Source organism: Enterobacter sp. 168J2, assembly GCF_034107265.1.
Lineage (GTDB): Bacteria > Pseudomonadota > Gammaproteobacteria > Enterobacterales > Enterobacteriaceae > Enterobacter > Enterobacter nematophilus.
The window spans coordinates 114,257-169,934 of sequence record NZ_JAWNEB010000006.1; the positions used below are offsets into that span (position 1 = coordinate 114,257).

General features: G+C 56.5%; 56 protein-coding genes and 1 other RNA gene (2 of these 57 cut by a window edge). 26 read left to right on the plus strand and 31 right to left on the minus strand.

Annotation, left to right across the window (positions count from 1 at the left end; translation table 11 throughout):
- The 5 genes from pnp to mtr form a co-directional block, all read left to right on the plus strand.
- Positions 1 to 681 carry the 3' end of a polyribonucleotide nucleotidyltransferase gene (gene pnp / locus USG84_RS16405; RefSeq protein ID WP_061096958.1) on the plus strand. 1,452 nt of this gene lie to the left of the window's left edge, so only the last 681 of its 2,133 coding nucleotides appear in the window; the start codon falls outside the window, past its left edge; the stop codon is at positions 679 to 681.
- 109 nt (positions 682 to 790) lie between these two features.
- The gene (gene nlpI, locus USG84_RS16410; protein WP_061096959.1) at positions 791 to 1,675 is read left to right on the plus strand and encodes a lipoprotein NlpI; all 885 of its coding nucleotides are present in this window, start codon (positions 791 to 793) and stop codon (positions 1,673 to 1,675) included.
- 107 nt (positions 1,676 to 1,782) lie between these two features.
- Positions 1,783 to 1,863, plus strand: coding sequence for a protein YrbN (gene yrbN, locus USG84_RS24070; RefSeq protein WP_100122156.1), 81 nt, complete (start codon positions 1,783 to 1,785; stop codon positions 1,861 to 1,863).
- Positions 1,856 to 3,751: a DEAD/DEAH family ATP-dependent RNA helicase gene (locus USG84_RS16415; protein ID WP_151412469.1), complete on the plus strand. Its 1,896-nt coding sequence runs from the start codon at positions 1,856 to 1,858 to the stop codon at positions 3,749 to 3,751. The genes yrbN and USG84_RS16415 overlap by 8 nt, the downstream gene beginning before the upstream one ends.
- Positions 3,752 to 3,893: 142 nt before the next feature.
- Positions 3,894 to 5,138 carry a tryptophan permease gene (gene mtr / locus USG84_RS16420; protein WP_061096960.1) on the plus strand — a complete coding sequence of 415 codons (1,245 nt, stop codon included), beginning with the start codon at positions 3,894 to 3,896 and terminating at the stop codon, positions 5,136 to 5,138.
- 58 nt (positions 5,139 to 5,196) lie between these two features.
- Here the strand turns inward: mtr and USG84_RS16425 are convergent, their stop codons facing one another.
- The 3 genes from USG84_RS16425 to ubiU all read right to left on the minus strand — a co-directional run bounded on the left by USG84_RS16425 (position 5,197) and on the right by ubiU (position 8,158).
- Complete coding sequence (locus USG84_RS16425; protein ID WP_320738376.1) at positions 5,197 to 6,198, minus strand: luciferase-like monooxygenase; 1,002 nt, start codon at positions 6,196 to 6,198, stop codon at positions 5,197 to 5,199.
- 78 nt (positions 6,199 to 6,276) lie between these two features.
- A complete protein-coding gene (locus USG84_RS16430; protein ID WP_151412470.1) occupies positions 6,277 to 7,155 on the minus strand; it encodes a U32 family peptidase in 879 nt (292 codons plus the stop codon).
- Between the two features lie 7 nt (positions 7,156 to 7,162).
- Positions 7,163 to 8,158, minus strand: coding sequence for a ubiquinone anaerobic biosynthesis protein UbiU (gene ubiU / locus USG84_RS16435; RefSeq protein ID WP_014885366.1), 996 nt, complete (start codon positions 8,156 to 8,158; stop codon positions 7,163 to 7,165).
- A 211-nt stretch (positions 8,159 to 8,369) separates the two neighbouring features.
- On the opposite strand from ubiU, the gene ubiT reads away from it, so the two are divergent.
- Complete coding sequence (gene ubiT / locus USG84_RS16440) at positions 8,370 to 8,894, plus strand: ubiquinone anaerobic biosynthesis accessory factor UbiT (protein ID WP_151412471.1); 525 nt, start codon at positions 8,370 to 8,372, stop codon at positions 8,892 to 8,894.
- The gene (locus USG84_RS16445; protein WP_041907900.1) at positions 8,888 to 9,391 is read left to right on the plus strand and encodes a GNAT family N-acetyltransferase; all 504 of its coding nucleotides are present in this window, start codon (positions 8,888 to 8,890) and stop codon (positions 9,389 to 9,391) included. Before ubiT ends, USG84_RS16445 begins: the two co-directional genes overlap by 7 nt.
- Here USG84_RS16445 and USG84_RS16450 read toward each other — a convergent pair.
- On the minus strand, positions 9,378 to 9,707 hold the full coding sequence (locus USG84_RS16450) for a GIY-YIG nuclease family protein (protein WP_045260079.1): 330 nt from the start codon (positions 9,705 to 9,707) through the stop codon (positions 9,378 to 9,380). The genes USG84_RS16445 and USG84_RS16450 overlap by 14 nt on opposite strands.
- 14 nt (positions 9,708 to 9,721) lie before the next feature.
- Here USG84_RS16450 and USG84_RS16455 point away from each other — a divergent pair, with 14 nt between their 5' ends.
- On the plus strand, positions 9,722 to 10,156 hold the full coding sequence (locus USG84_RS16455; protein ID WP_061096965.1) for a YhbP family protein: 435 nt from the start codon (positions 9,722 to 9,724) through the stop codon (positions 10,154 to 10,156).
- Here the strand turns inward: USG84_RS16455 and USG84_RS16460 are convergent.
- Entirely contained in the window at positions 10,136 to 10,654 is a 519-nt protein-coding gene (locus USG84_RS16460; protein ID WP_061096966.1) for a type 1 glutamine amidotransferase domain-containing protein, read from the minus strand. The genes USG84_RS16455 and USG84_RS16460 overlap by 21 nt on opposite strands.
- Positions 10,655 to 10,782: 128 nt before the next feature.
- Here USG84_RS16460 and USG84_RS16465 point away from each other — a divergent pair, with 128 nt between their 5' ends.
- Together USG84_RS16465 and USG84_RS16470 are read left to right on the plus strand one after the other, a co-directional pair.
- Positions 10,783 to 11,427, plus strand: coding sequence for an NAD(P)H-binding protein (locus USG84_RS16465; RefSeq protein ID WP_151412472.1), 645 nt, complete (start codon positions 10,783 to 10,785; stop codon positions 11,425 to 11,427).
- A gap of 40 nt (positions 11,428 to 11,467) precedes the next feature.
- A complete protein-coding gene (locus USG84_RS16470; protein WP_151412473.1) occupies positions 11,468 to 12,505 on the plus strand; it encodes a permease in 1,038 nt (345 codons plus the stop codon).
- Between the two features lie 49 nt (positions 12,506 to 12,554).
- On the opposite strand, the gene dolP is transcribed toward USG84_RS16470, so the two are convergent.
- The 4 genes from dolP to USG84_RS16490 are packed head-to-tail and all read right to left on the minus strand — an operon-like array spanning position 12,555 to position 16,252.
- The gene (dolP, locus tag USG84_RS16475; RefSeq protein WP_028014534.1) at positions 12,555 to 13,130 is read right to left on the minus strand and encodes a division/outer membrane stress-associated lipid-binding lipoprotein; all 576 of its coding nucleotides are present in this window, start codon (positions 13,128 to 13,130) and stop codon (positions 12,555 to 12,557) included.
- A gap of 9 nt (positions 13,131 to 13,139) precedes the next feature.
- Complete coding sequence (diaA, locus tag USG84_RS16480) at positions 13,140 to 13,730, minus strand: DnaA initiator-associating protein DiaA (protein WP_003861754.1); 591 nt, start codon at positions 13,728 to 13,730, stop codon at positions 13,140 to 13,142.
- A 21-nt stretch (positions 13,731 to 13,751) separates the two neighbouring features.
- Positions 13,752 to 14,147 carry a YraN family protein gene (locus USG84_RS16485; protein ID WP_028014533.1) on the minus strand — a complete coding sequence of 132 codons (396 nt, stop codon included), beginning with the start codon at positions 14,145 to 14,147 and terminating at the stop codon, positions 13,752 to 13,754.
- Positions 14,105 to 16,252 (minus strand): penicillin-binding protein activator, encoded by a 2,148-nt coding sequence (locus tag USG84_RS16490; protein WP_253543342.1) that lies wholly within the window; start codon positions 16,250 to 16,252, stop codon positions 14,105 to 14,107. Before USG84_RS16490 ends, USG84_RS16485 begins: the two co-directional genes overlap by 43 nt.
- 61 nt (positions 16,253 to 16,313) lie before the next feature.
- Here USG84_RS16490 and rsmI point away from each other — a divergent pair, with 61 nt between their 5' ends.
- Together rsmI and USG84_RS16500 are read left to right on the plus strand one after the other, a co-directional pair.
- Positions 16,314 to 17,177, plus strand: a complete 864-nt coding sequence (rsmI, locus tag USG84_RS16495; RefSeq protein ID WP_151412474.1) for a 16S rRNA (cytidine(1402)-2'-O)-methyltransferase — start codon at positions 16,314 to 16,316, stop codon at positions 17,175 to 17,177.
- A gap of 5 nt (positions 17,178 to 17,182) precedes the next feature.
- Positions 17,183 to 18,163: a Fic family protein gene (locus USG84_RS16500; RefSeq protein WP_151412475.1), complete on the plus strand. Its 981-nt coding sequence runs from the start codon at positions 17,183 to 17,185 to the stop codon at positions 18,161 to 18,163.
- A 19-nt stretch (positions 18,164 to 18,182) separates the two neighbouring features.
- On the opposite strand, the gene USG84_RS16505 is transcribed toward USG84_RS16500, so the two are convergent.
- The 8 genes from USG84_RS16505 to kbaZ all read right to left on the minus strand — a co-directional run bounded on the left by USG84_RS16505 (position 18,183) and on the right by kbaZ (position 26,309).
- Positions 18,183 to 20,072 carry an enterotoxin gene (locus tag USG84_RS16505; RefSeq protein WP_253543341.1) on the minus strand — a complete coding sequence of 630 codons (1,890 nt, stop codon included), beginning with the start codon at positions 20,070 to 20,072 and terminating at the stop codon, positions 18,183 to 18,185.
- A 19-nt stretch (positions 20,073 to 20,091) separates the two neighbouring features.
- Complete coding sequence (gene kbaY, locus USG84_RS16510; protein WP_253543340.1) at positions 20,092 to 20,964, minus strand: tagatose-bisphosphate aldolase subunit KbaY; 873 nt, start codon at positions 20,962 to 20,964, stop codon at positions 20,092 to 20,094.
- 12 nt (positions 20,965 to 20,976) lie between these two features.
- Positions 20,977 to 22,122, minus strand: coding sequence for an SIS domain-containing protein (locus USG84_RS16515; protein ID WP_320738377.1), 1,146 nt, complete (start codon positions 22,120 to 22,122; stop codon positions 20,977 to 20,979).
- Between the two features lie 277 nt (positions 22,123 to 22,399).
- Positions 22,400 to 22,834: a PTS galactosamine/N-acetylgalactosamine transporter subunit IIA gene (agaF, locus tag USG84_RS16520; RefSeq protein WP_061096973.1), complete on the minus strand. Its 435-nt coding sequence runs from the start codon at positions 22,832 to 22,834 to the stop codon at positions 22,400 to 22,402.
- A gap of 16 nt (positions 22,835 to 22,850) precedes the next feature.
- Entirely contained in the window at positions 22,851 to 23,729 is an 879-nt protein-coding gene (gene agaE / locus USG84_RS16525) for a PTS N-acetylgalactosamine transporter subunit IID (RefSeq protein ID WP_253543339.1), read from the minus strand.
- A complete protein-coding gene (agaW, locus tag USG84_RS16530) occupies positions 23,719 to 24,498 on the minus strand; it encodes a PTS N-acetylgalactosamine transporter subunit IIC (RefSeq protein WP_061096975.1) in 780 nt (259 codons plus the stop codon). Before agaW ends, agaE begins: the two co-directional genes overlap by 11 nt.
- Positions 24,499 to 24,508: 10 nt before the next feature.
- Positions 24,509 to 24,982, minus strand: a complete 474-nt coding sequence (agaV, locus tag USG84_RS16535) for a PTS N-acetylgalactosamine transporter subunit IIB (protein WP_061096976.1) — start codon at positions 24,980 to 24,982, stop codon at positions 24,509 to 24,511.
- Positions 24,983 to 25,001: 19 nt separating this feature from the next.
- Positions 25,002 to 26,309, minus strand: coding sequence for a tagatose-bisphosphate aldolase subunit KbaZ (gene kbaZ, locus USG84_RS16540; RefSeq protein ID WP_253543338.1), 1,308 nt, complete (start codon positions 26,307 to 26,309; stop codon positions 25,002 to 25,004).
- Positions 26,310 to 26,548: 239 nt separating this feature from the next.
- On the opposite strand from kbaZ, the gene USG84_RS16545 reads away from it, so the two are divergent.
- On the plus strand, positions 26,549 to 27,352 hold the full coding sequence (locus USG84_RS16545) for a DeoR family transcriptional regulator (RefSeq protein ID WP_061096978.1): 804 nt from the start codon (positions 26,549 to 26,551) through the stop codon (positions 27,350 to 27,352).
- A gap of 56 nt (positions 27,353 to 27,408) precedes the next feature.
- Here the strand turns inward: USG84_RS16545 and garD are convergent, their stop codons facing one another.
- Positions 27,409 to 28,980 carry a galactarate dehydratase gene (garD, locus tag USG84_RS16550; RefSeq protein WP_253543337.1) on the minus strand — a complete coding sequence of 524 codons (1,572 nt, stop codon included), beginning with the start codon at positions 28,978 to 28,980 and terminating at the stop codon, positions 27,409 to 27,411.
- A gap of 356 nt (positions 28,981 to 29,336) precedes the next feature.
- On the opposite strand from garD, the gene garL reads away from it, so the two are divergent.
- The 10 genes from garL to USG84_RS16600 all read left to right on the plus strand — a co-directional run bounded on the left by garL (position 29,337) and on the right by USG84_RS16600 (position 41,967).
- The gene (garL, locus tag USG84_RS16555; protein ID WP_151414004.1) at positions 29,337 to 30,107 is read left to right on the plus strand and encodes a 2-dehydro-3-deoxyglucarate aldolase; all 771 of its coding nucleotides are present in this window, start codon (positions 29,337 to 29,339) and stop codon (positions 30,105 to 30,107) included.
- A 21-nt stretch (positions 30,108 to 30,128) separates the two neighbouring features.
- Positions 30,129 to 31,019 (plus strand): 2-hydroxy-3-oxopropionate reductase, encoded by an 891-nt coding sequence (garR, locus tag USG84_RS16560; protein WP_151414005.1) that lies wholly within the window; start codon positions 30,129 to 30,131, stop codon positions 31,017 to 31,019.
- Positions 31,020 to 31,078: 59 nt separating this feature from the next.
- Positions 31,079 to 31,455, plus strand: an RNA gene (gene rnpB / locus USG84_RS16565) — RNase P RNA component class A.
- Between the two features lie 688 nt (positions 31,456 to 32,143).
- The gene (tdcA, locus tag USG84_RS16570; RefSeq protein WP_151414006.1) at positions 32,144 to 33,064 is read left to right on the plus strand and encodes a transcriptional regulator TdcA; all 921 of its coding nucleotides are present in this window, start codon (positions 32,144 to 32,146) and stop codon (positions 33,062 to 33,064) included.
- A 96-nt stretch (positions 33,065 to 33,160) separates the two neighbouring features.
- Positions 33,161 to 34,150, plus strand: coding sequence for a bifunctional threonine ammonia-lyase/L-serine ammonia-lyase TdcB (gene tdcB / locus USG84_RS16575; protein WP_253543336.1), 990 nt, complete (start codon positions 33,161 to 33,163; stop codon positions 34,148 to 34,150).
- A gap of 9 nt (positions 34,151 to 34,159) precedes the next feature.
- Positions 34,160 to 35,491, plus strand: coding sequence for a threonine/serine transporter TdcC (tdcC, locus tag USG84_RS16580; RefSeq protein ID WP_253543335.1), 1,332 nt, complete (start codon positions 34,160 to 34,162; stop codon positions 35,489 to 35,491).
- 30 nt (positions 35,492 to 35,521) lie between these two features.
- Positions 35,522 to 36,730, plus strand: coding sequence for a propionate kinase (gene tdcD / locus USG84_RS16585; protein WP_253543514.1), 1,209 nt, complete (start codon positions 35,522 to 35,524; stop codon positions 36,728 to 36,730).
- Between the two features lie 15 nt (positions 36,731 to 36,745).
- Positions 36,746 to 39,040, plus strand: coding sequence for a formate C-acetyltransferase (gene pflB / locus USG84_RS16590; RefSeq protein WP_253543334.1), 2,295 nt, complete (start codon positions 36,746 to 36,748; stop codon positions 39,038 to 39,040).
- Positions 39,041 to 39,313: 273 nt separating this feature from the next.
- Positions 39,314 to 40,645, plus strand: coding sequence for an amino acid permease (locus tag USG84_RS16595; RefSeq protein ID WP_253543333.1), 1,332 nt, complete (start codon positions 39,314 to 39,316; stop codon positions 40,643 to 40,645).
- A gap of 20 nt (positions 40,646 to 40,665) precedes the next feature.
- Positions 40,666 to 41,967, plus strand: a complete 1,302-nt coding sequence (locus tag USG84_RS16600; protein WP_253543332.1) for a serine dehydratase subunit alpha family protein — start codon at positions 40,666 to 40,668, stop codon at positions 41,965 to 41,967.
- A 114-nt stretch (positions 41,968 to 42,081) separates the two neighbouring features.
- Here the strand turns inward: USG84_RS16600 and USG84_RS16605 are convergent, their stop codons facing one another.
- Positions 42,082 to 42,783, minus strand: coding sequence for a pirin family protein (locus tag USG84_RS16605; protein ID WP_061096987.1), 702 nt, complete (start codon positions 42,781 to 42,783; stop codon positions 42,082 to 42,084).
- Positions 42,784 to 42,887: 104 nt separating this feature from the next.
- On the opposite strand from USG84_RS16605, the gene yhaJ reads away from it, so the two are divergent.
- Positions 42,888 to 43,790: a DNA-binding transcriptional regulator YhaJ gene (gene yhaJ, locus USG84_RS16610; RefSeq protein WP_003862655.1), complete on the plus strand. Its 903-nt coding sequence runs from the start codon at positions 42,888 to 42,890 to the stop codon at positions 43,788 to 43,790.
- 41 nt (positions 43,791 to 43,831) lie between these two features.
- Here yhaJ and USG84_RS16615 read toward each other — a convergent pair whose 3' ends face one another.
- The 11 genes from USG84_RS16615 to USG84_RS16665 all read right to left on the minus strand — a co-directional run bounded on the left by USG84_RS16615 (position 43,832) and on the right by USG84_RS16665 (position 51,089).
- Positions 43,832 to 44,197, minus strand: coding sequence for a DUF805 domain-containing protein (locus USG84_RS16615; RefSeq protein WP_151414007.1), 366 nt, complete (start codon positions 44,195 to 44,197; stop codon positions 43,832 to 43,834).
- 108 nt (positions 44,198 to 44,305) lie between these two features.
- A complete protein-coding gene (locus USG84_RS16620) occupies positions 44,306 to 45,292 on the minus strand; it encodes a glutathione S-transferase family protein (RefSeq protein WP_253543331.1) in 987 nt (328 codons plus the stop codon).
- A gap of 71 nt (positions 45,293 to 45,363) precedes the next feature.
- On the minus strand, positions 45,364 to 45,756 hold the full coding sequence (locus USG84_RS16625; protein WP_151414009.1) for a DoxX family protein: 393 nt from the start codon (positions 45,754 to 45,756) through the stop codon (positions 45,364 to 45,366).
- Positions 45,757 to 45,966: 210 nt separating this feature from the next.
- A complete protein-coding gene (locus USG84_RS16630; RefSeq protein WP_014885330.1) occupies positions 45,967 to 46,263 on the minus strand; it encodes a YqjK-like family protein in 297 nt (98 codons plus the stop codon).
- Complete coding sequence (locus USG84_RS16635) at positions 46,260 to 46,658, minus strand: phage holin family protein (protein ID WP_013098867.1); 399 nt, start codon at positions 46,656 to 46,658, stop codon at positions 46,260 to 46,262. Before USG84_RS16635 ends, USG84_RS16630 begins: the two co-directional genes overlap by 4 nt.
- A 1-nt stretch (position 46,659) precedes the next feature.
- Positions 46,660 to 46,965: a DUF883 family protein gene (locus tag USG84_RS16640; RefSeq protein WP_008503141.1), complete on the minus strand. Its 306-nt coding sequence runs from the start codon at positions 46,963 to 46,965 to the stop codon at positions 46,660 to 46,662.
- A gap of 29 nt (positions 46,966 to 46,994) precedes the next feature.
- Entirely contained in the window at positions 46,995 to 47,363 is a 369-nt protein-coding gene (locus tag USG84_RS16645) for a DUF1090 domain-containing protein (RefSeq protein WP_061096991.1), read from the minus strand.
- Between the two features lie 143 nt (positions 47,364 to 47,506).
- A complete protein-coding gene (gene mzrA, locus USG84_RS16650; protein WP_028014507.1) occupies positions 47,507 to 47,890 on the minus strand; it encodes an EnvZ/OmpR regulon moderator MzrA in 384 nt (127 codons plus the stop codon).
- Positions 47,891 to 47,892: 2 nt separating this feature from the next.
- The gene (gene yqjA, locus USG84_RS16655) at positions 47,893 to 48,555 is read right to left on the minus strand and encodes a DedA family general envelope maintenance protein YqjA (RefSeq protein WP_061096992.1); all 663 of its coding nucleotides are present in this window, start codon (positions 48,553 to 48,555) and stop codon (positions 47,893 to 47,895) included.
- A gap of 343 nt (positions 48,556 to 48,898) precedes the next feature.
- Positions 48,899 to 49,675 (minus strand): transcriptional regulator ExuR, encoded by a 777-nt coding sequence (exuR, locus tag USG84_RS16660; protein ID WP_028014506.1) that lies wholly within the window; start codon positions 49,673 to 49,675, stop codon positions 48,899 to 48,901.
- A 115-nt stretch (positions 49,676 to 49,790) separates the two neighbouring features.
- Positions 49,791 to 51,089 (minus strand): MFS transporter, encoded by a 1,299-nt coding sequence (locus USG84_RS16665; protein ID WP_151414010.1) that lies wholly within the window; start codon positions 51,087 to 51,089, stop codon positions 49,791 to 49,793.
- 476 nt (positions 51,090 to 51,565) lie between these two features.
- Here USG84_RS16665 and uxaC point away from each other — a divergent pair, with 476 nt between their 5' ends.
- Positions 51,566 to 52,978 (plus strand): glucuronate isomerase, encoded by a 1,413-nt coding sequence (uxaC, locus tag USG84_RS16670; protein WP_253543329.1) that lies wholly within the window; start codon positions 51,566 to 51,568, stop codon positions 52,976 to 52,978.
- Between the two features lie 17 nt (positions 52,979 to 52,995).
- Positions 52,996 to 54,483, plus strand: coding sequence for an altronate dehydratase family protein (locus tag USG84_RS16675; protein WP_320738378.1), 1,488 nt, complete (start codon positions 52,996 to 52,998; stop codon positions 54,481 to 54,483).
- Positions 54,484 to 54,563: 80 nt separating this feature from the next.
- Here USG84_RS16675 and sstT read toward each other — a convergent pair whose 3' ends face one another.
- Positions 54,564 to 55,678 carry the 3' portion of a serine/threonine transporter SstT gene (gene sstT / locus USG84_RS16680; protein ID WP_253543327.1) on the minus strand. The gene runs 127 nt beyond the window's last position, so only the last 1,115 of its 1,242 coding nucleotides appear in the window; the start codon falls outside the window, past its right edge — the gene reads right to left on this strand; it ends in the stop codon at positions 54,564 to 54,566.

Sequence of the window (55,678 nt, forward strand, 5' to 3'; positions counted from 1 at the left end):
GAAGACCACCTGGGCGATATGGACTTCAAAGTGGCGGGTTCCCGCGACGGTATCTCTGCCCTGCAGATGGATATCAAAATTGAAGGTATCACCAAAGAGATCATGCAGGTTGCTCTGAACCAGGCTAAAGGTGCGCGTCTGCACATCCTGGGCGTGATGGAACAGGCTATCAACGCGCCACGCGGTGATATCTCTGAATTCGCTCCGCGTATTCACACCATCAAGATCAATCCAGACAAGATCAAAGATGTTATCGGCAAGGGCGGTTCCGTAATCCGTGCGCTGACCGAAGAGACTGGCACCACCATTGAAATCGAAGATGACGGTACTGTGAAGATTGCAGCAACCGACGGCGAGAAAGCGAAATTCGCAATCCGTCGCATCGAAGAAATCACTGCTGAAATCGAAGTGGGCCGCGTCTACGCGGGTAAAGTGACCCGTATCGTTGACTTTGGCGCGTTCGTTGCCATCGGTGGCGGTAAAGAAGGTCTGGTTCACATCTCTCAGATCGCTGACAAGCGCGTTGAGAAAGTGACCGATTACCTGCAGATGGGTCAGGAAGTGCCGGTTAAAGTTCTGGAAGTTGATCGCCAGGGCCGTATCCGTCTGAGCATTAAAGAAGCAACCGAGCAGTCTCCTGCCGCTGCGCCAGAAGCGCCAGCCGCAGAACAAGGCGAGTAAGGTAGCATTTGCCCTCCGCTTCGGCGGAGGGTTTATTATCAGGCAGGACGCCTTGTTAAGCCGCCGGGGGACAGGACGTTCATCCAATAGTTGTCTTCGGGAGTGGGAAATGAAGCCTTTTTTGCGCTGGTGTTTCGTTGCGACAGCTTTAACGCTGGCAGGATGCAGCAACTCTGCCTGGCGTAAGAGCGAAGTCCTCGCAGTGCCATTGCAACCGACTTTGCAGCAGGAAGTGATTCTGGCACGCATGGAACAAATACTTGCCAGTCGGGCTTTAACCGATGACGAACGCGCACAGCTTTTATATGAGCGCGGAGTGTTGTATGATAGTCTCGGTCTGAGGGCATTAGCGCGAAATGATTTTTCACAAGCGCTGGCTATCCGACCTGATATGCCTGAAGTATTCAATTACTTAGGCATTTATTTAACGCAGGCAGGCAATTTTGATGCTGCCTATGAAGCGTTTGATTCTGTACTTGAGCTTGATCCAACTTACAACTACGCGCACTTGAATCGCGGTATCGCATTGTATTACGGCGGTCGTGATAAGTTAGCGCAAGATGATCTGCTGGCGTTTTATCAAGACGATCCTAATGATCCTTTCCGTAGCCTGTGGCTTTACATCGTTGAGCGGAAGCTCGATGAGAAGCAGGCAAAAGAAGCCCTGAAACAGCGCTTCGATAAATCGGACAAGGAACAGTGGGGATGGAACATTGTCGAGTTCTACCTGGGCAACATTAGCGAAGCAACGCTGATGGAACGCCTCAAGGCGGACGCAACGGATAACACCTCGCTCGCTGAGCATCTCAGTGAAACCAACTTCTATTTAGGTAAGTACTACCTAAGTCTGGGGGATATGGACAGCGCTACGGCACTGTTCAAATTAGCGGTTGCTAACAACGTACATAACTTCGTTGAGCACCGTTATGCATTGTTGGAATTATCGCTCTTGGGCCAGGAGCAAGACGACCTGGCAGAATCGGACCAGCAATAGCTGACGACATAAACATCAGCCCGTAATCTTTTGATTGCCATCACCTTCACTGGTGAGGGCGTTGTTGTTCGTCAATACACCTACTTTGAGCCGGTTCACACTTTTCAATGAAAATTGCTAATCATTTTCACGATGAGCTAAGTAGACTGGCCGCCATTGACATTGAGGCACTCGTACTACATGGCTGAATTCGAAACCACTTTTGCAGATCTGGGCCTGAAGGCTCCTATCCTTGAAGCCCTTAACGATCTGGGTTACGAAAAACCATCTCCGATCCAGGCAGAATGTATCCCGCATCTGCTCTCTGGTCGTGACGTGCTGGGCATGGCCCAGACTGGTAGCGGTAAAACTGCAGCGTTCTCGCTGCCGCTGCTGAACAACATCGATCCGGACCTGCGTGCACCGCAGATCCTCGTCCTGGCTCCAACCCGTGAACTGGCTGTTCAGGTTGCTGAAGCAATGACGGAATTCTCTAAACATATGCGCGGCGTAAACGTGGTAGCCCTGTACGGCGGCCAGCGTTATGACGTGCAGTTACGCGCCCTGCGCCAGGGCCCACAGATTGTCGTCGGTACGCCGGGCCGTCTGCTGGATCACCTGAAGCGCGGTACTCTGCACCTCTCTAAACTGAGCGGCCTGGTACTGGATGAAGCAGATGAAATGCTGCGTATGGGCTTCATCGAAGACGTAGAAACCATCATGGCGCAGATCCCGGAAGGTCACCAGACCGCTCTGTTCTCTGCCACCATGCCAGAAGCGATCCGTCGCATTACCCGCCGCTTCATGAAAGAGCCGCAGGAAGTGCGTATTCAGTCCAGCGTGACCACTCGCCCGGACATCAGCCAGAGCTACTGGTCCGTGTACGGCATGCGCAAAAACGAAGCGCTGGTCCGTTTCCTGGAAGCGGAAGATTTTGATGCGGCGATTATCTTCGTGCGTACCAAAAATGCGACCCTGGAAGTGGCTGAAGCGCTGGAGCGTAACGGCTACAACAGCGCAGCGCTGAACGGCGACATGAACCAGGCTCTGCGTGAGCAGACGCTGGAGCGTCTGAAAGACGGTCGTCTGGATATCCTGATTGCAACCGACGTGGCAGCACGTGGCCTGGACGTTGAGCGTATCAGCCTGGTTGTAAACTACGACATCCCAATGGACTCCGAGTCTTACGTTCACCGTATCGGTCGTACCGGTCGTGCGGGTCGTGCTGGCCGTGCGCTGCTGTTCGTTGAGAACCGCGAGCGTCGTCTGCTGCGCAACATCGAACGCACCATGAAGCTGACCATTCCAGAAGCGGACCTGCCAAACGCAGACCTGCTGGGCAAACGCCGTCTGGAAAAATTCGCCGCAAAAGTACAGCAGCAGCTGGAAAGCAGCGATCTGGATCAGTACCGTGCACTGCTGTCGCAGATTCAGCCTGTCGCTGAAGGCGAAGAGCTGGATATGGAAACCCTGGCAGCAGCACTGCTGAAAATGGCTCAGGGCGAACGTAGCCTGATCGTGCCACCAGATGCACCGATGCGTCCTAAGCGCGAGTTCCGTGACCGTGACGATCGTTTCGAACGTCGTGGCGACCGCAACGATCGTGGTCCACGCGGCGATCGTCCAGAGCGTGGTGGTGAAGACCGTCCACGTCGTGAACGTCGTGACGCGGGCGATATGGAACTGTACCGCATTGAAGTGGGCCGTGATGATGGTGTTGAAGTTCGTCACATCGTTGGCGCGATTGCTAACGAAGGCGACATCAGCAGCCGTTACATCGGTAACATCAAGCTGTTCGCATCCCACTCTACCATCGAGCTGCCAAAAGGCATGCCGGGCGAAGTACTGCAGCACTTTACTCGCACCCGCATCCTGAACAAGCCGATGAACATGCAGCTGCTGGGCGATGCACAGCCACGTCCTGACCGCGGCGGTGAACGTCGTGGCGGTGGTCGCGGTTTCGGCGGCGAGCGACGTGAAGGCGGTCGCAGCGAAGGTCGCGGTGGTGAAGGTCGTCGTTTCTCCGGCGAGCGCCGTGAAAACCGTGGCCCACGTCGTGAAGAAGGCACCAGCCGTCGTCGTTTCGGTGACGCGTAAGCATTACGCTTCTGACGTAAAGTAAAATATACAGCCCCGATACACGCTATCGGGGCTTTTTTTATTCCCTTTGTACTCTTGTACTGGTACAGTGCGTCACACTAAAATGCAGAACCGCATGATTAACTGGAGAAAAGGCTGTATGGCGACACTAACCACCACCCAAACGTCACCATCGCTGCTTGGCGGCGTGGTGATCATCGGCGGAACCATTATAGGTGCCGGGATGTTCTCCCTGCCCGTGGTCATGTCCGGTGCGTGGTTCTTCTGGTCGCTGGCGGCGCTGGTCTTTACCTGGTTCTGTATGCTCCATTCCGGGCTGATGATCCTTGAAGCAAACCTGAACTACCGCATTGGCTCCAGCTTCGACACCATCACCAAAGATCTGCTGGGCAAAGGCTGGAACCTGGTGAACGGGCTTTCCATCGCGTTTGTGCTCTACATTCTGACCTACGCGTATATCTCGGCGAGCGGCTCGATTCTGCATCACACATTCGCTGAGATGTCGCTGAACGTTCCGGCGCGTCTGGCGGGTCTGTGCTTTGCCCTGGGCGTGGCGTTTATCGTCTGGATGAGTACCAAGGCGGTGAGCCGCATGACGGCCATCGTGCTGGGCGCTAAGGTTATTACCTTCTTCCTGACCTTCGGCAGCCTGCTGGGGCACGTCACGCCCGCCACGCTGTTTAACGTCGCGGAAGTGAACACCTCCTACACCCCGTACCTGCTGATGACGCTGCCGTTCTGCCTGGCGTCGTTTGGCTACCACGGTAACGTGCCGAGCCTGATGAAGTACTACGGCAAGGATCCGCGCACCATCGTGAAATGCCTGGTCTACGGCACGCTGCTGGCGCTGGGGCTGTATGTGATTTGGCTGCTGGGGACGATGGGCAACATCCCGCGCCCGGAGTTTATCGGCATTGCGCAGAAGGGCGGTAACATCGACGTGCTGGTGCAGGCCCTGAGCGGCGTGCTGAACAGCCGCAGTCTGGATCTGCTGCTGGTGGTCTTCTCCAACTTTGCGGTGGCGAGTTCTTTCCTCGGCGTAACGCTGGGCCTGTTTGACTACCTGGCGGATCTGTTCGGCTTTGATGATTCCGCGATGGGGCGCTTCAAAACCGCGCTGTTGACCTTCCTGCCGCCGATTGTGGGCGGTCTGCTGTGGCCGAACGGCTTCCTGTACGCCATCGGCTATGCAGGGCTGGCGGCAACCATCTGGGCGGCGATTGTGCCGGCGCTGCTGGCGCGCAAATCACGTCAACGCTTCGGCAGTCCAAAATTCCGCGTCTGGGGCGGAAAGCCGATGATTGCCCTGATCCTGGTGTTTGGGGTGGGTAACGCGGTGGTTCACGTGCTGTCGAGCTTTAATCTGTTGCCTGTGTATCAATAAATACCTCTTTTCACCCTCTCCCTGTGGGAGAGGGCTGGGGTGAGGGCAACAAAACGCACTACATTTCTTCTTTCACCTGCATCGCCAAATCAAACGAGTGCAAGCGCGCCTGGTGATCGAAAATCTGGCCGTTGACCATAATCTCATCCGCCTGCGTTTCACGCAGCACCGCTTCCAGCCCGTGACGCACTTTCGCCTTATCGCCCACAAGCGACATGCTCAGCGCCTGCTGTACGCCATATTGCTCGGAGGCGGACCACAGCTGATGCATATTCTCTACCGGCGGCGGAAGCTGTCCCGTCTCGCCGCGACGCAGCTTCACAAACGCCTGCTGCATGGAGGTGAAGAGGAATTCCGCGTCGCGGTTGCTGTCGGCGGCAATGATGTTGATACACACCATCGCGTACGGCTTCTCCAGACGCTCTGACGGTTTGAAGTTCGTGCGGTAGAGGTGCAGCGCCTGATGCAGCATATCCGGCGCGAAGTGGGAGGCGAACGCAAACGACAGCCCCAGCTGCGCGGCAAGCTGCGCACTATAAAGGCTTGAGCCTAAAAGCCACACCGGAATTTTCTCGCCGTAGCCCGGCACCGGGCGCACGTGCGGGTTCGGATCGCGCGCGTCGAACCAGTCCACCAGCTCCGCCACGTCGCGCGGGAAGTTGTCGATATCGCCGCTCATATGGCGGCGCAGGGCGCGCATGGTCGGCTGATCGCTGCCCGGCGCACGACCAAGCCCCAGGTCAATACGGCCCGGATAGAGAGTATTCAGCGTGCCAAACTGCTCGGCAATCACCAGCGGGGCGTGGTTCGGCAGCATTACGCCACCGGAGCCCAGGTGCAGGGTGGTGGTATTTGCTGCCAGATAGCCAATCAGTACCGAGGTCGCAGCGCTGGCGATGCCCACCATATTGTGGTGTTCGGCCAGCCAGTAGCGGTGATAGCCACGCTTTTCGGCCAGCTGAGCCAGATCGAGAGAGTGCGAAAAGGCTTCTCGCGCGGAGGAGCCTTGTGGGATCGGCGCCAGATCCAGCACCGAAAACGGAATGGTTTTGTCAGTCATAACAGCTCACTTTGTCGACGGTCAATCTTTAATACTGCATTAAAAAATGATAACCGTTGTTAACAAAGTGAGCCTTTTTTAGGCCTGAAGTTCCAGTCCGGCCAGACGTTTCCAGTAACCGTTGCAGTCGCTGTTTGCCGTCAGCGGCAGCGGCGACGCGCCGTTTTCGTTGGCGCGGAAGGCGTCCAGCATCGCGAACACGCTGGTATCCAGCGGCGACAGGCGCACCATGTCCACCAGCCCGTCCATCGACGCCAGCTCGTTACCGAGGTTATAGACATAGCCGCTCATGGTCTGAATACCGTTCAGAACAAATACCTGCTGATTTTCCTGCGACAGCATGCTGCGCCCGTTCGGGTATTTAATGCAGCAGGTTTCGCATTCGTCTTTCGGGCGATCCTCCGAGCGCGCGGTGAAGCAGCGGGCGGAGTAGGCCAGCGGCAGATGGCCATAGCTCAGCACTTCCACTTCGAACTGATGACGAATGCCCAGCTCGTCGCACTGGTTCAGCAGGTTTGCCAGCCAGTCGCGGGAGAGCTCTACCGGCATGCACCAGCGCGTCATTCCCTGTTTGAGCAGCAGGCGCAGCGTCACGGCGTTATAGCAGTTCAGCGCATGGCCCGCGACAAACGGCAGCCTGCGTTCGGCGCACATGTTCACCACGCCCAGATCGCTCGCTTCCAGCAGAAACTCACCGTTTTCGACGTAGCGCTTCAGCTCGCCCAGTTCGGACGAGGCCTGCACCAGCGCGAGCGTTGACAGCACAACCTGTTTGCCGCTGCTGGCCAGGCTTTTCGCCATGTCCAGCCAGTCGCCCACTTTGGTAGCGCGGCGTTTGCTGCATACCGCTTCACCGAGGTAAATCACATCGGCGCTGCTGGTGGCGGCCTGTTGGTAAAAATCTTCCAGCGTCTCTTTTGGCCAGTAGTAGAGCACCGGCCCTAATGAATATTTCATGGTTATCTCACTGCCATTTACGGTGATATGCGCCCAGCGTGGTTTGCGTGCCTTCGGACATCGATCCGAGCGTCTCCATCCACGCCGCTTGCGGGGCATAGTTCTGCGGGTCCGCCATGCAGCGGTCGATGGCCTGACGCCACACTTTCGCCACCTGGCTCACGTAGGCCGGGCTGCGCTGGCGACCTTCAATTTTCACCGAGGCAATATTGGCGGCCAGCAGCTCCGGCAGCAGCTCCAGCGTGTTAAGGCTGGTGGGCTCTTCCAGCGCGTGGTAGCGCTCGCCGTCGACCAGGTAGCGGCCTTTGCACAGCGTCGGATAACCCGCGTTTTCACCGTCCTGATAGCGGTCAATCAGCACTTCATTCAGACGCGACTCCAGCCCCTGCGGGGTTTGCTGCCAGCGGACGAAGCGGGCAGGGGAGCAGGCCCCGACGGTATTCGGCGATTCACCGGTTAAGTAAGAAGAAAGATAGCAACGGCCTTCGGCCATGATGCACAGGCTACCAAAGGCAAAAACCTCCAGCGGCACTGGCGTGACGCGCGCGAGTTGCTTAACCTGATGAATAGAGAGCACGCGCGGCAGCACCACGCGGGCGACGTCAAAGTGTTGATGGTAAAAACGCACCGCCTCTTCGTTGGTGGCAGATGCCTGAACAGAGACGTGGCGCTCAATATGCGGATAGCGTTCTGCCGCATACTCAAGCATGGCGAGGTCGGCCAGGATTAACGCATCGGCACCCAGCTGTGCTGCCATATCCACCGCGCGCTGCCAGCGGGCGTAGCCGTCAGGATGGGCAAACGTGTTGATGGCAATATGCAGCTTGCGGCGGTGCTGATGAACGAAGTTAACGGCTTCCTGAAGCTTTTTCTCCGTAAAGTTGAGGCCAGCGAAATGGCGGGCGTTAGTGTCATCTTTCAGCCCAATATAGACCGCATCGGCCCCATTTTCGATGGCCGCCTTAAGCGCCGGAAGGTTTCCGGCAGGGCAGAGCAGCTCCATAAATTATCCTGATGTAGTCGATAGCAAAATTGTTAACGAGCTGGGATTTTAATTAACCCATACGCGACAATTTTTGATTTAAGGCAGCTAATGGCGTATTGATGGCACCAATAATGAGGTACATCGGACGACGGTTTGTTGATTTACGCCGCTATGTTCTGGAATGGATGTGGCAAAATAGCGGGACTATAGCTATCAGGGAGTAAAGCTCGTGCTGGATAAACTGCGTTCACGTCTCGTACAATTCGGTCCATCAATGCTGAGCGTGCCGGTCAGGCTGGCGCCGTTCGCGCTTAAACGCCAGGTGCTGGAGCAGCTCCTGAGCTGGCAGTTCCGTCAGGCGCTGCAGGACGGTGAACTGGAGTTTCTTGAAGGCCGCTGGCTGAGCATTGAGGTACGTGACATCGGGCTACGCTGGTTTACTTCGGTTGAGAACGACCAACTGATCGTTCGTGAGTCCGCCGAGGCGGACGTGAGCTTTAGCGCCAGCGCCAGCGACCTGCTGATGATTGCCGCGCGCAAGCAGGATCCGGATACGCTCTTCTTCCAGCGACGTCTGGTGATTGAGGGCGACACGGAGCTTGGCCTGTACGTTAAGAATTTAATGGATGCCATTGAGCTGGAGCAGATGCCGAAAGCGCTGCGCGTGATGTTAATGCAAATGGCAGATTTCGTTGAGGCGGGGCTGAAATCCCCGCCGGACAGTAAACACACTTCAGTAGGTGAGCCATGCTGATTCGAGTCGAAATAGGGATTGATGCACCGGGTATCGATGCGTTATTACGCCGCTCTTTTGAGAGCGACGCGGAAGCCCAACTGGTCCACGATCTCCGTGAAGACGGCCTGATCACGCTGGGGCTGGTTGCCACCGATGACGAAGGTCAGGTTGTCGGCTATGTCGCCTTCAGCCCGGTGATCGTTCAGGGTGAAGATCTTCAGTGGGTGGGCATGGCACCGCTGGCGGTGGATGAAAACTACCGCGGGCAGGGCCTGGCGCGCCAGCTGGTCTATGAAGGACTGGACTCGCTGAATGAGTTTGGCTATGCCGCCGTGGTCACGCTGGGCGACCCGGCGTTCTATGGCCGTTTAGGCTTCGAGCAGGCCGCCCATTACGATCTGCGCTGCCGCTGGCCGGGTACCGAATCCGCCTTCCAGGTGCATCGCCTGGCGGATGATGCCCTGAACGGCGTAAATGGTCTGGTGGACTACCACGATCATTTCAATCGCTTTTAATCAGGCTCTCGCGTAGCGCCTCAAAGGAGCCGTCTCCGGTCACGAGGCGCTCTTTCTGGCGCTTCGTCAGCTGCTTGATGCGGTATTCCAGCCTGAGCGCCAGCGATCTGTCCCCCACGGCGGCAGAAAAAGCCAGCTGCAGTTCGCCTTTCCCCCGCAGCGCTTTTGCCCCTTTCCCCGTTTGGTGTTGTAAAAAACGCCGCGCCACATCGGTGGTGATCCCGGTGTAGAGTGCGTTATCAGCGGTTCGGACAAGATAGAGAAACCAGCACACGGTAAACAGATTCAGTATGTTAAGGTGAACGCACCATAGCATGAGAGAGAACGAAAATGGAAACACTGGCCGCCATTAACCGCTGGCTGGCGAAGCAGCATGTCGTGACCTGGTGCGTATATCGCGAGGGCGAAATGTGGTGCGCCAACGCCTTTTACTACTACGACCCTGAGCGCGTCGCTTTTTATGTGATGAGCGAGGACAAAACGCGGCATGCACAGATGACCGGCCAGCAGGCAAAGGTGGCGGGCACGGTAAACGGCCAGCCGAAAACGGTCGCGCTGATCCGCGGCGTGCAGTTCAAGGGTGAGATTCGTCGTCTGGAAGGGGAGGAAAGCGACGCGCAGCGTAAACGCTACACGCGCCGCTTCCCGGTTGCCGCTGCGCTAAAAGCCCCGGTGTGGGAAATCCGCCTCGATGAGCTGAAATTTACCGACAACACCCTGGGCTTCGGCAAGAAGCTTCACTGGCTACGCGCCGAGCAGGCGTAGCGCCTCGCGGTTAAACGCCGGGAGATCGTCCGGGGTCCGGCTGGTGATCAGCTGGTCGTTGTCGTTGACCACCTCCTGATCGTAAAACTCGGCGCCTGCGTTTTTCAGATCGATAACGATCGGTTTCACCGCCGTAAGCTTACGCCCGCGGACCACTTCGGCGCTGATCAGCAGCTGCGGGCCGTGGCAGATGGCAAAGACCGGCTTGCCGGTGCCGACAAAGTCACGGGTAAAGGTCACGAAGCGCTCGTCCCCGCGCAGGGAATCCGGTGAATGGCCGCCTGGCAGCAGCAGGGCGTCGAAATCAGACGGGCTAACGTTATCGATGGTTTCGTCGATGGTCACGCTGGCTTCGCCCTTATGGCCTTTCACCGTTTTGCCCGCTTCTTTCTCAATGGTGATAACCTCGTGTCCCGCCTTGCGGAACGCCTCTGCAGGAGAGGTGAATTCTGAATCTTCAAACTCGTCGGTAATCAAGACTGCGATTTTCTTGCCCATGCTTCCTCCGTTGTTTTGGCTTCAGACTGATTTTTCTCCGCTTGTGGTAAATACTTACCTGTAACAGACTTCTAAGTGTGGTCGACCACGCTGAGTTCGCAAACGGACAATTCTGTAAAGGGGATAAGATGAGTCAGGTACTGATTACAGGCGCAACCGGGCTGGTGGGCGGGCATCTGCTGCGGCTGCTGATCCAGGATCGCCATATTAACTTCATCGCTGCACCGACGCGTCGCCCGCTGTTGGACATCTCCGGCGTCTTTAACCCGCACGATCCACAACTCACCGACGCGCTGGCGCAGGTGCAAGACCCGATAGATATCGCCTTTTGCTGTCTGGGCACGACGCGGCGTGAGGCGGGCAGTAAAGAAGCCTTTGTTCATGCGGACTACACGCTGGTGGTGGATACCGCCCTGACGGCGAAAAAGCTGGGGGCAAAACATTTCCTGGTGGTCAGCTCGCACGGCGCCAGCACCGGCTCACCGTTTTTTTACAATCAGGTGAAGGGCAAAATGGAAGAGGCGCTGATTGCCCAGAAGTGGGAGCGTCTGACAATCGTGCGGCCTTCCATGCTGATGGGGCACCGCGACGAACGGCGTTTTAACGAATCCTTCTTCGCCCCGCTGTTTCGCATCCTACCGGGTAACTGGAAGTCCATTGAGGCGCGGGACGTTGCGCAGGCGATGCTGAAAGAGGCGCTGGCACCGTCGCAGGAGGGCGTCAATATCATCCCTTCGGCAAAACTGCGTGAAATCGCGCAGGGCGAGGCGTAAACTTCTCCGGCTTATTAAATAACACTCTCCGGGGAATGGTATGACTGGTCAGTCTTCATCTCAGGCGGCAACACCTGTCCAATGGTGGAAGCCCGCACTCTTCTTTCTCGTGGTCATCATTGGCCTCTGGTATGTGAAATGGCAGCCGTACTACGGCAAAGCCTTCACCGCCGCCGAAACGCACAGCATCGGTAAATCTATTCTCGCTCAGGCTGATGCCAGCCCGCTGAAGGCAGCGTGGGATTACGCCATGGTCTACTTCCTGGCGGTGTGGAAAGCTGCCGTCTTAGGGGTGATCCTGGGATCGCTGATTCAGGTGCTTATTCCGCGAAACTGGCTGGTGAAAACACTCGGGCAGCCGCGCTTTCAGGGCACGCTGCTGGGGACGATTTTCTCTCTGCCGGGCATGATGTGCTCCTGCTGCGCCGCACCGGTTGCGGCGGGCATGCGCCGCCAGCGCGTATCCATGGGCGGCGCGCTGGCGTTCTGGATGGGGAACCCGCTGCTCAACCCGGCGACGCTGGTGTTTATGGGCTTTGTGCTCGGCTGGCATTTTGCCGCTATCCGTCTGGTTGCCGGGCTGCTGACGGTGCTGGTGGTGGCGACGCTGGTACAAAAACTGGTGAAGGATACTGCCGTCGAACCCGCAGCCGTTGAACTGGACGTCAGCGAACCGCAGGGCGGTTTCTTCACTCGCTGGGGTAAGGCGCTGTGGCAGCTTTTCTGGAGCACCATTCCGGTCTATATCCTGGCGGTACTGGTTCTGGGCGCGGCGCGCGTCTGGCTCTTCCCGCATGCGGATGGGGCGATCGACAACACGCTGATGTGGGTGATTGCGATGGCCGTTGCAGGCTGCCTGTTTGTGATCCCCACGGCGGCAGAAATTCCGATTGTCCAGACCATGATGCTGGCCGGTATGGGGACCGCACCGGCGCTGGCGCTGCTTATCACCTTGCCGGCAATCAGCCTGCCGTCGCTCATCATGCTGCGTAAGTCTTTCCCGGCGAAAGCGCTGTGGCTGACGGCGGGGCTGGTGGCGTTGAGCGGGGTGGTGGTGGGGAGTATTGCGTTGATGTAAAAAAAGCCCGGTGGCGCTCGCGCTTACCGGGCCTTCAGTCAGGTGTGGATTACTTAATGTAGGTAAACGCGGTGGTGACGTGCTTCACGCCGCTCACCCGGCTGGCGATATCCGCCGCCGCTTTCCCTTCACGGTCGGTCACCAGACCCAGCAGGAACACTTCACCGTTTTCGGTCGTTACCTTCACGTTGGAGGATTTCACCTGGTCTGAACCCAGCAGCTGGGAGCGGACTTTGGTGGTGATCCAGGTGTCAGACGACGCGGTGCCCAGGCTGATTGGCTGACCCTGACGGATTTCATTGAAGACTTCCGTGGTGCCCTCAACGCCCATCGCGATCTGCTTCGCGCGGCTGGAGAGCTCGGTATTCGGTGCCTGACCCGTCAGCAGGACTTTGCCCTGATAGGCCGTTACGTTGATACGCGCTTCTTTCTTGATTTGTTCGTCTTTCGACAGCGCGCTGTTGACCCGCAGCTCCAGCGTACCGTCATCCACCTGCGTTCCCACAGAGCGCGGATCGGTCGCCGCTTTGGTGCCTACTGCGGCGGTACCCACAACGGCCGCAGCGATACATCCCTGAAGCAGTAATGCAGACATAAGGACTGCGAGGGTCGATAAAGCCTTCATATAAACTCCTTAATCATCCTGGTGAGGGAAAAGCGTGTTATCGATCAAATCGCATAAGCAGTTTACCGTGAGCATATGCATCTCCTGAATACGTGCGCTACGGTGAGACGGAATGCGGATTTCCACATCCTGCGGCCCGAGCAGACCCGCCAGCTCACCGCCGTCGTAGCCGGTTAAGGCGACGATGGTCATGTCGCGGGTAACGGCGGCTTCAACGGCTTTGACGATGTCCCGGCTGTTGCCGCGCGTGGAAATGGCCAGCAGAACATCGCCGGCATGCCCCAGGGCGCGCACCTGCTTTGCGTAAATTTCGTCATGCAGACGATCGTTAGCAATCGCTGTTAAGACCACATTATCGGTATTAAGTGCAATGGCAGGTAAACTCGGGCGTTCGGTTTCAAAACGGTTAATCATGCTGGCAGCAAAATGCTGTGCGTTGGCGGCTGAGGTTCCGTTGCCACAACAGAGGATTTTGTTGCCGTTAAGCAGGGATTGCACCAGCGTCATTGCAGCGCGAGAGATCGCGTCCGGAAGGGCTTCCGCCGCGGCAATCTGAGTCTGGATGCTTTCTGTGAAGCACACTTTAATTCTTTCGAGCACGTTATCCCTTTTAAATCTTAATTATGCGTCTTCGCCAAAAGCGTTTTTAAGCCATTCGATCTCATTTCCGGTGAAGGCTATCACATCGAAACGGCAATCCACAGTATCAAAGCTCCCATTATGGCGGGCAAGCCACAAGTGGGCAGTCTGTAATAATTTATGTTGTTTGGCGAGCGTCACGCTGGCGGCAGCACCGCCAAAACGGGAAGACTGTCGAAAGCGGACTTCTACAAACACAATCACCTGACCGTCTTTCATGATCAGATCAATTTCGCCGCCGCGCCCGCGGACGTTGGCGGCGATAAAGCGCAGTCCTTTGCCTTCAAGCCAGCGACGCGCTTTTAACTCCCACGCATCGCCGGTCTCTTTACGGCTTAACTGGCCGGGACGATTTGCCCCTGCTGGTATTTGAGCCATGATAACTTCCTGTTAATCACACAGTCCTGAGTGGCGGTCAGATCGCCGGTGTTGCCGTTAAGCTCAAAGCCCGGCACCTGACGCATCTGGGTAAAGTGGTTCGCCAGCGCCCACGCATCGACACCCATCGCATACAGACGCGCCAGGGAGTAGTCGTTACGTACGGAGCTTAGCGCCTGCTGCATCAGCGCCGGGTTGCTGCCCGCCAGCATCGGGATTTCGCTGTACTGCAGGCCGTCCATTTCCAGACGGAAATCCGGGCCTGCGGTGCCCTGCGCGCTGCGGGAGCTGGCGTAGAGCGTTGCGCCGCTCTGGCTGCCGTTACGCATCGCAATCATCGGTTTAATAAAGGCGATCTCCTGCGGCGTGGCAACGATATAGGCCGCATCCACTTTACCACCGCCGCTTATCTGCGCGTCGGTAGGCGGGGCAGGGATGGTCAGGCCGCCAATGGTCACGCTCTGCTGCTGCGGCAGGCTGGCGGAAACCGGGCTGCCGCTGAGCGCGATACCCGCTCCACCGTTAACGCCCGCACGCAGTTCAGAAACGGAACCGAATTTCTGCTGCAGCACGATGCCGCCGCCCAGCTTCTGCCACTCGTCGGCAAAGGCATTAGCCACGCGATCGCCCAGCGTACTGCGCGGGATCAGCAGCAGCGGAGCCTGTTTACCCTGCTCGTGGATATGACGCGCCGCATCGCGGGCTTCATCTTCCGGAGAGAGTGCGAAGTAGCAAATATTGGCCCGGTTCTGAACCTGTTCCGGCTGGTTGAGCGCCAGCACGTTCAGCGTGGTGTTGCTCTTCATCAGCTCTTCCACGTTGTTCTTAAGCAGCGGGCCGACAACGATGCTCGCTCCGTCCTGCTGAACCTGCGCCAGCACCTGGTCAAGCGGCTTCGAACTGGTGTCGTAGATTTTCAGCTCAGCGCCAGGGTTCGCGCTGGTGGTCGCCACGGCCTGCGGCTGAGCGGCAGGCTGAGACGCTGGTTGTGCAGGCTGCTGTTGAGCCTGTTCTGCCGTTGCCTCTGGGGCAGGCATCGCTTGTGTCTCCGCCGGAGCCTGTGTTGCCGGTGCGGAAGTCGCTGGAGGGGTAGTCGGTGCGGTAACCGGGTTTTGCATTGTGCCCTGCGCCGGGGTTTGCGCCGTGGTCAGGTCACTGGTCTCGGCCGCGGAGGGGCTGACAACGTCGTTTACGTTGGCCGCCTGCGCGGCCTGCACCGGTACCGCACTGCCCGTTACAGGCGTGGTGCCGTTTTTCGCCGCTTCAAAGCCCTGTTGAATCGTACGGCCAAACACGGCCGCCTGGCCGTTTAGCGGCAGAAGCAGCGCAATTTTGCTGGTCGACGCAGGCTTAAAGTTCTGCACGTTTACCAGCTGGGTTGGCAGCATTTTCGCCCCCGGGTTCTGCGGGTAACGGGTCTGCCAGTCGGTAATACCAGCTTTCAGCATCTTTGGATCGCTGCGGTTGTTAAACCACATCTGCTGCAGATCGAGCCAGCCCTGAAGCACGTTTTCGTCCGCGTTAATGACCAGCGCCTTTGCCTGATCCTGGGTCATCGAGGCAAGCGCCTGCCAGGTGGCATCAATGTTTTTCTGTTTGTCGGCACCGGCGAGCAGCGGTTCCTGGGCAATCAAGGCGCGCAGCAGGGTCAGGGAAGGGCGTCCCTGTTCAGCGGTAATGCCCGCCTGCCAGAAGCGCGCCTGCTGGTTTTTATCCAGCGCGCTCAGGTCGATGCTCCCCAGGATCTTTTTCGCGCCATCATAATCTTTCTGCGCGACCTTCAGCTCGGCAGAGAGCAGGCTCTGCTCAAGATGCTGGGTATCGTTAAGCTCTTTCGGCAGTTGGCCGAACAGCTCGGCAGCCTGCTGGGTTTTGCCCTCTTTCAGCAGTGCACGAATGGCGAGTAATTGCCAGTTGATCCTGGTATCATTTGTACTCTGCGACATTTGTTGCAGATAAAAGCCAGAATCAGCCTGAGCGGAGCCCTGAAGATGGGCGGTGCTCTGGTCAGGTGCCTGGGTGCCACAGCCTGCAAAAATCAGGGCTGCGAGCAGCAGCGGCACGCTGCGCGTGGCTTTTTTTCGAAGAAACGTTAACGGTACCATACTGTATCCAGTGATTTTTTTACGCAATGCTCAATATTAAATCGGCAATACGGACGAAACAATGAAACAACACGAAACGGCAGATAATTCTCAAGGCCAGCTTTATATTGTACCTACTCCTATCGGGAATTTGTCTGATATTACCCAACGTGCGCTGACCGTATTGCAAGCTGTTGATTTAATTGCCGCTGAAGACACCCGACACACCGGTTTACTGCTGCAACATTTCGCGATTAACGCCCGTTTGTTTGCTCTGCACGATCACAATGAGCAACAAAAAGCCGAAACGCTGGTGGCGAAGCTCAAAGGGGGGCAGAACATCGCGCTGGTCTCTGACGCTGGGACGCCGCTGATTAACGATCCTGGCTACCATCTGGTGCGCACCTGTCGCGAAGCCGGTATTCGCGTTGTGCCGCTGCCGGGGCCGTGCGCCGCCATTGCTGCATTGAGCGCGGCGGGTCTGCCGTCCGATCGTTTCTGCTACGAAGGTTTCCTGCCCGCCAAATCCAAAGGCCGTCGCGATGTGTTAAAGGAACTGGAAGCCGAGCCGCGTACCCTGATCTTCTACGAATCCACTCACCGTCTGCTGGAAAGCCTGGAAGATATGGTCACCGTCTGGGGCGAATCCCGCTACGTGGTGCTGGCGCGCGAGCTGACCAAAACCTGGGAAACTATTCACGGCGCGCCGGTAGGAGAACTGCTGGCGTGGGTGAAGGAAGACGAAAACCGCCGCAAAGGCGAAATGGTACTGATTGTCGAAGGGCACAAGGCGGAAGAAGATGCCCTGCCTGCCGATGCGCTGCGCACGCTGGCGCTGCTGCAGGCCGAACTGCCGTTGAAGAAAGCGGCGGCGCTGGCGGCGGAAATACACGGCGTGAAGAAAAATGCGCTGTATAAGTATGCGCTGGAGCAGCAGGGGGAGTAACAGAGATGAGCCGCTATCAGCCTCCTTTCACCATCACTCCTCTTATCCTCAATCAGGTGGTTGAGATTGGTGAGCTATTGGGGCATTGGGCGGCACACTCAGGTAGAACTTCGCCACTTCTCCGTAAAGAGAACCGTATTCGAACCATTCAGGCCTCGCTAGCCATTGAACACAACTCGCTGACGACAGGGCAGGTGACGGCGATCATGGATGGCAAACGCGTGCTTGCACCCGAAAAAGATATTCAGGAAGTACGCAATGCTATCCTGACCTATGAGAAATTGCCCGAATGGAAGCCCTGGAAGCTTAATGACTTACTCAATGCACATCGATTATTGATGATCGGTCTGGTCGATCATCCCGGGAAGCTCAGAAATGGGGACGTAGGGGTATACCGTGGAAACCAGTTAGTCCACATGGCTCCGCCAGCCTCGCAGATGAACCGCCTTATCGACGATCTTCTTACCTGGCTTAAGCAAACCGATCTGCACCCGCTGATTGCCAGCTCGGTATTTCATTACGAGTTTGAGTTTATTCATCCCTTTTCGGATGGTAATGGCCGCATGGGGCGGCTGTGGCAAACCTTGATCTTAAGCCAGTGGCGTGCAGAGCTTGCATGGCTGCCCGTTGAGACACTCATTCACTTCCAGCAAGCGCGCTATTACCAGATTTTAGGGCAATGCGATCGGGCCAGTGATTGCACTGCATTCGTCGCGTTTATGCTGCAAAATTTGGCCGAAGCTTTGCGGGAAGGCATGGATGTGACATCCATCATGTCGGAAAAGATGTCGGAAGAATTGTCGGAAAAGGAAAACACTGTCCTTGAGCTTCTTACCGTTCAACCGCAAATGACTGCGGTGATGTTGGCCTCTGCAATGGGCGTGACTTCCCGCACCGCAGAACGTTATCTCCGTTCTTTACAAACAAAAGGTAAATTAAAACGCCTGGGGGCAAGGAAAGGGGGAAGCTGGCAGGTTATGGCTTAACCTGCCAACTAAACATTTTTTATTTCCCCGGCATCGCCTCAAACACCAGCGTTTCCAGCGGCTGTAGCGTAACCACCACCGCGTTTTTATACTCCCCCGGTACGGTTGAGTTATTGCCGTACACCGCTTTCAGACTAAACTGCGCCACGCCTCCCGTGGGGATTTCGAACTCTTTCGCTAAATCCAGATAGTAGCTTTGCGGCTTATCCGACGGGTTACGCAAGCCGAGTATGGCTTTCTCTTTACTCCACGAAGCCCAGCCGTAAACCTGCAGCGCCGTCGGGTCTCCGCCAATCCAGTGTGTATCCACCAGCACGCTGGCATTATCCCGCGACCATTTTGCGGCCTGCGCCAGCGTATCCCACTTCGCCTTGTTCAGCATTGAAGGGGTGATATACAGCTCCTGCAACTGGGTACCGGTGGCGAAGTAGCTCCAGACCTGATCGGCAAAATCGCTGTCCGTTTGCACCTTCTCCAGTCCGTAATAGGCGTTCTCCGCGCTGACGATGCCGTGATACATCAGCGAGTTCAGCGGGAACAACGGGCCTTTTCGCACGATGGAGCGGTACGTTTCGGCATCGCGGTAGGTCATCCACTGCTGCACCGGCGTGCCGGGGCCGAACAGGTTGATGTCATCACCCTGACGCCAGATGGAATCCGCGTAGAACAGCCAGGACGGACTGGCGTTGGTGCCGGTCGTCAGGTTGATAAACAGATTCGGGTTGGCGCTGCGCATGTTATGCAGCAGAGCGATGGAGGCGTCAAAATCCGAGGCGAACGGGCTGCCGGGGATATGCGCATTGGCATTACCCATCCCGTCCAGCTTGAACGAGGTAATGTGCTCGTTTTTGATAAGCTTAACGATCTGCTCATTGAAGTTCTTAAAGTAATTCGGCCCTGACAGCGCCAGCTTCCCGTCGACGGTTTCGAACCCATACTCTTTTGCATGCGAGACGCGAACGTCGCGCGGTTTGTTGTAGCCTCCCCACGGAGAGAGCCACAGCCCGACCGAGCTGTGCAGGCTGTCGGCTTTTTCCCGTACCTTGCCAAAACCGTTGCTGAAAGCCGGGCCAAACAGCCAGCGTCCGGTCAGGTCGTCCCAGCCATCGTCGAGCAGGAAGGCGTCCAGCGCCACGCCGCGCCCGGCGATAAATTCCTTATTCCATTCATCCATCCGCCCCAGCACGTCCTGTTCGGAATAGGGGGTAAAGAAGCCAATATCCATCCAGCTGTTGTAGTGCAGGTAAGGCTTATACGGACGCGGACGCACGGCATTAATAAACTGGTTTACGCTGCGGCGCAGCTGGCTGGTTTCCGGGAAGGTGCCGAAATACGTGGTATAGCTGACCGGCGTAGCGGGCTGAATTGGCGTTTTCAGCTCCACGTTAAGGTTGGTCGTCGCTTCATAGGCGTAGGTGTTAACGATGGGCTTGTCCGGGAGAATAAAGAACGAGTCCGCGACAATCGGCGAGCTGTTGATTGCCCCGTCAACGTAAGGTGCCTGCGTCTGCTTTTTCGTCGGGAAGAAGGTGATTTTCGCCACGTCACGCGGCTGGCCTACCGCCGCGAGGGTGTAATCGATGCTGGCGTAATTATCCTTCACCAGGTTGAGCTTCACCGTCACGTTAAAATCCGGATGGGTAAAGTCGATGATAATGGCGCCGTCCTGCTTTTCGACGTGCTTGATTTTGAAATCAGCGGTGTGGATTTTGGTTTCGTCAGGCAGCGTCAGAAAGAACAGTTCCTGCGGGGTGATGGGGTGGTTGGCCCTTTTATCAGTTACCACTACCGTTGAATTGGCGTCATCAAAGGACAGGGCAATCTTGTCATTAGTGAGCGTGTAGTTCGCAGCCATCGCGCTATGGGAAACGCACAGGGCAAGTATTGAGAGAGTGAGCACTTTTTTCATCAGGGTAAGATCCTTTTCGTTATGCTTCTGCCGGAAGACGCAGACGGTTCGCCGAGCCGCAAACGGCGATCTTGCTTCGGACCACCTCTTTCATTGCGTCCATCCCGACGCGCATGTAGAAGCGCGGATCGTTGCCCTGCGGGTTCTCGGCAAACCAGGCTTTGACCGCATCAGAGAAGGCGATTTTCAACTCGGTTGCGACGTTAACTTTGCACACGCCCAGTTCAATAGTGCGGCGCACATCATCATCCGGAACGTCGCTCGCACCGTGCAGCACCAGCGGAACCGCTACCACCTTGCGGATCTCAGCCAGCCGCTGGAAGTCAATTTTGGGGCGTTTGGTATAGAGGCCGTGCGCGGTGCCGACGGCGACGGCGAGGCTGTCCACGCCGGTCAGTTCAACGAAGCGTTTCGCCTCCTGTGGGTCGGTCAGGAATGCGCTTTCGGCGTCGACGCTCATGTCATCTTCCACGCCGCCCAGACGCCCCAGTTCCGCCTCAACGCTACAGTCGTTGAGGTGGCAAAAATCGACCACCGATTTCACCAGCTTCACGTTTTGTTCAAAGGGATAGTGGCTACCGTCGATCATTGCGCTGCGTACGCCGGCATGTACCTTGCGACGAATGTCATCCAGCGATTCGTGATGATCGAGATGCAGCGCCAGCGGCATGTCGTAGCTGAGAGAGTACGCGCTGCACAGGGCGTAGATCTCCTCCAGCGCAATATGTTTAAAAGTACCCGGTGTGCCTGCGAGGATCACCGGCGATCGCATTTCGCTGCACACTTCAAGGATCGCCTGGATCGTCTCGGCGTTATGGATGTTAAAGGCCGGAACGGCATAGCCCTTTGCCTGCGCGTCCTGAAGAAGATATTTGGTCGAAATAATACTCATAATGCGATCCTCTTAAGCCTGCCACGGATGAATAACCACGCCCTGTACCACGCGGTTGACCGTTCCGCTGGCGGATGGCGTGTCCGGCGTGTTGCCAACATGCAGAGACTGGGTCAGTGCAAAGACCTGGGCGTAGATCAGGAAGCAGAACGCTTGCTCCATATCGTTGAACGGACGGGAAGGCGGCAGCAGGATATGCGGCCCTGCTTCAATGGCCGGATCGTTTTCGGCGGCGATGGCGACCACGCGCATGGCCTGACGATCGCGGCGCAGTTCGGCCAGCAGGTCCAGATCGTACTGACGCGTATACGGATGGCTGGAGATAAACACCACCACCAGCGTTTCGTTATCCACCAGTGACTTAGGCCCGTGACGAAAGCCCGTTGGCGAATCGTAGAACGCCGCCAGCTTGCCCGCCGTTAGCTCCAGCACCTTCAGTGCAGACTCGCGCGCCGCGCCCTGCAGACCGCCGCTTCCCAGATACACAACGCGTTTCCACGGTTCGCTACCAAAGACGCCCTGGCTGAAATCCCCAAGCGACGTGAGGATCGCCTGGCAGCAATCGGCGACGTCCCGAAAGTTTTGGCTGCCGATCGTCTCTGGTGCGAATACGGCCAGACAGCTTGCCATCATGGTGGTAATGCTGCTGGTCATCACGAACCCGCGATCGTGCGTTTCGGCTGGCATCAGCAGGGCAAAGGCGTTATCGCTCTCTACGGCGTTCTGGTACAGGCTTCCCGCCTCGTTGCAGGTGATCGACAGGTGGTAGCACTCCGGCACGAACCGGTTCGCCAGCTCAACGGCGGCGACGCTCTCCGGGCTATTGCCGGAGCGGGCAAAAGAGACCAGCAGCAGCGGGTGTGCCGGGCTGAAGTAATCCATCGGGTTGGTGACCAGATCGGTTGTCGGTATAGCGGAGACGTTTTTCCCGGTGTGGCTCGCAAGCCAGGGGGCAATTATCTCGCCAATAAACGCGGAGGTGCCCGCGCCGGTGAGGACGATCCGCAGATCGCGCTTACGCAGCAGCGGCGTGAGGAAACCGTCAATCGAGGTGCGCAGATTATCGATGTTGTTGAGTGAGCGGATCCAGCTGGCTGGCTGCTGGCGGATCTCTTTTTCGGTCCAGGTGCCGGTTGTGGCGGCGGTGGTTTGTTGCATAACTCAGTCCTTAGTCGTGTGAATTCCACATCAGACGCTGGCATACGTGTCGCTATCTTTCGTTTCGTTTCACTTTTTCACATTAGCTGTTAAATAAAATCTATAGAAAAGAAATCGAAAGTTCAACAAAATAAAGGAAATAAAACGAAAAGTGTGATCGTGAAAGGAAAGGGTAAAGCTAAGGAAAGGAAAAGAAAGGCCTTACGATCTGATGCCGTAAGGCCGCCAGGACACACAATGTAAGATTACAAAGGTGAGCATTTGGAAAGTAGCCGGATCAAATCCCTTCCTCTGCGGGGGCTTCCTCGCGACAGCGACCAAGCTCATCCACCAGGCTGGTCAGGCCGCGGTGGCCGCACGCCAGCGCCTGCAGACGAAACGCTTCGCTGCTTAACCCGTCACGTTCCAGCACCATTTCCAGCAAAAGCTGCAGGTTGGTGCCGGTAATCACTTCGCTACCCGGTTTTTGCATCGCGAGCGTCGAGGCCACGCGAAACGGCGTGCCGCCGAGAAGATCGGTGAGAAAAATAATATCCTGCTCTGGATCCAGCTCACTCACCGCCTGCGCAAGCTGAGCGGTCAGCCTGGCAGTGGTGGAGGTTTCCGGAAAATCGATGGCGATAAACTGCGGCTGCTCGCCAAGGATCTGCCTCATCGCCTGTTCAAGCCCGCTGGCAAAGCCGCCGTGCCCCGTCAAAATAATGCCTAACATCGCAACCTCTTTGCTTTTACAGGAAGTGACAGAATTTACCGACAACGCCCAGCACCACGGTAATGCCAATCAGGCGCAGCGGGCTCCAGCCGCGGCGCACCAGCCAGAACATGAACAGGGTGTAAACGAGCGGTAAAAAGGCGGGCATCAGCTTGTCGATCACGTCGGTTTGCAGCTTAACGACCGCATCTCCGGCTTTTATTTCGAGCGTGGTGTTCAGGCGCACGTAGGTGGCTACCAGCGCGCCGATCACCGTCATCCCCACAATGGACGCAGCATGGCCGACCTTTTTGGTGTTGGCCTTTATCAGCGGAATGGCCGCAACGCCCATCCGGTAAGCGTAGTGCGCCAGACCAAAGCGCAGGCCAAGATGCACCACGTTAAACAGGACGATAAAGACCACGGCGCCCAGAATAGAACCCTGCAGCGCCAGGCTGGCACCAATACCGCCGCAGATGGGCAGCAGGGTCAGCCAGAACATGGCGTCGCCGATGCCGCCGAGCGGTGCGCCGACCGCAATTTTGGTGCTCTGAATGCTGTTTACATCCTGCTTGGAACGCTCCATTGCCAGGATAATGCCGATAACAAAGGTCACCAGAAACGGGTGAGTATTAAAGAACCCCATGTGGCCTTTCATGGCGCGGGCCAGGTCACGCTTATTGGTGTGGATCTTTTTCAGCGCGGGCAGTAGCCCGTACAGCCAGCCGGAGGCCTGCATACGCTCGTAGTTGAACGACGCCTGTAACAGCATGGAGCGCCACGCCACGCGGTTAATGTCTTTCTTCGTCAGCTCCGTGCCAATGGTCTGGTCTTCATAGACGTTTTCATTCACGCCGGTGAGCAGGGTCTCTTCATTTTCAGAGACGCCCGGCAGGGTAGTTTGGTTAGATGCCATCTTCGAATTCCTCTTTCTGGGCCGCGGGAGCCGCCGGTTCAGGTGGTTTACGCATCAGGTCGATCAGCGCCATCGCCAGCGCGGCCGCCGCAATCGCCAGCACCGGAAGCTTCAGCCAGGCGGCAGCGACAAAACCGATAATGAAATAAGGGATGTAGACGTTTTTCATCATGATCTTCAGCAGCACGGCGAAGCCGATGGCTGGCATGATGCCGCCCGCGACGCCAAGGCCGTCTATCAGACGTTCCGGCAGGACATCAATGGCGGTTTTCGCGTGTTCCGCACCAAAGTAAATCGGCAGGAAGGCACACAGGAAGTAGAAGATACCCAGCGCCAGCAGGGCGAGATAGTTAACCCGCTCAATGCCGTTAGTGTCCGCATTGGCCGCCATGCGATCGCAGCGGGACATCACGCCGGACATTACGGAGAAGAGGAACGTAATGCCCATCTGAACCGCCACGGCAAACGGTACGGCGACCCCAACGGCGACATCCGGCTTCACGCCCGTGGTGATGGCAAACGTGGTGCCGACGATAGTGCCGATAATGACGTTTGGCGGCTGCGCGCCCGCAAGCGGCGCCAGACCCATCCAGACCAGCTCTAACGTACCGCCGGTCAGGATCCCGGTATGCAGATCGCCCAGAATCAGGCCGACCAGTGGGCCAAGGACCACCGGGCGGTGCATGTGTGTTAAGCCGTTAAACATATCCAGGCCCGCGATAAAGGCAAGAAGCCCCAGTGCGAATGCCTGCAACAGACTGATTTCCATTGTGAATCCCTCAAAGCAGTTTAAAGAGATCCAAAGCGGTCTCTGTTGGAACGCCCTGAACAAAGCATTCCACCCCGGCCGCTTTCAGGCCGTTGAACGCAGCGATATCGTTCGCGTCGACAGAGACCGTTTTGGCAATTTGCTGTTTGCCACTGGCGTAGTGCATGTTTCCGACATTGATACGGGTGATGGGTACGCCGCCTTCAACCAGCTTCAGAAAATCGGCGGGTGATTTGCAGACCAGCAGAATTTTCTGGCGGTCAGCGGCGCGGTGAATGTTGTCGATCGTTTTTTGCAGCGACCAGAAACGCACGGCGATCCCTTCCGCGAGCACCATTTCCATCAGGTTTTGTTGAACCGGATCGTCAGCAACCTCGTCATTTGCCACCAGCACCAGGTTTGCCCCCGCAAACCCCACCCACTGCACGCCCACCTGTCCGTGGATCAGGCGTTCATCAATGCGGCATAAGACAATGTTTGGCATAGCGTTTTCCTCTTTTTAATTATGCGTGTGGAGTCGTTACGCCTTCGCAGGCGGCATGGTACTGCTGGAGTATGTCCTGAATGTGGTCAATGATGAGTTCCCGCGGCGTTGACTTGAGAGCGCCCTCGCGAACTTTGCTGTACTGCAGCGGCAGATACTGGCTGATAAGCGGCAGGGGAATGGGTTCGTCTGCCAGATTACGCACCAGCCGCTCGAAGGCGTCGTCAATCTGGCTGTCCGGCCAGTAATAGCGCACGCGGTCGGAGTAGCTGTAGCCGCGCGCCAGACGTCGCGCATTGCCGTCGCCGTGGTAGTGGCTTTGCCAGTATTCCGGGCGATCGAGCATCACATTTTCCAGAACGTGACGCAGGCCAGAGCTGGCTTTCGCCGGCAGCAGTTCTTCTTCAATGGCGGCCAGTGAGAACAGCGCTTCGCGCAGGGCAAAGGTCAGGGCAGGGCCGACTTTTAAAATAGCGAAGTGATCGTTCACCAGCTGGCGCAGCGCCTGCGGCGTCTGGTAATCGGTGGAGTGCGCTTCAAACACCAGCGTGTCGTAGTCTTCAACCATCTTACTCAGCGCGACGGCTTTTTTGGGCTGGTAGTCACAGACGTTCGCGTGGTCGAACTCTACGCCGGGCTGAACCACCAGGCCAATGATGCGCGGCCAGATGTGATTTAAGCCTTCCTTTTCGAACGCGTGACGGTGGGCTTCAAGCGTAGCGCGAGCCGCCTCAGGCGTCGTGACCTCTAGCTCGGTCAGCGTCTCGTGCGCGCCACCCGGGACCGGCACTTCCGTGCCGATAACGTAGACCAGATCGGATTCACCAAACTGCTCTCTACAGGTCGCTTCGGCAATTTTCGCCAGGCGTGCGGCACGTCCGGCGACGATGGCATCAGTCAAGGGGACCGGATCGTCCTCGCAGGACATGCTGCAGTCGAGATGGATCTTCTTGAACCCGGCAGCCACGTAGCTTTTGATCAGATCGTCGGCATTCGCCATCGCCTGCAGAGCAGGCAGATTTTGCCAGCGGTTAGGCCCTAAATGATCGCCGCCGAGGATCAGCTGCGAAGTCGGGAAACCAAGCGATTCCTCCAGCTTACAGACGAACCCGTGGAAATCGGCGGGGGTCATGCCGGTATAGCCGCCGAACTGATCCACCTGGTTTGAGGTGGCTTCAATCAGCAGCGGCGTTTGGCGCGAATGGGCGTAACGAATGGCAGCTTCAAGTACCAGTGGATGTGCGGAACAGACGGCATAAATCCCGTTTGCATTCCCCCGTTTATGTTGTTCCACCATTTCTGTCAGATGTTTCACTTTCCTCTCCATTTCGGATGGTAATGATCTTTATCTTTCGTTTTGTTTCATTTAATCCTGCATTATGGTGGTGTAAAAATAAAACGAAAGATAATGGTTTTCCGATCTGTTTCACAAAAGAAACATAATGAAAGGTTTCAGCTATAGGCAAGCTTGCGTATGTCCGCCAGACAGCACTTGCATTCGCTAAAAAGAAAGGCGTTAATAGGCAAAACGAAATGAAACGAAAGTTTATTGATTAAGGATCTCGTATGAGCAGCAGCGATTCATCCGCAGAGAAGCGCATCACCGGCACCAGTGAAAGGCGGGAGCAGATCATTCAGCGGTTGCGGGCGCAGGGAAGCGTGCAGGTTAACGATCTTTCACATCTGTACGGCGTATCGACGGTGACGATCCGTAACGATCTGGCGTTTCTGGAAAAGCAGGGGATTGCCGTTCGCGCCTACGGCGGGGCGCTGATCTGCGAAGGGAATGCGCCTGGCGTCGAACCTTCCGTTGAGGATAAAAGCTCGCTCAATACGGCGGTGAAGCGCAGCATCGCCCAGGCCGCCGCCGCGCTGGTGAAGCCGGGGCACCGCATTATTCTGGATTCCGGTACCACGACTTTTGAGATCGCCCGTATGCTGCGCCAGCACACGGACGTCATTGCTATGACCAACGGGATGAACGTGGCGAATGCGTTGCTGGAAGCAGAAGGGGTAGAGCTGCTGATGACCGGCGGGCACTTGCGGCGTCAGTCGCAGTCCTTCTACGGCGACCAGGCGGAACAGTCCTTACAGAATTATCACTTTGATCTGCTGTTCCTGGGCGTCGACGCCATCGATCTCGATCGCGGTGTGAGCACGCACAACGAGGATGAAGCCCGCCTGAACCGCAAAATGTGCGAGGTGGCAGAGCGTATTATCGTCGTGACCGACTCCAGCAAATTTAACCGCTCGAGCCTGCATAAAATCATTGATACGCAAAGGATTGATATGATTATCGTCGATGAAGGCATTCCTGCGGAAAGCCTGGACGGGCTGCGGAAAAGCGGGATTGATGTGGTGCTGGTTTAAAGGCTCGGTGCGGTTTTTACCCTCTCCCTATGGGGAGAGGGCAGGGTGAGGGGCCCTCACGTCACCGGTGCCGGGTTAAACACCGCCAGCTGATTGTGCAGCCCCCACTGGTCCGAGAACGTTTTCTTCCGACCGCTCGCCACGTCCAGAATAAAATGGAACAGCTTCCAGCCCACGTCTTCAATACTCTCTTCCCCGGTGGCAATGGTGCCCGCGTTGATATCCATTAAGTCGTACCAGCGGCTGGCCAGCTCGGTGCGGGTCGCCATCTTGATCACCGGGACCGCCATCAGGCCGTATGGCGTGCCGCGCCCGGTGGTAAAGACCTGTACCGTAATGCCGGAGGCCACCTGCTGGGTGCCGCAAACAAAGTCGCTGGCAGGCGTAGCCGCATAAATCAGGCCGCGCTTCGTCGGGCGCTGGCCCGGAGAGAGCACTTCCACAATCGCGCTCTGGCCGGATTTGGCAATCGAACCGAGGGCTTTTTCCACCACGTTCGCCAGGCCGCCTTTCTTGTTGCCCGGCGAAGGATTGGCGCTGCGGTCGGTTTTGCCCATATCGAGATAGTTATCGTACCAGGCCATCTCCTCAAGCAGGCGTTTGCCCACCTCTTCATTAACGGCGCGTGGCGTGAGCAGGTGGATAGCATCGCGCACTTCGGTGACTTCGGAGAACATCACCGTGGCGCCGCAGCGAACCAGCAGATCGGACGCATAGCCCACCGCCGGGTTAGCCGTCACGCCGGAAAATGCATCGCTGCCGCCGCACTGGGTGCCCACCACCAGTTCCGACGCCGGGCACGTTTCGCGCTGGCGGCGGTTGAGTTTATCCAGATGACGCTCTGCCACCTGCAGAATATCGTCGACCATTGACCGGAAACCAACGTGGCGTTCGTCCTGCAGGCGCACGATGCTGGCCCCGTCAGCCGGGATGGCTTTGACATCTTCGGTGCCCTGCAGCAGGCGCTCTGGCTGCAATTTTTCACAGCCGAGACCGATTACCATCACCTCGCCGCCAAAGTTCGGGTTAAGGGCGATATTGTGGATAGTACGGATCGGCACGACCGCCGCCGGGGCGTTGATCGCCACGCCGCAGCCGTACAGGTGGTTAAGACCCACCACGCCGTCGACGTTCGGATACTTCGGCAGCAGATCGCGCTCAATGATTTTCACCACGTAATCCACCACGCCCGCCACGCAGTGCACGCTGGTGGTAATGCCGAGCAGGTTTTTGGTGCCGACGCTGCCGTCCGCGTTGCGGTAGCCTTCAAAGTTATAGCCCTCCAGCGGCGGCAAAGATTCAGGGACGCGGGTCGCCAGCGGAAGCGTATTCAGCGGCGGTGCTTCTGGCAGCGCCACCAGAGACTCCTCAATCCAGCTACCCTGCGGGATAGCGCGTACCGCATAGCCTATGACTTCACCGTAACGGACGATTTCACCGTGGGCAGGAATATCGACCAGCGCGACTTTGTGCCCCTGCGGAATATGCTCAATCAGCTCCAGTCCGTCCGGGAAGCGGGTGCCTGCTTTTAAGCCATTGTCGTTGACAATAATCGCCACGTTATCCGTATCGTGAACTTTAATATAAAACGCCGTCGGCGATGCCTCTCTAATTGCAATATCGGCCATTATTCACTCTTCTCCGGCAAAGTTTCAGCTATGAAAAATAACTCGTTGGATAATCGTTTTCTTAACGCAGAAATAAAGCATGTCAGGAGAGGGAAAGTGAAAATGTGATCGCGATCGTTTCGGGCGGACTAATCCTTGATTCTGTGCATTAGCGCCCACTGCTTTGTGCATATGCTCAAAATAGCGTTGAGATGTAGCGCGATACTTGAGCATCAAAACAATGTGCTGCCGTGCAGAGCCGATTATACTGAATGACGATTTTATAACGCCAATATTCAGTCAGAGAAATAAATATAAAGAATCTGTTCTGGAAAAATAATACTGGCTAAAACTGCGGAATTAAAAAGGGTTAAGTGATGAATAACGATATCTTCCCGAATAAGTTTAAAGCTGCCCTCGCGGCGCACCAGATTCAGATTGGCTGTTGGTCCGCGCTGGCAAACCCTATTAGCACCGAAGTGTTAGGCCTGGCCGGGTTCGACTGGCTGGTGCTGGACGGCGAACATGCGCCGAACGATATCAGCACCTTTATTCCGCAGCTGATGGCGCTGAAAGGCAGCCCCAGCGCTCCGGTGGTGCGCGTGCCAACTAACGAGCCGGTGATTATCAAGCGTCTGCTGGATATTGGTTTTTACAATTTCCTGATCCCGTTTGTGGAAACGGAAGAACAGGCGGCGCTGGCCGTAGCCTCAACGCGCTATCCGCCGGAGGGGATCCGCGGCGTCTCGGTGTCACACCGCGCCAACATGTTTGGCAACGTGCCGGACTACTTCGCCCAGTCCAATAGCAATATCACCATTCTGGTTCAGATCGAGAGCCAGCAGGGCGTTGATAACGTCGATGCGATTGCAGCCACAAATGGCGTGGACGGTATCTTCGTTGGCCCAAGCGATCTGGCTGCCGCCTTTGGTCATCTGGGCAACGCCAGCCACCCTGACGTGCAGCGCGCTATCCAGCACATCTTTGCCCGCGCCAAAGCGCACGGCAAGCCGTGCGGCATTCTGGCGCCGGTTGAGGCCGATGCCCGTCGCTACCTGGAGTGGGGAGCCACGTTCGTTGCCGTCGGCAGCGACCTTGGCGTGTTCCGCTCGGCCACGCAGAAATTAGCGGACGCTTTTAAAAAATAACCATCATTGAGGAAACAGATTATGACGCTGAAAGTGGGTTTTATTGGTCTTGGGATCATGGGTAAACCAATGAGTAAGAACCTGATTAAAGCGGGTTACTCACTGGTGGTATCCGATCATAATTCGCAGTCTGTGGCTGAGGTGATGGCGGCGGGCGCGGAAACGGCCACCACCGCTAAAGCCATTGCTGAGCAGTGCGACGTCATCATCACCATGTTGCCCAATTCCCCGCACGTCAAAGAAGTCGCGCTTGGGGAGAACGGCATCATCGAAGGTGCGAAGCCGGGCCTGGTGCTGATTGATATGAGCTCTATCGCCCCGCTCGCGAGCCGTGAAATCAGCGAGGCGTTAAAAGCGAAGGGCGTAGAGATGCTGGATGCGCCCGTCAGCGGCGGCGAGCCGAAAGCCATCGACGGCACGCTGTCTGTGATGGTGGGCGGCGATAAGGCCGTGTTCGATAAATACTATGACCTGATGAAAGCGATGGCGGGCTCCGTAGTGCATACCGGAGACATTGGCGCGGGCAACGTCACCAAGCTCGCGAACCAGGTGATTGTGGCGCTGAACATTGCCGCCATGTCTGAAGCGCTGACCCTGGCAACCAAGGCGGGCGTCAATCCGGACCTGGTTTATCAGGCAATTCGCGGCGGCCTGGCGGGCAGTACGGTGCTGGATGCCAAAGCGCCGATGGTGATGGATCGTAATTTCAAACCCGGTTTCCGCATCGACCTGCATATCAAAGATCTGGCGAACGCGCTGGATACGTCTCACGGCGTGGGGGCACAGCTGCCGCTGACCGCTGCGGTCATGGAGATGATGCAGGCGCTGCGTGCGGATGGCCTGGGCACGGCCGATCACAGCGCGATTGCGTGCTACTACGAAAAACTGGCGAAGGTGGAAGTGGCGCGTTAATAGCATCTTGCCTGCGCCTGAGGGTGACAGCGGCGCGCAAACCCTCTATACTGCGCGCCGAAGCTGACCAGACAGTCGCCGCTTCGTCGTCGTCCCTTTCGGGGGAGACGGGCGGAGGGGAGGAAAGTCCGGGCTCCATAGGGCAGGGTGCCAGGTAACGCCTGGGGGGGAAACCCACGACCAGTGCAACAGAGAGCAAACCGCCGATGGCCCGCGCAAGCGGGATCAGGTAAGGGTGAAAGGGTGCGGTAAGAGCGCACCGCGCGGCTGGTAACAGTCCGTGGCACGGTAAACTCCACCCGGAGCAAGGCCAAATAGGGGTTCACATGGTACGGCCCGTACTGAACCCGGGTAGGCTGCTTGAGCCAGTGAGCGATTGCTGGCCTAGATGAATGACTGTCCACGACAGAACCCGGCTTATCGGTCAGCTTCAACTTCTTCCAGAACCCCGCTTCGGCGGGGTTTTTGCTTTTAGGGGGGGCGTAGCCAGGTAAGCGCATCGCCACCCGGCAACTCGCACAAACGACATCAATTCTCATATTTGCGACATTAAGCACATTTCACTGCATTACCCTTTCCATCGTCGATATGCATCCCGCAGACGATCGCCATCACAAAATTTCGCGCTAAAAAAGAGTGAATTTACAGTATTGTTAATTTGTTGCGAATGTTAACTGAACGATCGCAAATATTTTCTTATTTGATATAAACATATTGAAATTAAAAACATTCAGGCTGTGAATGTGTGACGTATTCCACTGTTTATAAAAAGCTGTCCCAAAATACTCTGCAAAATTTGATAATTTGAAAGAATGTTTCAAAGGAATAACGGTTATTTATTGGCCTTTAATTGCCTGAAAGATCGTCTTTATTGATTTATTTAACCCAGAAAAATTTATCAAGGTTATCGCCATAAAATAAATTTATTACTGCTGCTTTTATTGATCGATATCAGCGTAACGGTGTGCTTTTATTTACCTATCGCATTGATTGCACGATGTTTTTTAGGTTGATGTTGTTCCCGTGAAATGCGCGGGAAAGCAAATTGTGAGTAACAGCACATAACCTCTTAAACAATATTAGGTAGAATCCGCTGCGTCATAGGGAAATAAGCGCAGAATATTATGAACACTATTATTCTACCGAAAACACAGCACCTCGTGGTATTTCAGGAAGTCATTAAAAGTGGCTCCATAGGTTCTGCCGCAAGACAACTGGGCCTGACGCAACCCGCCGTCAGCAAAATCATCAGCGACATCGAATCTTACTTCGGCGTGGAAGTGATGGTGCGTAAAAACACCGGCGTCAAACTGACTGCTGCGGGGCAGGTGCTGCTTTCATACTCTGAGTCGATCACCCGCGAGATGAAAAACATGGTGAGCGAGATTAACAGCCTCAGTTTCAGCACCGTCATGGACGTCTCCTTTGGCTATCCGTCTCTGATTGGCTTCACCTTCCTGTCTGAGATGATCAAAAAATTCAGGGAAGTGTTCCCGAAAGCGCGCGTATCCATGTACGAAGCCCAGCTCTCCTCTTTCCTTCCGGCCATTCGCGACGGTCGGCTGGATTTCGCCATCGGTACGCTGAGCGACGAAATGCTGCTGCAGGATCTTCACGTCGAGCCGCTGTTTGAGTCAGAGTTTGTGCTGGTCGCCAGTAAATCACGAACGTGCACCGGCCCGACGACACTGGCATCGCTCACGCACGAGCAGTGGGTGATGCCGCAAACCGATATGGGCTACTACAAAGAACTCCTGACCACCCTGCAAGACAACCACATCAGCATTGAAAACATCGTCCAGACCGATTCCGTCGTCACCATTTATAACCTTGTCCTGAATGCCGATTATCTGACGGTGATTCCTCGCGACATGATTGCGCCGTTCGGCTCGGACCAGTTTATTGTGCTGCCCGTGGAAGACGAATTGCCCGTGGCGCGCTATGCCGCCGTGTGGTCGAAAAATTACAGAATTAAAAAATCGGCGTCTGTATTAGTTGAGCTGGCAAAACAATATTCTTCGATGAATATCGAAATACGACGATAGAAATAATCACGCTTTAAAACACCCGGGGCGCTGATTTTTAACGCTCTGATACCCTGACTTTGCCTGAAAAGAATGAATTATTATAACGAGGATATTATGCACATTACTTACGATCTCCCGGTTACCATTGAAGATATACAGGATGCCAGAAAGCGGCTGGCAGGAAAAATCTATAAAACCGGCATGCCGCGCTCAAATTATCTCAGCGAACGGTGTAAAGGTGAGATATTCCTCAAGTTTGAAAACATGCAGCGTACCGGCTCGTTTAAAATTCGCGGTGCGTTTAATAAATTAAGCTCGCTGACCGATGCTGAAAAGCGCAAAGGCGTCGTCGCCTGCTCCGCAGGAAACCACGCGCAGGGCGTGTCGCTCTCCTGTGCGATGCTCGGTATCGACGGCAAAGTGGTGATGCCGATGGGCGCGCCAAAATCCAAGGTGGCCGCGACGCGCGACTATTCCGCCGAAGTGGTGCTGCACGGCGAGAACTTTAACGACACCATCGCCAAAGTGAGCGAAATCGTTGAGTTGGAAGGGCGCATATTTATCCCGCCTTATGATGACCCGAAAGTGATCGCCGGGCAGGGCACCATCGGCCTGGAAATCCTCGAAGATTTATACGACGTGGATAACGTGATTGTCCCTATAGGCGGCGGCGGATTAATTGCCGGGATTGCAACGGCGATTAAATCCATCAACCCGACCATTAATATTATCGGCGTACAGTCTGAAAACGTTCACGGCATGGCGGCCTCTTATCAGGCCGGAGAAATAACTAACCATCGCGTTACCGGCACGTTAGCGGACGGCTGCGACGTGTCTCGTCCGGGCAAATTAACCTTCGAAATTGTTCGCGAATTAGTTGACGACATTGTACTGGTGAGCGAAGACGATATTCGCAACAGCATGATTGCCCTTATTCAGCGAAATAAAGTGGTGACGGAAGGCGCGGGCGCGCTGGCCTGCGCGGCGTTATTAAGCGGCAAGCTCGACCACTATATTCATGGCCGTAAAACCGTCTGCATTATTTCCGGCGGCAATATCGATCTCTCCCGTGTTTCCCAAATTACCGGCTTCGTTGACGCATAAAGGTGACCTATGAGCAACACAGAAAGCATTATCGTTGGCCAGACAAAAACGTCCTCCTGGCGTAAGTCTGACACTACATGGACGCTCGGCCTGTTTGGTACCGCCATTGGCGCAGGCGTGCTGTTCTTCCCCATTCGCGCAGGCTTTGGCGGACTGATCCCCATCCTGCTGATGCTGGTACTCGCCTTCCCGATTGCCTTTTATTGCCACCGCGCGCTGGCGCGCCTCTGTTTGTCCGGCAGCAACGTCTCCGGCAACATCACCGAAACGGTGGAAGAGCACTTCGGGAAAACCGGTGGGGTGGTGATTACGTTCCTCTACTTCTTCGCCATTTGCCCGCTGCTGTGGATTTACGGCGTCACCATTACGAACACCTTTATGACCTTCTGGGAAAACCAGCTCCAGATGCCTGCGCTGAATCGCGGCGTGGTGGCGCTGTTCCTGCTGCTGCTGATGGCCTTTGTTATCTGGTTCGGTAAGGACCTGATGGTAAAAGTGATGAGCTACCTGGTGTTCCCGTTCATTGCCAGCCTGGTGCTGATTTCCCTGTCGCTGATCCCGTACTGGAACTCGGCGGTAATCGAACAGGTCAACCTGAGCGATATCGCCTTCACCGGTCATGACGGCATTCTGGTTACGGTGTGGCTGGGGATCTCCATCATGGTCTTCTCCTTCAACTTCTCGCCTATCGTCTCCTCGTTTGTGGTTTCCAAGCGTGAAGAGTACGAGCCGGAGTTCGGGAAAGAGTTTACCGAGCAGAAATGTTCCAAAATCATCGGTCGCGCCAGCATGCTGATGGTGGCCGTGGTGATGTTCTTCGCCTTCAGCTGCCTGTTTACGCTCTCTCCGCAGAACATGGCGGACGCCAAGGCGCAGAACATTCCGGTACTCTCTTACCTGGCGAACCACTTTGCCTCGATGTCCGGCAGTAAATCGACGTTCGCGACGGTGCTCGAATACGGCGCCTCCATCATCGCGCTGGTGGCTATCTTCAAATCCTTCTTCGGCCACTACCTGGGCACGCTGGAAGGGCTGAACGGCCTGATCCTTAAGTTCGGCTACAAGGGCGATAAGAAGAAAGTCTCTGTTGGCAAGCTGAACACTATCAGCATGGTGTTCATCATGGGCTCCACCTGGGTTGTGGCCTACGCCAACCCGAACATTCTGGACCTTATTGAAGCCATGGGCGCGCCAATCATCGCCTCTCTGCTGTGCCTGCTGCCGATGTACGCCATCCGCAAGGCGTCTGCGCTGGCGAAATACAAAGGCCGCACCGAGAACATCTTCGTTACCGTGGTCGGCCTGCTGACCATTCTGAATATCGTTTACAAACTGTTCTAACCCAAAGCTCAGGAAGAGCGGAGTCATATGATGATTGAGTTTCCGGTTGTACTGGTTATTAACTGCGGATCGTCCTCTGTTAAGTTTTCGGTGCTGGACGCAGCAGGCTGCGATGCCCTGATGACGGGCATTGCGGACGGTATCAACACCGAAAAGGCCTTTATTTCCGTGAACGGGGGTGAGCCGGTCAGACTGGCTCACCAGGACTACGAAGGGGCGCTGGCCGCCATCGCCCTGGAGCTGGAGAAGCGTAACCTGATGAGCAGCGTGGCCCTGATTGGCCACCGCATTGCCCACGGTGGCGACCTTTTCAGCGAGTCGACCCCGATCACGGAAGAGGTGATTGAGCAGATCCGCCAGGTCTCCCCGCTGGCGCCGCTGCATAACTACGCCAACCTGAGCGGCGTGGAAGCGGCAGAGCGTCTCTTCCCGGGCGTGCAGCAGGTGGCGGTGTTTGATACCAGCTTCCACCAGACGCTGCCGCCGCAGGCCTATCTGTACGGTCTGCCGTACCGCTATTTTGAAGAGCTGGGCGTGCGCCGCTACGGCTTCCACGGCACCTCTCACCGCTACGTGGCCGGGCAGGCGCACGCGCTTCTCGGGCTGTCCCCCGATGACAGCGGCCTGGTGATTGCCCACCTCGGCAACGGGGCGTCCATCTGCGCGGTGCGCAACGGCGAGAGCGTTGACACCTCGATGGGGATGACGCCGCTGGAAGGGCTGGTGATGGGCACGCGCTGCGGCGACGTGGATTTTGGCGCGATGGCGTGGATTGCCCAGCAGACCGGCCAGTCGTTTGAAGATCTGGAGCGCGTGGTGAATAAAGAGTCCGGGCTGCTGGGGATCTCCGGCATTTCTTCAGACCTGCGGACATTAGAGAAAGCCTGGCACGAAGGTAATGAGCGGGCACAGCTGGCAATACACACCTTTGTTCACCGCATTGCGCGGCATATTGCCGGTCACGCCGCGTCGCTGCACCGTCTGGATGGGGTGGTCTTTACCGGCGGCATTGGCGAAAACTCGACGCTTGTCCGCGCGCTGGTGGCCGAACATCTGAAAGTGTTCGGCATCATCCTCGACGACGCCAAAAACGCCCTGCCGGGCAGCGCGGGTGAGCGCGTCATCTCCACCGAGTCGTCCCGCGTGGCCTGCGCGGTTGTCCCTACCAACGAAGAAAAAATGATCGCGCTGGACGCCCTCCGTCTTGGAAAGGTCACTCCGGCTGCGGCTTACGCCTGATAAAGCGAGAATCACATGAAAGTAACAATCGATACGGGCGTCGCGCCCTACAGCGACGCATGGGCCGGGTTTCGCGGTAAAGAATGGAAAAACGCCGTCAACGTCCGCGATTTTATTCAGCATAACTACACCCCTTATGAAGGCGATGAAGCTTTCCTCGCGCAGGCGACGCCAGCAACGACGGCGCTGTGGCAGAAGGTGATGGTCGGCATTCGCCAGGAGAATGCCACCCACGCCCCGGTGGATTTCGACACCAACATTGCCACCACCATTACCGCCCACGGACCAGGCTATATCGATCGGGAATTGGAGACGATCGTCGGCCTGCAAACCGACAAGCCGCTCAAGCGCGCGCTGCATCCATACGGCGGGATCAACATGATCCGCAGCTCGTTCGAAGCCTACGGTCGGGAGATGGATCCGCAGTTCGAATACCTGTTTACCGACCTGCGCAAAACCCACAACCAGGGGGTGTTTGACGTCTATTCACCGGAGATGATGCGCTGCCGCAAATCCGGCGTGCTGACCGGTCTGCCGGACGGCTACGGGCGCGGACGCATCATCGGCGACTATCGCCGCGTGGCGCTGTACGGCATCAGCTATCTGGTGCGCGAGCGCGAACTGCAGTTTGCCGATCTGCAGGGCAGGCTGGAGCGCGGTGAAGATCTTGAAGCGACGATCCGCCTGCGCGAGGAGCTGGCGGAGCACAGGCGCGCGCTGCTCCAGATCCAGCAGATGGCGGCGAACTACGGCTTTGATATCTCCCGCCCGGCGATGAACGCCCGGGAAGCGGTGCAGTGGGTCTATTTTGCCTATCTTGCCGCTGTAAAATCCCAGAACGGCGGAGCGATGTCGCTGGGGCGCACGGCGTCGTTCCTCGATATCTACATCGAACGCGACATGCAGGCAGGAAGGCTGGACGAAGTCCAGGCCCAGGAGCTGATCGACCACTTCATTATGAAGATCCGCATGGTGCGCTTCCTGCGCACGCCGGAGTTCGACACGCTCTTCTCCGGCGATCCGATCTGGGCCACGGAAGTGATCGGTGGCATGGGGCTGGACGGGCGCACGCTGGTGACCAAAAATAGCTTCCGCTATCTGCACACCCTGCACACCATGGGGCCCGCGCCGGAGCCGAACCTGACGATCCTCTGGTCTGAACAGCTGCCGATCGCGTTCAAGAAATACGCCGCGCAGGTATCGATCGTCACCTCGTCGCTGCAGTATGAGAACGACGATCTTATGCGCGCGGACTTCAACAGCGACGACTACGCCATCGCCTGCTGCGTCAGCCCGATGGTGATCGGCAAGCAGATGCAGTTCTTCGGCGCTCGCGCTAACCTCGCCAAAACGCTGCTGTACGCGATCAACGGCGGGGTGGATGAAAAGCTGAAGATCCAGGTCGGTCCGAAAACCGAGCCGCTGCTGGATGAGGTGCTGGATTACGACACCGTGATGGCGAGCCTCGACCACTTTATGGACTGGCTGGCGGTGCAGTACATCAGCGCGCTGAATCTCATTCACTACATGCATGATAAGTACAGCTACGAAGCCTCGCTGATGGCGCTGCACGACCGGGACGTCTATCGCACCATGGCCTGCGGCATCGCCGGGCTGTCGGTGGCGGCGGATTCCCTCTCGGCCATTAAATACGCGACGGTGAAGCCGGTGCGCGACCATACCGGTCTGGCGGTCGATTTCGTCATAGAAGGGGACTACCCGCAGTACGGCAACAACGACGACCGCGTGGACAGCATTGCCTGCGATCTGGTGGAGCGCTTTATGAAGAAAATTCAGGCGCTGCCAACCTACCGCAACGCGGTGCCAACCCAGTCGATCCTGACCATCACCTCCAACGTGGTTTACGGCCAGAAGACCGGCAACACGCCGGACGGGCGCCGCGGTGGCACGCCGTTTGCGCCTGGCGCGAACCCGATGCACGGGCGCGACAGAAAAGGAGCGGTGGCTTCGCTAACGTCGGTCGCCAAGCTGCCGTTCACCTATGCGAAGGACGGGATCTCCTATACCTTCTCCATCGTGCCGCAGGCCTTGGGTAAGGACGAGCTGGTGCGCAAAACCAACCTGGTGGGGCTGCTGGACGGGTACTTCCATCATGAAGCGTCCATTGAGGGCGGGCAGCACCTGAACGTCAACGTCATGAACCGGGAGATGCTCCTGGATGCGATCGCGCACCCGGAGAACTACCCGAACCTGACGATCCGCGTATCCGGCTACGCGGTGCGGTTTAACGCCCTGACGCGGGAGCAGCAGCAGGACGTGATTTCGCGGACGTTTACGCAGGCTATGTAATTCAAATTGCCATTGTGCCTCCTCGTGTGAGGAGGCTTTTAATTTCGTGAATATCGTCACATTTAGAAAATACCTTTCTCATTTACACATCCAGTAGCAAGTTTTCCTCCAGCGTCAGAAAATCCTTATAAAACTTGTGACTTTTTTCTCCCTCGCTCCGGCTATGATTTTCTCACACCAACTATAAACACCTGCTGCCCTCTGAATCGCAATCGCTGGCGTTCGGAACCTAATAAAAACAACTGTTTACCCTACAAAATAAGCGAGTGCCCAATGAATACGGCAACAAACAGCAGTGTGATTGTGAAGGATTCCCCTGCGGCAAGGCGGGCGGGAATGAGCGAAAGCGAATGGCGAGAGGCAATTAAATTCGACAGCACCGACACGGGCTGGGTCATCATGAGTATCGGGATGGCCATCGGCGCGGGGATTGTTTTTCTCCCGGTTCAGGTGGGATTAATGGGGCTGTGGGTCTTTTTGCTCTCGTCGATTATTGGTTATCCGGCCATGTACCTGTTCCAGCGGCTGTTTATAAATACGCTGGCGGAATCGCCGGAATGCAAAGACTACCCGAGCGTGATTAGCGGTTATTTAGGTAAAAACTGGGGCATCTTATTAGGCGCACTCTATTTCGTGATGCTGGTGATCTGGATGTTTGTCTATTCCACTGCCATCACCAACGACAGTGCCTCGTATTTGCACACCTTCGGCGTGACCGACGGTTTGCTCTCGGAAAATCCGTTCTACGGCTTATTCCTAATCTGCATCCTGGTCGCTATTTCGTCGCGCGGTGAAAAGCTGCTGTTTAAAGTCTCCAGCCTGATGGTGCTGACTAAATTATTCGTGGTTGCTGCGCTGGGTCTTTCAATGATTGGACTCTGGCATTTAGCCAACGTGGGCATGCTGCCGCCGATGGGGCTGCTGATAAAAAATGCCATTATTACGCTGCCCTTTACCTTAACCTCCATTCTGTTTATTCAGACCTTAAGCCCGATGGTGATTTCATATCGTTCACGGGAAAAGTCCGTTGAGGTGGCGCGCCATAAAGCGCTGCGGGCGATGAATATCGCCTTTGGCATACTGTTTGTCACGGTCTTCTTCTACGCCGTCTCTTTCACCCTGGCGATGGGACACGACGAGGCGGTGAAAGCCTACGAGCAGAACATTTCGGCCCTGGCGATTGCGGCGCAGTTTATCAGCGGCGACGGCGCGGGTTGGGTCAAAATCGTCAGCGTGATCCTCAATATTTTTGCCGTGATGACCGCCTTCTTCGGCGTCTATCTCGGCTTTCGCGAGGCCACGCAGGGGATCGTGATGAATATCCTGCGCCGCAAAATGCCGGTTGAACGTATTAATGAAAGCACCGTCCAGCGCGGGATCATGCTGTTCGCTATCCTGCTGGCCTGGAGCGCGATCGTCTTAAACGCGCCGGTACTGAGCTTCACCTCTATCTGTAGCCCCATCTTCGGCATGGTGGGCTGCCTGATCCCTGCATGGCTGGTCTATAAGGTACCGGCGCTGCATAAATATAAAGGCGTCTCGCTGGTGATTATCGTCATCACCGGGCTGCTGCTTTGTGTTTCTCCTTTCCTCGCATTTTCCTGAGGGCAAATAAGGTCGTAACGATGTCTGAGCAAACTCATCCTTTATGGAATCAATTTATTCGCGTAGTGCAGGAAGAAGTTAAGCCTGCGCTGGGGTGCACCGAGCCCGTTTCTCTGGCCCTTGCCTGTGCGATTGCCGCAGAGCAGTTGCCTGGCGACGTCACGCAGATTGAGGCGTGGGTATCGCCGAATCTGATGAAGAACGGGCTTGGCGTAACGGTGCCGGGCACCGGCATGGTCGGGTTGCCCATTGCGGCGGCGTTGGGCGCCATCGGTGGCAATGCGCAGGCGGGGCTGGAGGTGCTGAAAGATGTCACCGCCGATGCGCTGGCGCGGGCCAAAGCAATGCTTAGCGCCGGTCTGGTGCAGGTGAAATTGCAGGAGCCCTGCGAGGAGATCCTCTACTCGCGTGCCTGCGTTTACGCCGGTGAGTCTTCGGCCATGGTGACCGTTGCGGGCGGACATACCCGCGTGGTGGAGGTGGTTTGTCAGGGCGAAACGCGCTTCAGGCTTGACGATCGGCAGGCTGAGGTATGTAACGATCCGCTGGCGGTACTGTCAAACACCACGATCTCGCAGATCCTTGAGTTTGTGGAGCAGGTACCGTTCGAGGCGATCCGCTTTATCCTGGAAGCAGGGCAATTGAACGACGCGCTCTCTCGTGAAGGGCTCAGCGGGAAGTGGGGGCTGCACATTGGAGCGACCCTCAATAAGCAGCGCGCACGCGGATGGATGGGGCAGGATCTGGGTTCAGACATTGTTATCCGCACCAGCGCCGCTTCGGACGCCCGCATGGGCGGCGCGACGCTGCCGGCGATGAGCAACTCTGGCTCCGGGAATCAGGGGATCACGGCCACCATGCCGGTTGTCGTGGTCGCTGGGCACGTTCAGGCCGATGATGAACGGCTGGCGCGGGCGCTGATGCTTTCGCATCTGTCGGCGATCTATATTCATTACCAGCTTCCGCGCCTGTCCGCGCTGTGTGCGGCGACAACGGCAGCGATGGGTGCTGCGGCGGGGATGGCGTGGCTGATGGGCGGTTCTTACCAGACCATTTCCATGGCGATCGGCAGTATGATCGGTGACGTCAGCGGGACGATCTGCGATGGGGCGTCTAACAGCTGTGCCATGAAGGTCTCAACCAGCGTCAGCAGCGCCTGGAAAGCGGTGATGATGGCGCTGGATAATACTGCCGTGACGGGCAACGAGGGCATTGTGGCGCACGACGTGGAGCAGTCGATCGCCAACCTGTGCGCGCTGGCGTGCCGCTCAATGCGGGCTACGGACCGGCAGATCATTGAGATTATGGCGAGTAAGGTGTAGCGATTGACCTTCACCCCTCACCCTAGCCCTCTCCCCAAAGGGGAGAGGGAATGATCGAGCCCCTCGCCCCTCTGGGGAGAGGGGTTGGGGTGAGGGGTAAGGGCGAGTGGGTCTTTAAACCGGCAAATCAATCAGCAGCGCGCGCAGCGGCGTATCCGCCACCAGGGTAATATTCGCTTCGTCACGAATAAACGCCCCGTCGCCGCAGGTAAGCGCTTCTTTCTCTTCCGTATGCGTTACCGCATGCACCGTACCGTGAATGGACTGCAAATAGGCGCGCGGACCGTGCAGCTGGAAGCTTGCCTGTTCACCTTTCTTCAGTTCGATATGGTGCAGCCATACCTGCTGACGCAGCTGCAAACTGCCTTTGCTGCCGTCAGGCGAGGCAATCAGCTGCTGCCTATCACCTTTCAGATCTAATTTCTGCACCAGCGGGTTTTCCCGCTCAGGGCAGGCGTCCAGCCACAGCTGCATGCGGGTCAGCGTTTTGTCTTTGCTGAGGTTATGCTCGCTGTAGCTGATGCCCGGCTGCGTGGAAATTAATAACGCTTCGCCAGCCTTTGCCTGGACATGATTGCCCTCGCTATCGCGGTATTCTGCCTCGCCTTCCAGGATCAGGTTCAGGATATCGACTTTCGGATACGTACGCGGCTGGAAGGAGGCGCCCGGGGCGAGCACTTCCTGATTTAACACGCGCAGCGAAGCGTAACCGAGGAGTTTAGGGTCAAAGTAGTGTCCAAAGGAAAAGGTGTAGCGGGCCTGCAGCCAACCGAAATCGGCTTGTCCGCACTGTTTAGCTGTTCTTGTCGTAATCATAAACTTGACCTCTCTTTACACTAAAACAATGGTAAAGGTATGGACGCTGCATTGTTAGCCAGATATTCTGCCCGGTATGTTCAAATTTCCTGAATGAGAACGAGATGGCTAAAGAGAGAGCATTGACGCTTGAGGCGCTTCGCGTCATGGACGCGATTGACCGGCGCGGCAGCTTTGCCGCGGCGGCAGATGAACTGGGGCGCGTTCCGTCTGCGCTGAGCTACACCATGCAAAAACTGGAGGAAGAGCTGGACGTGGTGCTCTTCGATCGCTCCGGTCATCGAACAAAATTCACCAACGTGGGGCGGATGCTGCTGGAGCGTGGTCGCGTGCTGCTGGAAGCGGCGGACAAGCTCACCACGGACGCCGAAGCGCTGGCCCGCGGCTGGGAAACCCACCTGACGTTAGTCACCGAAGCGCTGGTGCCAACTGAAGCGCTGTTCCCGCTGGTGGATCGCCTGGCGGCGAAGGCCAACACGCAGCTGTCGATCATCACCGAGGTGCTGGCCGGGGCGTGGGAGCGTCTGGAGACGGGCAGGGCGGATATCGTCATTGCGCCAGATATGCACTTCCGTTCATCCTCGGAAATCAACTCCCGCAAGCTTTACAGCGTCATGAACGTCTACGTTGCCGCGCCGGATCACCCGATTCACCAGGAGCCGGAACCGCTTTCGGAGGTCACGCGCGTGAAGTATCGCGGCGTGGCGGTGGCGGATACCGCGCGCGAGCGTCCGGTGCTGACGGTTCAGCTGCTGGATAAACAGCCTCGTCTGACGGTCACGTCACTGGAAGACAAGCGGCAGGCGCTGCTGGCCGGTTTGGGCGTAGCGACGATGCCCTACCCATTTGTGGAAAAAGATATTGCGGAAGGGCGACTGCGGGTGGTGAGCCCGGAGTACACCAGCGAAGTGGACATTATTATGGCGTGGCGCCGCGACAGCATGGGCGAAGCCAAATCGTGGTGCCTGCGCGAAATTCCAAAGCTCTTTGCGCATCACAACAAATAAGTGTGCAGGCCCGGTAAGCGTAAGCGCTACCGGGCAGGAATTTACGCGCCGATCTTAGGATCCGGACCAAAGCGGTTTTCGCCCGGCGTGCCGCTCTGACAGTTGAAAATCAAAATCACGATCCAGCCGACGAGCGGGATCAACAGCAACAGCAGCCACCACGCCGAACGATCGGTATCGTGGAGACGACGAAACAGCACGGCCCATGAAGGCAGCAATACCAGCAAGCCATAAATCGTAGTCAATATGCCTTCACCGCCGGCGCGCTCCCAGCCGAGGATTTTATCCACGATGCCCAGCACCATAATCAGGACGAAGTTCACCAGAACGAACATCCAGTACTCTTTGCGGCGGGCGCGGCCACCAAATCCAATGTAGTTGCGCAGTACTTTTAAATACCAGTCCATTTTTTCCTTGCCTCAATAATCGGTCAATCACTTGTTTTTTAAGCGATCGAGATAAGGATAGATGGAGATTGTGAATTAAAAAAGGGCATCTGGTGATGCCCGTCGTATTTATCCAAAACGAACGTCGCGCCCGTGCGGTTCATCCAGATCCTGCCACGGGCCGATGGAGATAATGCCCGTCGGGTTGATGGTTTTGTGGCTGCGGAAATAGTGGGTGCGAATATGGTCAAAATTGACCGTCTCCGCGATCCCTGGCATCTGGTAGATATCGCGCAGGAAACCGTGCAGGTTCATGTAGTCGCTGATGCGGTGCTTATCGCACTTGAAGTGGGTGACGTAAACGGGGTCGAAGCGGATAAGCGTGGTCCACAGGCGAATGTCCGCTTCCGTCAGCCGATCGCCCGTTAAATAGCGGTGCTGGCCGAGGATTTGCTCCAGCCGTTCCAGGGATTCAAAGACTTTTCCGACCGCTTCGTCGTAGGCTTCCTGGCTGGTGGCAAAACCGGCCTTATAGACCCCGTTGTTCACGTTGTCGTAAATCCAGCCGTTCAGCTCGTCAATTTTATCCCGCAGCTCGACCGGGTAATAATCTCCGGCGCGGGCACCGTGCGCGTCAAACGCGGTGTTAAACATGCGGATGATTTCCGCAGATTCATTGCTGACGATCGTCTGGTTTTTCTTGTCCCAGAGCACCGGTACCGTAACGCGTCCGGTGTAGTGCGGATCGGCGCGCAGGTAGAGCTGGTAGAGGAAATCGTGGTGATACAGGTCATCACCGGTCGCGGCGGGGAAATCACTGTCGAACGTCCAGCCGTTTTCCAGCATCAGCGGGTTCACCACCGAAACAGGAATCAAAGATTCAAGACCTTTAAGCTTGCGCACAATCAGCGTGCGGTGCGCCCACGGGCAGGCAAGAGAAACGTACAGATGATAACGATCGTTCTCCGCCGCGAAGCCGCCTTCGCCGCTCGGGCCAGCCGCGCCGTCGGCCGTCAGCCAGTTACGGAAGGCCGAAACAGAGCGCTTGAAGCGTCCTCCGGTGGATTTAGTGTCATACCAGACATCCTGCCAGACGCCGTCTACGAGTTGTCCCATTTTTTGTCCTCCGTCAGATAGCAAAAGCGAGGAGATATCTCCTCGCTTTGGGTTCAGTCAGTATAGCGTGCTTACCACTTCTTATTCAGAAGGCGGTCGATGCTGTATGCGCCTGGACCTGTGATAGCCAGCAGCAGGAAACCACCCGCGATGGTCAGGTTTTTCATGAACATCAGTGAGTTCACGCCTTCAGCAAAGTTGCTGTGGAACAGGAACGCGGTCAGCAGGGTAAAGCCTGCGGTAAACAGCGCGGTGGTGCGGGTCAGGAAGCCGAACAGAACCGCCAGTCCGCCGCCGAACTCAAGCAGAATAGTCAGCGGCAGCAGGAACCCCGGAACGCCCATGGCTTCCATATACTGCTGGGTACCCGCATATCCGGTGATTTTGCCCCAGCCTGCCACGATAAACAGAATTGGCATCAGAATACGCGCAGCCAGTACACCAACATCTTCTAATTTTTTCATTTTACTCTCCAGGAAACCACATGCGTGGCTGAACATTATTTTTGTGCAATTCCGGGTAGATACCGCGGCTCTGCTGTCGATGGAGAGGATAATAAACGGGGCGGGTAGCAATTGTTAGCAAGGAAAACTGTCAATCTTCTTCAAAGATATTGAGCAAGGGAGTGTGCGCAAAAAAAAAAAACGGTAACCTGAGTTACCGTTTTGCGTTTATCACCGCAGCTGCTGTTGTCGCAACGTCGCCTTCACCAGACGCCAGGCGCTCCAGGCACCAAAACCGCGTCGGGCCCAGCGGATGAGCATATTCGGATGACGAACCGTCCAGATAGCCATCACGCTGCTGCCGACCAGCGCCCACGAACGCAGGCTCAGGAAGGTATTCCAGCCACGGTCAAACCGTCGCGTCGCGTCGATCCAGTCACGGCGGCTGGCAGACAGATCCAGCCGCTGCTGCTGGATCTGACTTAACAGGTACGCTTTTCGCTTCTGACGTTCCGCTTTATCGCTCACGGCTTGTCATCCTCCAGCAGGGCGCGATCGTTAGCCAGTTCCTGGCGCGTGTGGCGCAGGAAAGTGGACTTGCGCGCTTTACGCATCGTCCATATGCCGCCAATCAACGCCGCGACCAGCAGAACGACGGTCGTGGCAATCATCGCGTTGAGTCGATACTGCGGGTCAATGGCCCAGATGATTAACACCATCAGGCTCATCAGACCAAACGCGGCGAAGAGCATGGTCAGCCCGAGCATCAGCAGCATCTGGAAGAGGTTCGCTTTCTCCTCTTCCAGTTCGACCACTGCCAGCCGGACGCGCGTTTCGGCAATCCCAACCAGCGTCGTCAAAATACGCTGGCCGATGCCGAGGACGTTATTAGCAGGCCCTTGTGCGTGACGAGGATCTTCCATATCAACGACGCGTCAGCAGGACACCCAGCACCACACCCACTGCGGCACCAATACCAACACCCGTCCATGGATTGTCGCGCACATATTCATCTGCACGTGCAGCCGCTTCACGGGTCTGTTTCGCCAGCGCATCCCCGGTTTCACCCAGGCGGTAGCGGCTCTCTTTCAGCGCCTGCTCCGCTTTGCTGCGCAGCTTGCTCACTTCTTCTTTCGACTTATCGGCAGAGGAGTTCAGCACCTCTTCAAGGGTATCGGCCAGGGATTTCAGTTCAGCGCGCAGATGTTCAGACGTCGTATCTTTTGACATGATTCTCTCCTGTTGAGATTTCCGTTAACTCAATAATCGCGAGCTTCCAGCGCTTTCAGGTCGTCCTGCGCCTCTTTCAACTTCTTCTCGCGCTTAGCAATTTTTTCCGCATCCCCTTTCTCTTTCGCTTCCTGCAGGTCTTGACGGCGCTCGGCTATCTCGTCCTTCTGTTCAGCGATTTTCTTCTGGTGATCGGCACGTAGCTTGCTGTCTGAACAGTTTGCTTTCACTTCGCTCAGCGCTTTTTTGAGACCATCAACACGGTGCTGATTGTTATGCTTTTCGGCATAACCGATCTCACGCTGAATATCCTGTTCTTTCTCCTGACAGAGAGAGTTTGCGAAGGTCGCCGTGCTTAAAGAAAAAAGGGCCAGAGCCAGGGTCATGCGGAATTTCATTATCGAAACCTTCCATTGTGTTGCGGGGTTAGCCGCTATCCAAAATTATGCGGAGTACATTCGAGGGGTGCTCCGCGTACTTAAGCATAGTAAGTAAACGGGGGATTCACCAAAGTGAGTGAAAAGATTCGGAATCCAGGAAGTTATCCAAACCGATGCGACGTATCGCGAATTAATGATAACCACGCGGCTGGCGGGTTGTCATCTTCCTGCTGGGCAATGATATATCCGTGCGGCAGCGTTCGGTCAAGAACCGCTTTCGCGGCAGCGCTCTGCGCACGGGAATCAAACTTAATCAGTAAAACATCGTCCTGCGGGGTGATGCTCTTAAAGCGGATGCCGTTTGCATCCAGATGATGCCAGACAGAAAAACCGTCAGGCACACCGCCCCCTTGGTTTACCGGGCGAATGGCCAGCGTAGCGTCCTGGTGTGAAAGCGTGTTCCAGGCCAGTAGTACGGCGCTGAGCATCACCAGTGCAATAAAGGCACAGGCAAAGCGGCGCATGGCGAGCGGTGAGATAACCATCGTTAACCTCGCGCTCCGTATTTTTTCTTCCACAGGACAACCAGCGAGCCAATCAGGCCGAAGATCAGCAGAACAACAGGCAGCAGCATCAGGCATGACATCAGCTGATCTTCATATTTCATGAAGACCGGCGTTTTACCCAGCGCATAGCCCAGCGTCGTCAGGATCAACACCCATAACAGGCCGCTCATCCAGTTGAAGAACTGGAAGCGTGCGCTGCTCAACCCGGACAGCCCGGCAATGGTGGGCAGCAGGGTGCGTACAAAGGCGATAAAGCGGCCAATCAGCAGCGCGGAAAGCCCATGCTTATGGAACAGGTGGTGCGCCCGCTGGTGATAGTGCGCAGGCAGATGGGAAAGCCAGTTCTGTACTATTCGGGTATTGCCCAGCCATCTTCCCTGAATGTAACTCACCCAGCAGCCAAGGCTGGCCGCGACGGTCAGTAATAAAATGGTCTGTGGGAATGCCATTGCGCCTTTGGCACACAGCACGCCGACAAGCACCAGCAAACTGTCACCCGGTAAGAAGGCCGCAGGCAGCAAACCATTCTCGAGGAACAGAATCATAAACAAGACGAAATAGAGCATGCCAATCATGGAAGGGTTGGCCAGCGTTTCAAAATCCTGCGCCCAAAGGGCATGCAGCAGTTGGGTCAAAAGTTCCATTCAGTGTTCCTGGAAATCGGTTAACGTCTCGCCTGTTATCCGGGACAAACAGCACGGCGACATTGTTGTGATTTCATTATGGTCGCTCGCGGACACATTGCGGTGTGGCCAACACTGTTCCCTGTTAATTGGCTGGTTAGCAAGCACTAACTTTCAAAATAACGAAGTGAATCCAATTGTAACAAAGCCCGACGTTCTGCGTCACAGAATTTGCAGGGTGAGGTGATTTTGGCGTAAGCCCTGAAAGTGAGCGAGGGATTTTACAAAGGCTGACACTATATATGTTTTGCTTACCCACTCAGGCGGGAAGGCGCAGCGAAGCGCCTGCCGGAAGAAAGGTCGACTATTTTGCGCCGCTCGGGGCCGTATCGAGATGAACGACAGGATTATCGGCAAAAAGATAGCGGTCAGCGTTAAATTCAAAGTCGTCACTGGTTTCATTGAACAGCATCTGTTTGGTGTTTTCCAGGTGTTGCCACATGGCCAGTTTTGCGGCATGGGGATCTTTACGAATCAGCGCCTTAAGGATTTGGTCGTGATCGTCACACCAGTTGTCGACCGTGCGGGAATCGATGTGATCGTGCAGTTTTTTCCAGTAGGGGTTGTGAACGCGCTGAGTCCACATTTTCTCAACGATTGCCGCCAGCGCCGTATTCTGGGTGGCCAGGGCAACCTGAACGTGAAACTGGAGGTCCCACTCGGAGTCACGGAAACATTTTTCCTTGCGGGCGTTCTCCTGGATCTCCATCAGCTTCATGATGTCCTGCTTGGTCACCTGCGTGGCGGCAAATTCGGCAATATTGCTTTCGATCAGCTGGCGAGCCTGGAGCAGCTCAAACGGGCCGTAGCTGGCGAATTCCAGACTTTCATCCGCCACCGGAGAGTGTTTAGGCTGATTAGAAATAACGTGAATGCCGGAACCTTTGCGCACCTCAACGTAGCCTTCCACTTCCAGCATGATAATCGCTTCGCGCACCACGGTGCGGCTCACGCTTTTTTCATCCGCGATAAAGCGCTCGGCGGGAAGTTTATCACCGACAAGATAGACCCCTTGCTCGATGCGATCTTTCAGCTCGGCAGCAAGTTGTTGATATAAACGACGTGGTTCGGTGATTTCCATATGCGCTCCAGGCAGGGTACGGCAGATGATTTGTTATACCACTTTCACGGAATACTCTCCAGATTTTGCCATTAAAAAAGCCGCCCGGAGGCGGCTTCGGTGAAACGCATTTTCGCTAACTCTGCGTAGCCGGTCGCCCAAGAGACTCTTTCGCCAGCTCGTCTGCGGATTTACTTTTCAGCACCGTCCAGATAACCACCGCACCCATCAGGTCGAAGATTGCCAGCACCGCGAACAGCGGGCTGAAGCCGATGGTATCCGCCAGCGCGCCGACGACCAGCGCGAACATCGTACTTGCGGTCCACGCGGCCATACCGGTCAGGCCGTTGGCGGTTGCCACTTCGTTACGGCCGAAGACGTCAGAGGAGAGCGTAATCAGCGCGCCGGAGAGCGACTGGTGCGCAAAACCACCGATGCACAGCAGCGCGATAGCGACGTAGGGGCTGGTGAACAGGCCGATCATGCCCGGGCCAATCATCAGCAGCGCGCCCATGGTCACCACCATCTTACGGGAAACGATCAGGTTCACCCCAAACCAGCGCTGGAACAGCGGCGGCAGGTAGCCGCCCACGATGCAGCCCAGGTCAGCGAACAGCATCGGCATCCAGGCGAACATCGCGATCTCTTTCAGGTTAAAACCGTAGACTTTAAACATAAACAGTGGGATCCACGCGTTGAAGGTGCCCCAGGCCGGTTCAGCCAGGAAGCGCGGCAGGGCGATACCCCAGAACTGACGGGTGCCCAGGATCTGCCAGACGGACATTTTCTTGCCATTGTTGGTCTGATGCTGCGCTTCCTGACCACCAATAATGTATTCGCGTTCTTCCTCGGAGAGTTTTTTCTGATCGCGCGGATGTTTATAGAAAACCAGCCACGCTATTGCCCAGGCAAAGCTCAGCACGCCAGAAATAATGAACGCCATCTGCCAGCTGTGCATCACGATGGCCCAAACCACCAGCGGCGGCGCAATCATCGCGCCGATGGACGAGCCCACGTTGAAGTAACCCACCGCAATGGAACGCTCTTTTGCCGGGAACCACTCGGAGCTGGCCTTCAGGCCCGCCGGGATCATCGCCGCTTCTGCTGCACCGACCGCGCCACGAGCCAGCGCCAGTCCACCCCAGCTGCCTGCCAGCGCGGTTGCGCCGCAGAATACCGCCCAGGCGATGGCGAAGAAGGCATAGCCGATTTTTGTACCCAGAATATCGAGAACATACCCAGCAACAGGCTGCATTACGGTGTAAGCGGCAGAATACGCCGCGATGATATAAGAGTATTGCTGCGTGGAGATATGCAGCTCTTCCATCAACGTCGGCGCCGCGGCTGCCACGGTGTTACGTGTCAGGTAGCCCAGCACGGTGCCCAGCGTCACCAGCGCGATCATATACCAACGTAACCCTTTAATTTTACGCATCTAAAACCTCATCGTTATGTTATTTCCGCGCCAGAGCACGGCAACCTCTCAACCGTTGCCGGGAGCAGTTGTGTAACGGGAGGGGCGTAGCCGGGAGAATGTCCCGGAACGGCCCGAACCTTGCCATAAGTAAGCGTGCATAAGTCGGTATCCGTACCGTTAAATCCGATGTTTCTCACACCGGTAATGCATTCCGTCGGCTTAGTGTTTGCGACGGCGAAAAGATAACTTGTCATACAACTTTAAAAGGTGAGTGACATCACAAATGTATGATCCTTTGTAGGGGCATTATTCGTTGCGGCTGAAGCCAGTACTGACGCGGTCTGTAGAGTGGTTTACCCCAATTTGGGTAATTTATTTGTCGACGTTTATTGATCTGACTCACGAAAAAAACGTCGGCTGGTGGAAATTGGTGTGATAACTTTGCAGCATATGAACATACGCTTTCTGACGCTCCCGTAATGAGGAAGACGATAATGACGCCGTTTATGACCGACGATTTTCTGTTAGATACCGAATTTGCCCGCCGCCTGTACCACGACTACGCAAAAGACCAGCCGATTTTCGACTATCACTGCCACTTACCGCCGCAGCAGGTTGCCGAAAATTATCGTTTCAAAAACCTGTATGATATCTGGCTAAAGGGTGACCACTACAAATGGCGTGCGATGCGCACCAACGGCGTGGCCGAGCGCCTGTGTACCGGCGACGCGAGCGATCGCGAGAAGTTTGACGCCTGGGCGGCGACCGTTCCGCACACTATCGGCAACCCGCTTTACCACTGGACGCACCTCGAACTGCGCCGTCCGTTTGGCATCACCGGCAAGCTGCTTTCTCCCGCGACGGCGGATGAGATCTGGGACCAGTGCAATGCGCTGCTGGCGCAGGATAACTTCTCCGCGCGCGGCATCATGAAGCAGATGAACGTGAAGATGGTGGGCACCACCGACGATCCGATTGACTCCCTGGAGCATCATGCAATCGTCGCCAAAGACACCTCTTTTGATATCAAAGTGCTGCCAAGCTGGCGCCCGGACAAAGCCTTCAACATCGAACAGGCCACCTTCAACGACTATATGGCGAAGCTGGCGGAAGTGTCCGATACCGACATCCGTCGTTTCGCTGACCTGCAAACCGCGCTGACCAAACGCCTGGATCACTTCGCGGCGCACGGCTGTAAAGTCTCCGACCACGCGCTGGACGTGGTGATGTTTGCGGAGTCAAACGAAGCGGAACTGGACAGCATCCTGGCGCGTCGCCTCTCCGGTGAATCGCTTAGCCAGCATGAAGTGGCGCAGTTCAAAACCGCGGTGCTGGTATTCCTCGGTGCGGAATACGCCCGTCGCGGCTGGGTACAGCAGTACCACATCGGCGCGCTGCGCAATAACAACCAGCGCCAGTTCAAGCTGCTGGGCGCGGACGTGGGCTTTGACTCTATCAACGACCGCCCGCTGGCGGAAGAGCTGTCCAGACTGCTGAGCAAACAGAACGAACAAAACCTGCTGCCGAAAACCATTCTTTACTGCCTGAACCCGCGCGATAACGAAGTGCTGGGCACCATGGTCGGCAACTTCCAGGGCGAGGGGATGCCGGGCAAGATGCAGTTCGGATCCGGCTGGTGGTTCAACGATCAGAAAGACGGCATGGAGCGTCAGATGACGCAGCTGGCGCAGCTTGGCCTGCTGAGCCGCTTTGTCGGCATGCTGACCGACAGCCGCAGCTTCCTCTCCTACACTCGCCACGAATATTTCCGCCGCATTCTGTGCCAGATGATTGGCCGCTGGGTGCATGCGGGCGAAGCGCCAGCGGATCTCCAGCTGCTGGGCGAAATGGTGAGAAACATCTGCTTTAACAATGCGCGCGACTACTTCGCCATTGAACTGAACTAAGGCCGTCTGAGGTTGATATGCAATACATCAAAATCCATTCGCTGGATAACGTGGCCGTCGCGCTGGCAGATTTAACCGAAGGCACGGAAGTGACCTTCGACAACCAGTCGGTCACGCTGCGCCAGGCCATTGGACGTGGACACAAGTTTGCCCTGATCCCCATTGCAAAAGGGGAGAACGTGGTGAAGTACGGTTTGCCCATCGGCCATGCGCTGGCGGATATTGCGCCGGGTGAATATATTCATTCCCACAACACCCGCACCAATCTCAGCGATCTGGACGAGTACAGCTATCAACCTGATCTACCAAAAGAAGAAGTGCAGGCGGGGGATCGCGAGGTGCAAATCTACCGTCGCGCGAACGGTGAGGTGGGGATCCGCAACGAGCTGTGGATCCTCCCGACCGTCGGCTGCGTGAACGGCATCGCGCGTCAAATTCAGACGCGTTTCCTGAAAGAGACCAACAATGCCGAAGGCACCGACGGCGTGCATCTGTTCAGCCACACCTACGGCTGCTCCCAGCTGGGTGACGACCACATCAACACCCGCACCATGCTGCAAAACATGGTGCGCCATCCTAATGCGGGCGCGGTGCTGGTGATCGGCCTCGGCTGCGAGAACAACCAGGTCGACGCCTTCCGCGAGACGCTGGGGGAATTCGACCCTGAGCGCGTTCACTTTATGGTGTGCCAGCATCAGGACGACGAGGTGGAAGCGGGCGTTGAACAGCTGCACCAGCTGTACGAGGTGATGCGCCACGACAGGCGCGAGCCGGGCAGGCTGAGCGAGCTGAAGTTTGGGCTGGAGTGCGGGGGATCTGACGGTCTTTCCGGCATTACCGCCAACCCGATGCTGGGCCGCTTCTCGGATTACGTGATTGCCAACGGCGGCACGACGGTGCTGACCGAAGTGCCGGAAATGTTCGGCGCGGAGCGCATTCTGATGAGCCACTGCCGCGACGAAGAGACGTTTGAGAAGACCGTCACCATGGTGAACGACTTCAAACAGTACTTCATTGCTCACAATCAGCCGATTTATGAAAACCCGTCGCCGGGTAACAAAGCGGGCGGGATCACCACGCTGGAGGAGAAATCTCTCGGCTGCACCCAGAAAGCGGGCGCAAGCCAGGTGGTGGACGTTCTGCGCTACGGCGAACGCCTGAAAACCCGCGGTCTGAACCTGCTGAGCGCACCGGGCAACGATGCGGTCGCCACCAGCGCGCTGGCGGGGGCGGGCTGTCACATGGTGTTGTTCAGCACCGGTCGCGGTACGCCGTACGGCGGTTTTGTCCCGACGGTCAAAATCGCCACCAACAGCGAGCTGGCGGCGAAGAAAAAGCACTGGATTGATTTCGACGCGGGCCAGCTGATCCACGGCAAAGCGATGCCGCAGCTGCTGACGGAGTTCGTGGACACTATCGTGGAGTTTGCTAACGGCAGGCAGACCTGCAACGAGAAGAACGACTTCCGCGAGCTGGCGATCTTTAAGAGTGGTGTGACGCTTTAATCGGTGCGGCCTGATGCCCTCTCCCACCAGGAGAGGGTACAAACACTAAAAACGGCAACCTCAGGGTTGCCGTTTTGCTGTTAACCTCGCAGGGCGTTCTTCGCTAAACGCGCGTCTTCCGCCTGACAGGCCGCTGCGGTGAACAGCACGTCGGTAGAGGAGTTCAGCGCGGTTTCGCAGGAGTCCTGCAGCACGCCAATGATGAAGCCGACGGCCACAACCTGCATGGCGATCTCGTTCGGGATGCCGAACATATTGCACGCAAGCGGGATCAGCAGCAGCGAACCGCCCGCCACGCCGGATGCGCCACAGGCACACAGCGACGCCACCACGCTCAGCAGCAGCGCCGTAGGCAGATCCACCGGAACGCCCAGCGTATGCACTGCCGCCAGGGTCAGCACGGTGATGGTAATAGCCGCACCCGCCATGTTCACGGTTGCACCCAGCGGAATCGACACGGAATAGGTATCGCGGTCCAGGTTCAGCTTCTCCGCCAGCGCCATGTTCACCGGAATGTTCGCAGCAGAGCTGCGGGTGAAGAAGGCGTACACGCCGCTTTCGCGCAGGCAGGTCAGCACCAGCGGATATGGGTTACGGCGGATCTGCCAGAACACCAGCAGCGGGTTGATCACCAGCGCCACCAGCAGCATACAGCCGACCAGAACCACCAGCAGCTGGGCGTAGCCCCACAGCGCGTCAAAACCGGTGGTTGCCAGCGTGGAGGAGACCAGACCGAAGATCCCGATTGGCGCAAAGCGAATCACCAGTTTCACCATAAAGGTGACGGCGTTCGACATATCGTTCACCAGGTTTTTCGTGGTTTCGTTGCCGTGACGCAGCGCGAAGCCCAGACCAATCGCCCAGACCAGAATACCAATGTAGTTTGCATTCATCAGCGCGGTGATGGGGTTAGAAACCATGCTCATCAGCAGACCGCGCAGCACTTCTACAATCCCGGACGGCGGCGTGACATCACCGGCGGCGCTGGTCAGGTGCAGCGTGGACGGGAACAGGAAGCTGAACACAACGGCCGTTAAGGCAGCAGAGAAGGTTCCCAGAAGATACAGGAACAGAATAGGGCGAATGTTGGTTTTTTGTCCGTGCTGGTGGTTGGCAATCGACGCCATCACCAGCATCAGCACCAGTACCGGTGCGACGGCCTTCAGCGCGCCAACGAAAAGGGTGCCGAGCAGCC

What these genes read in the sequence shown, in the direction of transcription:
- nlpI (WP_061096959.1), top strand. Translation starts at nt 791, where the DNA reads ATGAAGCCTTTTTTGCGCTGGTGTTTCGTTGCGACAGCTTTAACGCTG.
- yrbN (WP_100122156.1), top strand. Translation starts at nt 1,783, where the DNA reads ATGAAAATTGCTAATCATTTTCACGATGAGCTAAGTAGACTGGCCGCC.
- USG84_RS16415 (WP_151412469.1), top strand. Translation starts at nt 1,856, where the DNA reads ATGGCTGAATTCGAAACCACTTTTGCAGATCTGGGCCTGAAGGCTCCT.
- mtr (WP_061096960.1), top strand. Translation starts at nt 3,894, where the DNA reads ATGGCGACACTAACCACCACCCAAACGTCACCATCGCTGCTTGGCGGC.
- USG84_RS16425 (WP_320738376.1), bottom strand. Translation starts at nt 6,198, where the DNA reads ATGACTGACAAAACCATTCCGTTTTCGGTGCTGGATCTGGCGCCGATC.
- USG84_RS16430 (WP_151412470.1), bottom strand. Translation starts at nt 7,155, where the DNA reads ATGAAATATTCATTAGGGCCGGTGCTCTACTACTGGCCAAAAGAGACG.
- ubiU (WP_014885366.1), bottom strand. Translation starts at nt 8,158, where the DNA reads ATGGAGCTGCTCTGCCCTGCCGGAAACCTTCCGGCGCTTAAGGCGGCC.
- USG84_RS16445 (WP_041907900.1), top strand. Translation starts at nt 8,888, where the DNA reads ATGCTGATTCGAGTCGAAATAGGGATTGATGCACCGGGTATCGATGCG.
- USG84_RS16450 (WP_045260079.1), bottom strand. Translation starts at nt 9,707, where the DNA reads ATGCTATGGTGCGTTCACCTTAACATACTGAATCTGTTTACCGTGTGC.
- USG84_RS16455 (WP_061096965.1), top strand. Translation starts at nt 9,722, where the DNA reads ATGGAAACACTGGCCGCCATTAACCGCTGGCTGGCGAAGCAGCATGTC.
- USG84_RS16460 (WP_061096966.1), bottom strand. Translation starts at nt 10,654, where the DNA reads ATGGGCAAGAAAATCGCAGTCTTGATTACCGACGAGTTTGAAGATTCA.
- USG84_RS16465 (WP_151412472.1), top strand. Translation starts at nt 10,783, where the DNA reads ATGAGTCAGGTACTGATTACAGGCGCAACCGGGCTGGTGGGCGGGCAT.
- USG84_RS16470 (WP_151412473.1), top strand. Translation starts at nt 11,468, where the DNA reads ATGACTGGTCAGTCTTCATCTCAGGCGGCAACACCTGTCCAATGGTGG.
- dolP (WP_028014534.1), bottom strand. Translation starts at nt 13,130, where the DNA reads ATGAAGGCTTTATCGACCCTCGCAGTCCTTATGTCTGCATTACTGCTT.
- USG84_RS16485 (WP_028014533.1), bottom strand. Translation starts at nt 14,147, where the DNA reads ATGGCTCAAATACCAGCAGGGGCAAATCGTCCCGGCCAGTTAAGCCGT.
- USG84_RS16490 (WP_253543342.1), bottom strand. Translation starts at nt 16,252, where the DNA reads ATGGTACCGTTAACGTTTCTTCGAAAAAAAGCCACGCGCAGCGTGCCG.
- rsmI (WP_151412474.1), top strand. Translation starts at nt 16,314, where the DNA reads ATGAAACAACACGAAACGGCAGATAATTCTCAAGGCCAGCTTTATATT.
- USG84_RS16500 (WP_151412475.1), top strand. Translation starts at nt 17,183, where the DNA reads ATGAGCCGCTATCAGCCTCCTTTCACCATCACTCCTCTTATCCTCAAT.
- USG84_RS16505 (WP_253543341.1), bottom strand. Translation starts at nt 20,072, where the DNA reads ATGAAAAAAGTGCTCACTCTCTCAATACTTGCCCTGTGCGTTTCCCAT.
- kbaY (WP_253543340.1), bottom strand. Translation starts at nt 20,964, where the DNA reads ATGAGTATTATTTCGACCAAATATCTTCTTCAGGACGCGCAGGCAAAG.
- USG84_RS16515 (WP_320738377.1), bottom strand. Translation starts at nt 22,122, where the DNA reads ATGCAACAAACCACCGCCGCCACAACCGGCACCTGGACCGAAAAAGAG.
- agaF (WP_061096973.1), bottom strand. Translation starts at nt 22,834, where the DNA reads ATGTTAGGCATTATTTTGACGGGGCACGGCGGCTTTGCCAGCGGGCTT.
- agaE (WP_253543339.1), bottom strand. Translation starts at nt 23,729, where the DNA reads ATGGCATCTAACCAAACTACCCTGCCGGGCGTCTCTGAAAATGAAGAG.
- agaW (WP_061096975.1), bottom strand. Translation starts at nt 24,498, where the DNA reads ATGGAAATCAGTCTGTTGCAGGCATTCGCACTGGGGCTTCTTGCCTTT.
- agaV (WP_061096976.1), bottom strand. Translation starts at nt 24,982, where the DNA reads ATGCCAAACATTGTCTTATGCCGCATTGATGAACGCCTGATCCACGGA.
- kbaZ (WP_253543338.1), bottom strand. Translation starts at nt 26,309, where the DNA reads ATGGAGAGGAAAGTGAAACATCTGACAGAAATGGTGGAACAACATAAA.
- USG84_RS16545 (WP_061096978.1), top strand. Translation starts at nt 26,549, where the DNA reads ATGAGCAGCAGCGATTCATCCGCAGAGAAGCGCATCACCGGCACCAGT.
- garD (WP_253543337.1), bottom strand. Translation starts at nt 28,980, where the DNA reads ATGGCCGATATTGCAATTAGAGAGGCATCGCCGACGGCGTTTTATATT.
- garL (WP_151414004.1), top strand. Translation starts at nt 29,337, where the DNA reads ATGAATAACGATATCTTCCCGAATAAGTTTAAAGCTGCCCTCGCGGCG.
- garR (WP_151414005.1), top strand. Translation starts at nt 30,129, where the DNA reads ATGACGCTGAAAGTGGGTTTTATTGGTCTTGGGATCATGGGTAAACCA.
- tdcA (WP_151414006.1), top strand. Translation starts at nt 32,144, where the DNA reads ATGAACACTATTATTCTACCGAAAACACAGCACCTCGTGGTATTTCAG.
- tdcB (WP_253543336.1), top strand. Translation starts at nt 33,161, where the DNA reads ATGCACATTACTTACGATCTCCCGGTTACCATTGAAGATATACAGGAT.
- tdcC (WP_253543335.1), top strand. Translation starts at nt 34,160, where the DNA reads ATGAGCAACACAGAAAGCATTATCGTTGGCCAGACAAAAACGTCCTCC.
- tdcD (WP_253543514.1), top strand. Translation starts at nt 35,522, where the DNA reads ATGATTGAGTTTCCGGTTGTACTGGTTATTAACTGCGGATCGTCCTCT.
- pflB (WP_253543334.1), top strand. Translation starts at nt 36,746, where the DNA reads ATGAAAGTAACAATCGATACGGGCGTCGCGCCCTACAGCGACGCATGG.
- USG84_RS16595 (WP_253543333.1), top strand. Translation starts at nt 39,314, where the DNA reads ATGAATACGGCAACAAACAGCAGTGTGATTGTGAAGGATTCCCCTGCG.
- USG84_RS16600 (WP_253543332.1), top strand. Translation starts at nt 40,666, where the DNA reads ATGTCTGAGCAAACTCATCCTTTATGGAATCAATTTATTCGCGTAGTG.
- USG84_RS16605 (WP_061096987.1), bottom strand. Translation starts at nt 42,783, where the DNA reads ATGATTACGACAAGAACAGCTAAACAGTGCGGACAAGCCGATTTCGGT.
- yhaJ (WP_003862655.1), top strand. Translation starts at nt 42,888, where the DNA reads ATGGCTAAAGAGAGAGCATTGACGCTTGAGGCGCTTCGCGTCATGGAC.
- USG84_RS16615 (WP_151414007.1), bottom strand. Translation starts at nt 44,197, where the DNA reads ATGGACTGGTATTTAAAAGTACTGCGCAACTACATTGGATTTGGTGGC.
- USG84_RS16620 (WP_253543331.1), bottom strand. Translation starts at nt 45,292, where the DNA reads ATGGGACAACTCGTAGACGGCGTCTGGCAGGATGTCTGGTATGACACT.
- USG84_RS16625 (WP_151414009.1), bottom strand. Translation starts at nt 45,756, where the DNA reads ATGAAAAAATTAGAAGATGTTGGTGTACTGGCTGCGCGTATTCTGATG.
- USG84_RS16635 (WP_013098867.1), bottom strand. Translation starts at nt 46,658, where the DNA reads ATGGAAGATCCTCGTCACGCACAAGGGCCTGCTAATAACGTCCTCGGC.
- USG84_RS16640 (WP_008503141.1), bottom strand. Translation starts at nt 46,965, where the DNA reads ATGTCAAAAGATACGACGTCTGAACATCTGCGCGCTGAACTGAAATCC.
- USG84_RS16645 (WP_061096991.1), bottom strand. Translation starts at nt 47,363, where the DNA reads ATGAAATTCCGCATGACCCTGGCTCTGGCCCTTTTTTCTTTAAGCACG.
- mzrA (WP_028014507.1), bottom strand. Translation starts at nt 47,890, where the DNA reads ATGGTTATCTCACCGCTCGCCATGCGCCGCTTTGCCTGTGCCTTTATT.
- yqjA (WP_061096992.1), bottom strand. Translation starts at nt 48,555, where the DNA reads ATGGAACTTTTGACCCAACTGCTGCATGCCCTTTGGGCGCAGGATTTT.
- exuR (WP_028014506.1), bottom strand. Translation starts at nt 49,675, where the DNA reads ATGGAAATCACCGAACCACGTCGTTTATATCAACAACTTGCTGCCGAG.
- USG84_RS16665 (WP_151414010.1), bottom strand. Translation starts at nt 51,089, where the DNA reads ATGCGTAAAATTAAAGGGTTACGTTGGTATATGATCGCGCTGGTGACG.
- uxaC (WP_253543329.1), top strand. Translation starts at nt 51,566, where the DNA reads ATGACGCCGTTTATGACCGACGATTTTCTGTTAGATACCGAATTTGCC.
- USG84_RS16675 (WP_320738378.1), top strand. Translation starts at nt 52,996, where the DNA reads ATGCAATACATCAAAATCCATTCGCTGGATAACGTGGCCGTCGCGCTG.